This is a genomic window from Ochrobactrum sp. Marseille-Q0166 (genome assembly GCF_014397025.1).
Taxonomy (GTDB): Bacteria; Pseudomonadota; Alphaproteobacteria; order Rhizobiales; family Rhizobiaceae; genus Brucella.
In genome coordinates, this window is the sequence record NZ_JACJUO010000002.1 from 972,670 (window position 1) to 1,029,421 (window position 56,752).

The window sequence follows — 56,752 nt, forward strand, 5'->3', positions numbered from 1 at the left end:
AATTATGGCTTGGGGTTCGGCTCTGGCAGTTCGGGATCGATGCGAATGCTGATCGTTGGTAACTGGTTCAGTAACGCAGGTGTTCCCGGAATATGCATCATAAGGGAGTATAAATAATGCTTGCAGCACTTATTCACGATGAGTTTGTTAGCAATATCATTGTCGTAGATGAAACCACTGATCTTACTGAGTTTGCAGGATACATTCGGTGCGCGGACGATGTTGCAATCGGCTGGTCATATGCGAATGGTGAGTTTGTCGCTCCACCGTCAAACACTGATCCACTTGTGCCGGTCGTTATCATCATTCCGGCTTTGACACTATGGCGACGGATGAACAATGACGAGGCCGAACAGGTGAATGACGAAATGCAAAAACGACCGTTTCGCATGAGAAAGATTTTTGAAACAGCCCCTAACTTTCGATCAGATGATGAGCTTTGGCCGCTGCTTGAACAGATAGCAAACGAGCTTTTCGGCGCAGATTGAGCGGCTGAGTTGCTGGCATCATAAGCCATCCATAATTGATCTAGAGCGCGTCCATTGAACGCGGAATCGTGTTGAGGATTCCCTTGGTCGCCGAATTCTGATTCCATCGCTCCGACTGGTGATTTGGTTGGAGGCAATATGACCCGGCTTTCAGTGATGATCTGCGTAGCCGCGTTCTGGCTGCGTCACGGGATGGCATGTCGGCACGTTCAGCGGCAGCCCGATTTGGGATTGGGATTTCAACAGCCATCGCCTGGATTGCGAGTGCGCGAGCAGGTCTGTTGACCCCGGCGAAGCAGGGCCGACGCGGCGGCTCACGCCTGGATCCTCACGAGGACTTCATCTTCGGCATGATCGAAGAGGCGAAGGATATCACGCTCAACGAAATGGTCCGGCGATTGCATGAGGAGAGAGCCGTATTGATCGGCCGCAGTGCGCTTGACGTCTGGCTGCGAAAGCGCGGCTGGACTTTCAAAAAAAGACCGCACATGCACTGGAGCAGGACCGTCCTGACCTGCTGAAGCGTCGCCAGGACTGGTTCGACGGCCAGCTCGATCTCGATCCAGCGCACCTCGTATTCATTGATGAAACCGGCCTGAGCACGAAGATGTCCCGGCTTCGCGGACGAGCCCCTTGCGGAGATCGATGCCATTCACCGGTCCCACACGGCCATTGGAAGACAACGACATTTACCGGTGCACTCAGACTATCTGGCATGACCGCGCCCATGGTCCTCGACGGTGCGATGAACGGCGTCGCATTCCAGGCCTATGTCGAACAGGTTCTCATTCCAACCTTGGTGACCGGCGACATCGTCATCATGGACAACCTGCCGTCACATAAGGCGAAGGGCGTGCGTCTCGCAATCGAAGGTGCGGGCTGCAGCTTGCTCTACCTTCCTCCATGCAGTCCAGACTTCAACCCCATCGAGAAGGCCTTCGCCAAGCTCAAGGCCGTCTTGCGCGCCAAAGCCGAGCGAACCGTCGAGGGCTTATGGAATACTGTCGGCCAGATCGTCACGCTGTTTGAACCACAAGAATGTGCCAACTACTTCAAATCCTGCGGAGATGACCGCGAGTAAAGTGGACGCGTTCTAGTCGACCGTGCCGCCTTATGAGGCGCTCTCTAGCTTCGCGTCATCATAAGAACATGGTGATAAACCCTGCCAGCGCAAACAAGAACGCAAACACAGTTAAACTCACATTGAAATAGATGACCATAATAGCACCAGGGGACAAAGCACGATTGCTATGGCGATAAATGCTGTTCCGATTACGGCGGATTGATGGTCATATTAGCTGCCTCATATGTAGTAGCAAAAAAGCAACTAGCGCTTATCCCCGTCACGTTGGCGCAGGGTAATGTGGTGGGGTGACAGTATTAATAATCTGAGGCCCTGCATTACGGGGCCTTTTCATTTGCCGAAAGGAAACACCGTGAATATGAACCTTGGCGATACCCGCCTCTTGATTGAGGTTGGTCGAGAACGCGGACTATTGCGCAATCAAATGGCGTATGTGCTTGCCACCGCTTACCATGAAACGGCTAAGACAATGAAGCCGATCAACGAAATGGGTGGTGATAAGTATCTTAGATCAAAGAAATACTGGCCGTATATCGGTCGCGGCTATGTGCAAATCACCTGGAAGGTGAACTACGAAAAGGCTGGCAAGGTTCTTGGTGTCGACTTTGTGTCGAAGCCTGAACTTCTGCTCAAGCCAGAATATGCCGCGCCCATCATCATCGCTGGCATGGCCGAAGGCTGGTTTGCTGGTGACAATAAAGGGCGCCACAGACTTGATCGTTACATCACCCTGCAGAAGTCCGACTTCAAAGGCGCTCGACGGATCGTCAATGGAACTGACAAGGCCGATCTGATTGCAGGCTATGCACGTGAGTATGACAAGGCATTGCTGAATGAAGGTTATGGCGTTGATACGATCATCGAAGCCAAGCCGAACGATGTGTTGCCGGAACCGGTTGTTGAAAAGCCAATCTCAAAATCTTCGCGGTTCTGGTCATGGATTGGCAGCGGTGGGGCAGGGGCTGCAATCCCGTTTGTCGATTGGCGTGTCCAGATGGTGCTCGTCGTGTTCGTTCTCGCACTCACAGCATATGCAATCTTCACGATGCCACAGGCCAAGGCCAAGCTTGAAAAGCTGGTGGATGCGATATGAGCGCAATCTGGGCCGTAATCCCCAATTGGTTGAAGATCGCCGCCGCCGCTGTTCTGGCGGCTTTTTTGTGTCTGGCGGTTGGATACGTGGCCGGAACCATCAAAGAGCGTCACCGGTCAGCATTGGCCACTGCAGAAGCAACCGCAAAGGCAATCCAAAAGAGGGCGGATATAGATGAGGAAGTTATTAGTATGGATGCTCACAGGCTTTGCCTTGAGCTTGGCGGGTTGCGCGAGCAATGCGACGAACTGCGCAGGCTGGAAGCCAGTAAGCCTTAAGCCTGACACTGCCGTCTATCTGGCCGCCAATGATTTGAAAGCCGGGCAGGGTATTGCAGGGCATAATGCGTTCGGGAAGTCGCGGGGTTGCTGGTAAATGTCAGATCCAGGGCAGGAGCGGGCATTAGGCCGTGTCGAGGGTAAGCTTGATCATATCATCAGGGATCAGGAGCAAGCCAGATCAGACCGGAAGCAGCAATATGAGCGCCAAGAGAAAACCGAACGTCTGCTTGAGGAAATGAGCAGGCAGATGAAAGGCATGAGCCTTCGTCTTGAGAAGGTCGAGGAACCAGTTGCCGACTTCAATCGCTGGAGGGAGCGTGGTGTTGGAGCGATTATGCTTGTGTCATTCGCAGCCGCATCACTCGGCGGGTTATTTGCCACATTCGGGAAGAAGATTTGGGTGTTGATGACGGGGTAAAACGGGGCAGAAGAAGGGGAATTGAGAGGGTGCAAGGTGAACACATTGCCACACCCGACTTAGGTGTGGCGGAACACGTTGAGAACCAATTGCCACACCTTGAAAAATATCAAAGTGTTTTCAATTGCTTATTGTTATTTTTGGAAAAGATTGGAGGCCTCACCCGGAATCGAACCGGGGTGCAAGGATTTGCAGTCCTCTGCGTAACCACTCCGCCATGAGGCCTTCTAAAGAGCTGTGCCAAATCAGCCGCTAAGCTCTTGATGAGTTCCAATATTGATCGAAACTCGCTTCGTCAAGCCGTTCCGGACGATTGTACGATTTTTGTCCAAAGGTTTCCGTGATGTGTTCATGCTAAATTCATTCGTCTATTTCACGGTCTGAAGGCGTCTGTGGTTGCGCGAGATTGCCCTTTGAAAAAGTGTAGCCTGTTTCTACCGCATTACGTCCGAACTTGTTTCGCAGCCGATCGATCGCATTTTCTGCGACTGCCCGTTTTGTTGCCTGAGTATCAACGAGGTCAGGCGGATCGGCGCGGTCGTCTGTTGACAGTTCGCCGACACCGATACCCAGCAGCCTGAATCTTGTTCCATCCAATTCCTTTTCCAGGAGCTGAAGGCCGGTACGAAAAATGCGATCTGCCAACTGTGTTGGGTCTGCAAGCTGGCGATTGCGTGTGCGCAACTTGAAATCATGTGTTTTGAGTTTGAGCATCACTGTGCGGCCGGCGATGTCTCCGGCCTTCAGCCGCTGCGAGACTTTTTCTGACAAGGCACGTAACACGGGAACGAGATCGGTTGCTTGCGAGAGATCTTTGTTAAAGGTCGTTTCTGCCGAAACACTTTTCATGTCATGTTCCGGCTCGACTTTACGGCTGTCTTGCCCGCGAGAAAGTCTGAAAAGACGCTGCCCCATGGTACCATAGGCCTTCATCAACGAACCTTCATCCATTGTCTGCAATTGTCCGATTGTACGAATACCATCGCTTTGGAGCTTTGCATTAAAAGCTTTTCCTACGCCCCAGATCATACTGACCGGTTTATCACGCAGGAAATCCTGAGCTTCAGCTTCGCCGATAACTGAAAACCCCCGAGGCTTTTGAAGATCAGAAGCAACCTTCGCTAAATACTTGCAATAGGAAAGCCCGACCGAGATTGAGATGCCGATTTCTTCTTCGACGCGTTTTGCAAAACGAGCGAGAACAAGTGCCGCTGGTGCGCGATGCAACCGTTCTGTGCCGTCGAGATCAAGGAATGCCTCATCAATCGAAATGGGTTCGACGAGTGGCGTCAGGTCATACATCAATTGACGGACTTCCCGTCCGACACGCGCGTATTTTTCCATATTAGGCTTTATAACCACCGCCTCGGGGCAAGCTTCCAACGCTTTGAACATAGGCATGGCTGAACGAACACCATGAATGCGGGCGATGTAGCAGGCGGTGGAAACGACGCCGCGCGTACCGCCGCCAATAATAACCGGTTTATCGCGAATATCCGGGTTGTCCCGCTTTTCAACAGAAGCGTAAAAAGCATCGCAATCCACATGTGCCAGGGAGAGCTTGTACAACTCGGGATGGCGCAAAAGCCTTGGGCTGCCACAGCTGCCGCAACGTTTCGCTGTCGCAGTCTTTTGCGGTGACAGGCAATCGCGACAGAACCCTTGCTCTGAACTGTTTGCGGCGTGTTGTTCGGTCATGGTTGCGTGCTGTCCGATGAACATAAAAGGAACATCGCTTTATAACACTAAAGTCTACCGAAGCCATCGTTACTCGATCACACTGTCAGTTGTGCACTTGACATTGGTGAAGATATCACCAAGTTTAGCAATATGAACAACCGTTTCGCTTCCATACTCCATCGGGTTCACCCGATCACGGGATAGCACCCCTCGAGTCCTGCTTAGCGCAGAGGATTCCGGGGGACGGTTCGCCGCTTGCCAGCAAGCGGATTTGCTAAAAGCGCTTTCTTAAAAAAACAATCAGTTATTCCGAACGAGAATCGTTACGGAGAACAATCATCACTAGACAGCAGTGAGCTAACGTCATGAGCGTAAAAAACCGCAAGAAGCCCAAAATCGTCGTGAGCAATATTGACAATGAACGCCTGACAATTCTGGCCGGGAACGTCTCTGAAAAGCTGGAGGAAGTTGCCGAGGAGCTGTTACAGGAACTGGATCGTGCGAAAGTCGTTCCGCAGAAAAAACTGCCGCTCGACGTTGTTTGCATGGGAGCGACTGTCGAATATCGTTCTAATGATGGCCAAGAGCGAAAAGTCACACTTGTTTATCCGGGTGAGGCAGATATTGCACAGGGCAAGATTTCTATTTTGACGCCGATCGGTGCAGCCCTGTTAGGTTTGGCTCCGGGGCAGTCCATGTCATGGGTTGCTCGTGATGGAAAAGCGCATGAGCTGAGTGTTCTGAGTGTTTCTCAGGTTGCGCCCGAAAGTGCATGACTTCAATCATATGACTAAAAAAGCCCCGGAAACGGGGCTTTTTTGTTCTAGTAATCAGATTTAAGACGTTCACTTGGCTCTGACTTTGCTATTTTTGGGCCCACACTTTTCGACAAAATCACTGAAGACGTAAACATGATATTTGAACACAAGTAGCTCGCCTTTGCCGCGTTTTACAAAGTCCTTCTGATTCAACATGCGATCAACACGCTTGATTTCTCTCCATTTTTGTCGGCAGGTCGATGCTGGTGTCACGCGTTGCGTAAAAAATGTACCATCGCTTAAGGGTATCTTCGGTGTGTTATATTGCGCATCTTTTTCAGCATCTGTGGTGACGCATCCACCTATAACGGTGAGGACTATACCGAGGAAAAAGATACGAATACCAAATTGTAATTTAGAAATTGGTCAGCTCCATCTCAAGAGATTCCATTCGCTTGGATTAAACATGCATTTCATACTCAAGTTTAAATCGCAAGCTCAGGAGTGGCGATAGACTTGGGAAATGGAACTGTTTTAAAGCTGGACCGTTAATCCGATGGGAGTGACGGTTGTGTCAACCGAACACGACGGTATGGAAAACACAGGGATTTTTTCGGTTTCTTCCTGTGGCCAACGGAATGGCAGACGAGTTCTTGTCCCGTCCGGCTGTTGCTCCACTATCTTCAGATCAGTCTAAAATTGATTGGTGATGCCACCCGGTAAAAGAACTGCAGCTTTTTCGATTGTGGCCGGGTCTCGTCCGGTTTCCTGGCAAAACCGCAACAGGGTCGGTTCATGGCCTAAATAGAATTGCAGCACCCCTGCCAGAAAACCGGGCTCTTGTGCGGCGGAGCGGATTGAAGAGGCTTCAATGCCCGTTAGAGCGAGAAACCGTGACATAAGATCATTGTCGTGCGCCAACCATACAAGTGCTTCTACGGCAAGTGTTTCGGCCTCTGCCTCGTTCATGACGGTCTTCATGCATTCGCTCCACTTTCAGCTCAATACGTTTATCAAAGATATGAATATACGATTCAGGATTTGGGAGAATATTTGCTATTCGTCAATCAAATACGCTTAAACTATATGAAATCCAGATGGGCGTAGCGGGCAAAACAAACCTGTCGTGTGGCGGACAAGAATAAGGCCAGGAAACATTCGATGACCAAAAGTGTGATGATCGTCGAGGACAACGAACTGAATATGAAGTTGTTTCGCGATCTAATCGAAGCCAGTGGATATGAAAGCATCAGGACCAGAAGTGGTCTGGAAGCGCTTGATCTTGCCCGTGAACATCGCCCTGACCTCATTCTGATGGATATTCAGTTGCCTGAAGTTTCGGGTCTGGAAGTTACCAAATGGCTCAAGGATGATGAGGAACTCAAGCATATTCCCGTTATCGCTGTAACCGCATTTGCCATGAAGGGTGACGAGGAGCGTATTCGACAGGGCGGCTGCGAGGCTTATATATCGAAGCCGATTTCTGTTCCGCGATTTATCGAGACGATAAAATCTTATCTCGGCGACGCATGATCAATTTCCGTAATCGGAAGTTTGCGTTATAAGATTTTTTGGGGGGCAAGGGATCATGACAGCGCGAATTCTCGTCGTGGACGATGTGGAATCAAACGTAAGGCTGCTTGAAGCTTTGCTTCTGCGTGAATATTACGAGGTAATTTCTGCTTATAACGGCACTGAGGCAATCGAAATCTGTCTGGGTGGACAGATCGATGTTGTTATACTTGACGTTCTGCTGCCCGGTATTGATGGTTTCGAAGTGTGCCGTCGCCTGAAAGAAGATCCCAGAACAACCAATATCCCCATCGTGATACTGACTGCGCTCAATAGTGCCCAAGATAAAATTGCCGGGCTTGAAGCTGGTGCTGACGACTTCATGACAAAGCCGGTGAATGATATTCAACTGCTTTCGCGCGTCAAAAGCCTTGCTCGGCTTAAAATGGTCTCTGACGAACTGTTTCAGCGCACCGGTACTGTTGCTGATACTGAAGTTGAGGCACTGCTCGTTACCAAATTGTCGGGACGCTTTGGAGGAGGAGACGATGCGGCGCGCATTCTTATCGTAGATGAGAATGAAATTGCTGCTGCTCGCCTTCGAACGATTCTGGGAGAAGATTATTTCGTTGATGTGGCCAATGATGCCAATGATGCGCTCATCAAGGCGATTGAAAACGACTATGACAGCATCGTCGTTTCAGCAGATTTTACCTATTATGATCCGTTGCGGCTCTGTTCACAGATAAGAACGATTGAGCGAACACGACTCGTTCCGATCATATTGATCGTCAACGAAGATGAAGGTTCGCTGGTCGTCCGTGCGCTTGAGCTGGGGGTGAATGATTATGTCATGCGCCCATTGGAGAAGCTGGAATTATATGCGCGGTTGCGCACGCAGATTAAGCGCAAGTGTTACAATGATCTTTTGCGGCAGAGTTTGCACCGTACAATAACCATGGCTGTCACAGACAGCCTCACGGGGCTGCATAATCGCCGTTACCTTGATACGCACATGCCAGTGCTTCTTTCGCGCGCTACGGGTCGCGAGAGGCCTTTATCAGTCATCATGATCGACTTCGACCATTTTAAACGGGTCAATGATCAATATGGTCATGACGGTGGCGATGACGTGCTGCGAGAGTTTGCAGCGCGGTTGCGCAAGAAGATTCGTGGAATGGATGTGATGTGCCGCTATGGCGGTGAGGAGTTTGCAATCGTGCTGCCAGATACAGATCTCGCGGCCTCTACCCACGTCGCAGAACGCATTCTTGAGGCGGTGTCAGAGAAGCCGTTTTTACTGGCCGGCGGTAAGCATCAGATCGACATGACAATCAGCATTGGTATTGCGTCCTTGCGGTTGATGGGCGCTGATACGGTCGAGGCACTCTTTGCGCGTACGGATGCGGCTCTTTATGAAGCAAAGACAAAAGGGCGGAACCGGATCGCTTTGTCGGCTGCTTGAAGTTTCCGTACCAAATCAAAAAGCCGTCTCAGTTGAGACGGCTTTTTGATTCCTGTCAGTCCAACTGGCTGCAGAAACGAATTACTTGATCTTCGTTTCCTTGAACTCGACGTGCTTGCGCGCAATCGGGTCGTATTTTGTCTTTGTCATCTTTTCCGTCATCGTGCGGCTGTTCTTCTTCGTTACGTAGAAGAAGCCGGTGTCAGCGGTCGACAAAAGCTTGATCTTGATGGTCGTAGCCTTGGCCATATTGAAATACCTGCTCTTTCATGATTAAACCGCTGCGAGTCTCACCAATTGGCAAGAAGCGGAAATTCGGCGCGAACCTACTGATTGAGGGCGAAAAGTCAACCCCGCTTCTTTCTTTGGATCAATCTTATCGCAGCAAAGAGTGCAAAAGCGGCAAAAAAGATACCCAATGTCAGCGGGAAACCCTTTGGACCCGCGATATCCATACCGACGCCGACGGCTTGCGGACCCGCCAACATCCCAATGGCATAGCAGAAGATGAATGCTGCATTGGCGGATGCGAGCTCGCGGCCAGTTAATTCAGAGCCAAGATGCGCAAGGCCAACGGTATAAAGACCGGCGACGACCCCGCCCCAAAGAAACAAAACAGCTGCCAGCAGATACCAATTATACATGAGGTAGGGCAGGGCGATCATGCCAACGAGGCCTGTAAGGGCACAGAACAAAAGTAACTTACGGCGGTCCGAAATTTTGTCACTGATAATTCCGAGGGGAATCTGCATCAAGACATTGCCAAGACCAATCATCGTTAACAGCAATGCCGCATCCCCTTCGCTAAAGCCCACGCGTGCGCCGAAAACGGGAAAGAGCGCGAAACCACCAGTTTCAACCGCACCGAACACAAATACAGCCATTGTGGCCGTCGGGACAGCGAAGATGAACGGCAGGAAGGGGACGTGCTCACCTTCTTCAAAATCAGGGCTATCGCGCCATGCAACAATAACCGGAACGATAGCGACGAGTATAATTGCAAAACCAACATAGAAAGGGAGACCGCCAGCACTGCCAATTTTTGAAAACAGCCACGGTCCAAGTGCAAAGCCGAGGGAGAGTGATGTTGCATAAATGCCGAGCACAAGGCCGCGTTTTTCTGGCGGCGCGGATGCATTGATCCAGTATTCCGAGAGAACGAAGAGCACGGTCAATGCAAAATGCAGGACGATTCTGAGTGCAAACCATGCCCAAAGTGGCTGAAGGAAATGACAGCCAAGAAATGCAATACTACCGACCAACAGCATGAGTACGATGGCCTTGGCCACGCCGAGCCGAGCGGCGATCGGCGCTGCTAGCGGTGCTGCAACAATTGATGCCAAACCTGCGACAGCGGTGTTCGCTCCGATAAGGCTGGCGGAATAGCCCCGGCTTTCAAGCAATACGCTCAAAAGCGGAATGCCAAGCCCGATCGCTGCGCCCATAGCACTGATCGTGGCGATGGCTGCGGCAAGCGATCGCCAATGCAAATCGCTTTCGTTTGGCCCGCTGCCGGTACGACGCGTTGCGAGATCGGCAGGATGGATTTCTTTGTTCATAAGCTCAGATCACTTCACGCACAAAGCGGCCGTGCCGCTTGCTGTATTGAACCACTGGAAGGGTGGCAGGCAGTTCATCTCGGGTCTCTGTCAGCAGCGTTTGCGCTTCTTTCAGAATAGCCTGAGTAATACGGGCAATATCCAGTTTATCAACCTCATCGATAGCGACCCAATTCAAATCCTGTAGTTCTCCACCGGGAACAATTTTTTGGTTTGCCAGTTCTGGCAGGCTGTCACGGAATGCAATGAAGAAACGCGCATCAAACCGGCGAATATTTCCGGGCGGTGTTATTGCCCGTGCAAAATAGCGTAGTTCACCCAATGCAGGCAGTGCACCACCCTCAAAAAACGATAGCCAGTCTCTGTTTGCAGGAGCATTGTCATGGTTTAATGACATCGTGCCACGCTCGGCTCTGCGAGCAAAACGAAGCCCGGTTTCTTCAAACGTTTCGCGGATAGCACAAAGTCCCAGCGCTCGAGCGCGCCGTTGTGAGGCACGCGATCCCATTCCTGTGACGAGCTTAATCGTGTCTTCAGGGCTTAATTCTGATGCTGCTGTTATCCTGCCATCGTCTGGATCAGCTTTGCCGCCGGGGAAAACGAATTTCCCGGGCATGAAAGCGAGTGAGGGATGACGCCGCCCCATTAGAATACGCGGAACGCTTTCGGTGCGATCAACCAGAAGCAATGAAGCCGCATCGCATGGACGAAGCAACGGTTTACTTTTATCATTTTTGCGGTTCGGTGGGGATACCACGGGAAAAGACCCTGTCAGGTGACGTCGCCGTAATCACCTTCGCCTTTTCCACCAAAACCATGCATGAACAGGGCCCATTGCAAGCCAATGGTCGCTCCTTTAATCGGTTGCAGCAGCGCCAGCGACATCAATACGATCATTGGTCCCCATATGGCCATATGCGCCCAGAGCGACAGGTTGGTTGTTGCTTCAACGCCCATAAACGCACCGACCACGATATGGCCGACGATGAGAATTGTCAGGTAGGCGGGAAGATCATCCGCCCGCTGTTCCGTATAATCCTCTCCACAGACGGAGCACTTATCAACAGGTTTCACAAAAGCACGGAACAGTTTTCCCTCTCCGCAATGCGGGCAGCGGGATTTGAATCCGCGCCACATGGCCTGTCCAAGATGGCGGGTTGGCCGTGCAGCTTTCTGACTATCGCCGCCGAAAACGTGGATCTTACTATCTGTGGAATTGGCCTCTAGCGTGCTCATCTGCGACCTTTTCTCTTGGAGCGCGAAATGCCAGCCGGCTTTCCTTTGCGCCCACGCATCCCTTTGCTTGCCTTATGATGTGAACGCGTCGACATCGGCAAGGAATGCGGTTCCGAAACCATCTCAAACCGAAGCGCACCCGCAACAGGGAGCGCCTCCACCAGTCTAACCGTTACATTGTCGCCCAGACGGAAGCCTTTTCCGCTTCTTTCTCCGGCGAGTGCATGGTTTGCTTCATCATAAAGATAGTATTCATCACCCAAAGTTGAAATGGGTACAAGCCCATCTGCGCCATATGTCGCAAGAGATACGAAAAGCCCAGCTTTTGTGACGCCGGTTACGCGCCCTTCATATTCATCCCCAAGATGCGCTGCAAGGAAATGGGCAATCAGACGGTCAACGGTCTCGCGCTCTGCGAGCATCGCACGGCGTTCGGTCGAAGAAATGAGCGCCGCAGTTTCTTCCAGGTGTGCTTCTTCATCGGTAGTCAGACCGTCCTTGCCAAGACCCAAAGCCTTGATCAGAGCGCGATGTACGATGAGATCGGCATAACGGCGGATCGGCGAGGTGAAATGCGCATATTTGCGTAAGTTCAGGCCGAAATGTCCGATATTATCCGGGCTGTAGATCGCCTGGCTTTGTGTACGAAGGACAACCTGATTGACCAGTTCCTGATGATCGGTACCTTCGACTGTTTCCAGAATGCGGTTAAACTGCCCGGGTCGGAGATCCGCGCCTTTGGCAAGACTTATATCGAGCGTACGAAGAAACTCACGCAGAGCTTCCTGCTTGGCCATTGATGGCGCATCATGAATACGGAAGATGAGCGGCTGGCGGCGTGCCTCAAGCACTTCAGCGGCAGCCACATTGGCTTGAATCATGAACTCTTCGATGAGCTTATGTGCGTCCAGTCGCTCGGGCACAATAACCTTGTCGACCTTACCATCCGGTCCGAGCAGGATCTTCTTTTCCGGCAGATCCAGCTCAAGCGGTTCACGCGCATCGCGTCCGCGTTTGAGGGCGCCATAAGCGGCCCATAGCGGCTTGAGGATGGTGTCAAGAATAGGAGCAGTCTTTTCGTCCGTTGCGCCGTCAATCGCGGCCTGTGCCTGGGCATAGGCAAGCTTTGCAGCCGAACGCATCAGGATGCGATGGAACTTGTGCGATTTCTTGTGTCCATTGGCATCGAAAATCATGCGTACGGCAAGTGCGGGGCGGTCTTCCAGCTCACGCAGCGAACATAGATCATTGGAAATGCGCTCTGGCAGCATGGGTACGACCCGGTCCGGGAAGTAAACCGAATTGCCGCGCTTGAGCGCTTCGCGATCAAGCGCCGAGTTGGGACGCACATAGGCGCCCACATCGGCGATTGCAACGACAACGACATGACCACCGGGATTGTTCGGATCAGTGTCCGGCTCCGCATAGACGGCGTCATCGTGATCCTTGGCGTCTGAAGGATCGATGGTGAGCAGGGGCAAAGCGCGCCAGTCTTCACGACCGTCAAGCGTTGCAGGCTTTGCGGCTTCTGCTTCGCGGATCACATCATCCGGGAAGATATGCGGGATTTCATGCTCGTGGATGGCGATCATCGACAGAGCTTTTTCGCTGTCTATGGAACCAACCACCTGCCGCACCTTGCCGCTTGGCAAGCCATAGCGGCGAGACGACGTCAGTTCCACTTCAACGAGGTCGCCGCTTTGCGCGTCGGCAAGTGAATTTTGATCGAGCTGCACTTCCGGTTGCTTGCGATTGACAGGTTCAAGCCGCCATTCGCCATTGCTGAGCTTGCGCAACACGCCGAGTACCGCGTTGCTGCTATGATCAACAACCTTGATCACGCGCGCGGAATATTCCGGCCCGTCATTGTCCTTGTTGCGGAAAATTTTGGCCAATACCCGATCGCCAACACCGACTGCCGGACCATCGGACGACTTGTTGAGACGGGTTCGGCGGATGGTGACGACCGGCGGTCTTCCATAGTTGTCTTCGTCCCATTCCGCCGGACGGGCGAGTAGCCCACCATCATTGTCGCGGCCGGTAATATTCAATACGGATATGGGTGGAAGAGTGCCGGGACGGGAAAGACGACGGGCACGCTTTTCAAGCAGGCCCTCGTCACTGAGTTCACGCAGCAGATCCTTGAGATAGACGCGTGCATCGCCCTTGATATTGAATGCCTTGGCCAAATCGCGTTTTCCCGCACGGTCGGGGTTTTCCTCAATGAATTTGAGAACCTCGTCACGGGTTGGCAGGAAGGAGGTTGAATCTCCTGCCTGCACGACTTCTGATTTTGCTTTAGCAGCACGCCGTTCGGTCCGTGCGGACCGTCCGGTATCGGATTTGGGGAAACGGCGTGCCAATTCTTACTCCTCTGCCGCCTTCGCCTTTGCTTTGGAAGGGGCTTTCTTCTTCGTTGCCGGCTTTTTTGCAGCAGCTTTTTTCGGTGCGGCTTTCTTTTCGCCATCTGCGGCCTTGGCGGCAGATTTGCGGGCAGGAGCCTTTTTTGTCTTGGTGCTGCCAGCCTTGGTGGCAACGAGTTCAAGCGCTTCTTCCAGCGTCACACTGGCCGGGTCCTTGCCCTTTGGCAGCGTCGCATTCACCTTGCCCCAGTTAACGTAAGGGCCGAAGCGACCGTCACGCACGGTGACTGCACCGCCGTCAGGATGATCGCCAAGTGTCGCAAGGGCCGCAGGTGTCGAGCGGCCACGCCCACCCTTCGATTGCTTATCCGCAAGCACAGAAACGGCGCGATTAAGACCCACCGAGAACACTTCATCAGCATTTTCCAGATTGGCAAACGTGCCATCATGGCTGACGTAAGGACCATAGCGACCAATCCCAGCAGAGATCATCTTGCCGGTTTCAGGATGCTGTCCGACGTCGCGCGGTAGCGACAGCAGCGCCATCGCCTTTTCGTGGTCAACCGCATCGAGCGTCCAGCCTTTTGGCAGGCTGGCGCGCTTGGCTTCCTTGCCTTCGCCACGCTGAATATAGGGACCGAAACGACCCGTGCGTGCGGTGATTTCTTCACCGGTGAATGGATCTTTGCCTAACGGCTTTGGTTCATCCGAAGCTGCGGTCTCACCATTGCCTTCTCCACCGAGCTGACGGGTGAATTTGCATTCCGGATAGTTTGAACAACCAACAAAAGCGCCATATTTTCCAAGCTTCAGCGAAAGCTGGCCGGTGCCACAGGTCGGGCAAGAGCGCGGGTCGCTGCCATCGCCGCGATCAGGGAAAGCAAGCGATGAAAGCTCTTCATTCAGCGCATCCAGAACATTGGTAACGCGCAGTTCCTTGATGTCATCAACTGAACCGGAGAAATCGCGCCAGAAATCGCGCAGCACGTCTTTCCAGGAGAGCTTACCGTCAGAAATCAGGTCTAGCTTTTCTTCTAGGTCCGCTGTGAAATCATATTCGACATAGCGTTTGAAGAAGCTTTCAAGGAACGAAATAACCAGACGGCCTTTCGGTTCCGGCATGAGCTTGCGCTTGTCGATGGTGATATATTCGCGATCACGAAGGGTTGCGAGTGTTGCCGCGTAGGTCGATGGACGACCAATGCCGAGCTCTTCCATCTTCTTGATGAGTGACGCTTCCGAATAACGTGGTGGCGGTTCAGTCGAATGCTGCGTGGCATCGATCTTTTCGCGCGCTATCGCTTCGCCGGAACGGATTTCAGGCAGCTTTGCGCTGTCTTCGTCCTCGTCCTCTTCTTCGCGGTGATCCATATAGGCCGCCAGGAAGCCGTCGAACTTGGTGACCGATCCATTGGCGCGCAGCATGGCCGAACGCGAACCATTGGTTGCTTCGATGTCAGCGGTTGTGCGTTCAATATCAGCCGCCTGCATTTGGCTGGCAATCGCGCGTTTCCAGATCAGTTCATAAAGACGAGCCTGATCTTCATCGAGATAACGGCGCACTTCCTTTGGATGACGCGTGAAATCCGTTGGACGGATCGCTTCGTGTGCTTCCTGTGCGTTCTTGGCTTTGCTCGAATAGTAGCGAGGCTTTTCCGGTACATATTGCGGGCCGAAGCTTTTGCCAATTGCATCACGGGCGGCAGTGATCGCTTCCGGGGCCATCTGTACACCGTCAGTACGCATATAGGTGATCAGACCGGCGGTTTCGCCGCCAATGTCCACGCCTTCATACAGACGCTGCGCAACCTGCATGGTACGCGATGCCGAAAAGCCGAGTTGTCCAGATGCCGCCTGCTGGAGCGTCGATGTGGTAAATGGAGGGCCGGGATTGCGCTTGGTCGGCTTGGCTTCTACAGAAACCGCCTTGAAGCTTGCACCTTCCAGCATAGTACGGATGGCTGTTGCCTGCTCTTCATTCTTGATGTCGAGCTTGCCGAGTCTCTTGCCGTCAACCGCTGTCAGACGAGCCGTGAAAGCATCGTTGCGCGGTGTTTTAAGCAGTGCTGCGATATTCCAGTATTCTTCACGGATGAAGCGTTCGATTTCGGATTCGCGGTCACATACGAGACGCAGAGCTACCGACTGAACCCGACCTGCCGAACGAGCACCAGGCAGCTTGCGCCACAAGACTGGTGAAAGCGTAAAACCAACGAGATAATCGAGCGCACGACGAGCGAGATAGGCATCGACCAATGGTTCATCAATATCGCGTGGATTTGCAATAGCGTCGAGAACGGCTTTCTTGGTGATGGCGTTAAAGGCAACGCGCTTGACGGTCTTGCCCTTCAATGCCTTCTTCTGGTTTAGCACTTCGAGTACGTGCCACGAAATGGCCTCCCCTTCGCGATCAGGGTCAGTTGCCAGAAACAGGCTGTCGCTGTCCTTCAGCGCTTTGACGATATCCGCCAAACGCTTGGAAGAGTTGCTGTCAACCTCCCAGGACATGGCAAAATCTTCGTCAGGGCGAACTGAGCCGTCCTTGGCTGGCAGATCTCGCACGTGACCAAACGAGGCCAGAACTTTATAGTTCGAGCCCAGATATTTGTTGATGGTTTTTGCCTTTGCAGGCGATTCGACAACGACAACGTTCATTAAAGCAGCCTAGATTCGCGATCTCTTTAAGCAAAATGCCAACTCATCGCGTTCAAATAGTTGCCTTTCACATGAACAGCGGTTTGCGTTTGGTCAAGAGCAAGATGGCAAAAATCGTTAAATGCAACCATGGATAGATATTGAAAATAATGAGCGCAGTGGTAGTGTTGATGAGGGGTATATCCAACGGCATCAGCCAAAAGAGCGATTTTAGTATGGAGATATTTGAAGGAATTTGGGGGCAGCATGGTTCAACATGTGACGACGCGACGGGAGTTGTTGATGTATATTGAAAAAATGCTTGAGGAGCTGATTGTTATGGCTAAGGGAACTGATCAGCCTTTGCTTGTTTACATGATGGATATGGCATTGCGAGAGGCGAAAGAAGGTCGCCGTCACGGCAAATCCGAAAAATGATATTCAAATTTATTTCTTATTGAGGCACGAGCGCAACCTGATTGCCAGGATAGCGCAAAAGCCGACCGGCAAGATCAAGTTCCAAGAGAATAAGTTGCGCACTGCTGGCATCAAGCCCAGTGTGGCGCACAAGAGTATCGATATCGGTCGGGACTACACTAAGGGCATCAAGCAGAATGTCGCGTTGCTCATCGGTTGTTATTGCGTGGTTTGATGCTGATGGTTCATCAAATTGCTTGAGTAGGTCTGGTTGATCTTCGTTTTCGTGAATTGCTTCGCGACTTATCAACGGGTTGAGGGCTTCAATGACATCATCAGCATTCGTTACCAGCGTTGCACCTTGTTTTAGGAGGGAATTAGTGCCGCGTGCACGTGGATCAAGTGGTGAGCCGGGCACAGCAAAGACTGTGCGGCCCATCTCGCCTGCCATACGGGCACTGATAAGGGAACCCGATCGCTCCGCGGCCTCTATAACGATCAGTCCAAGTGAAAGCCCGGCTATGATACGGTTACGGCGCGGGAAATCGCGTGAGCGCGGCTCCGCGCCCATGGGCATTTCCGTAATCAGGGCACTATTGCTTTCTGGAATGGCACGATATATGGAAAGATTTTCAGGCGGATATGGCCTATCAAGGCCACCCGCAAGCACAGCCACCGTTCCGCTTTCCAAACTTGCCTTGTGCGCCGCTGCATCGATCCCGCGTGCGAGGCCAGAGACGATTGCAAAACCTGCATTTCCGAGATCGCGGGCTAGACGCTCTGTGAATTGTGCGCCGACCACAGATGCATTGCGTGAGCCGACGATTGCGACCGGCGGCTTGCGAAATACGCTTGGATTGCCCTTGATAATAACAAGTGGAGGTGGTGCCTCGCAGTTTTTGAGCTGTTGCGGATAGTCTGGTTCGCCCATGCCTACGAGACGCGCACCTATGCGCTCAATGGCTTCCAGTTCGCGTTCTGCATCCTCTCGCGGCGTAACACGCACGGGCCTGGCGCCACCACCACGTATATTAAGATCGGGCAGTCTTTCAATCGCATTTGCTGCTGAACCGCAGAACATGATGAGGTCTCGGAATGCGACAGGACCAATATTTTCGGTACGAATGAGGCGCAGCCAGTTGAGCCGCTGCTGATCTGAGAGGCGAATTCCTGCTTTTGAATTCGCACTCGGTTTCATCCCTTTTTACCTATCTTGCTTTCAGTGCCGCTAAGGAGCCGCGAGATGTTTGCATGATGCTTTATAAAAACGATAACTGTTAGCACCGCAAATAAAGCCGCAACAGCATGATCACCGCGTATATAGAGTGCGATTGGCACGATGACGCTGGCAACGAGAGCTGAGAGCGAGGAATAGCGGGTGAGGAGCGCTGTGATGATCCATGCGGCGACAAAAACCAGCGCACCCGGCCATGCTATTCCGATCAAAATACCAAGATAAGTCGCAACACCTTTGCCGCCTTTAAATCCGATCCATACCGGGAATAGATGGCCAATAAAAGCACCGAAACCTGCCGCTATGGCTGCTTCTTGGCCAAACTTTGAAGCAATCAATACAGCAGCTGTGCCTTTTAGCGCATCAAGAATGAGCGTTGCGGCAGCGAGCTTTTTGTTCCCGGTTCTAAGGACATTGGTTGCACCGATGTTGCCGGAACCGATCGAACGTACATCGCCCAGTCCAGCAAGCCGCGTCAAGATAAGCCCGAAGGGAATCGAACCAAGAATATAGCCGAATATCAGTGTGCCAAGCGTCACTAAGTTGAACAGACCTGCTTCGGCCATGAAATTCCCCGTATGTTCTTTATTAAATCAATTGAGAAGAAAAGCCGTCTAAAAGCAAGACGGCTTTTCCAAAATTCGCAACAGCACCCAAAAAATACTAATGCATTATTCTGGGCGAATATTTTAGAGACTGCTAAGACGAATAAACTGTCTTACCGCCGACTATAGTGCGGTTGACGCGACCTTGAAAGCGGGCACCTTCAAAGCAGCTGTTCTTCGAACGTGAATGCAGATCTTCTTCACGAACCACCCAAGGCTCGTCTAAGTCGACAATCGCAAGATCAGCCTTCGCGCCGGGCTTTAAAGTACCTGCATCCAATCCGAAGATGCGCGCTGGTGCAGTTGACAGCACTTCCACCAGACGAAGCAGCGGGATGCTGTCATTGTGGTGAAGACGAAGGGCCGCAGCCAGCAGCGTTTCCAGACCGATTGCACCCGCTTCTGCATCAGCAAAAGGCAGGCGTTTGGTGTCAACGTCCTGCGGATCATGAGCCGAAACGACAATGTCGATAGTACCGTTCTTGACGGCCTCGACCATTGCCAGACGATCTTCTTCGCTACGAAGGGGTGGCGAGAGACGGAAGAAGGTACGGAATTCGCCTATGTCATTTTCGTTAAGCGAGAGGTGATTGATCGAAACACCTGCCGTTACTTTGCTGCCAAGATCTTTCGAGCGTTTGAGCGCATCGGCTGACATAGCGCAGGAAAGCTGGGCAGCGTGATATTTGCTGCGGGTGAGCGCGGCCAGGCGCAGATCACGCTCCAGAGGAATAACTTCTGCTTCGCGTGGGCTACCCGAAAGACCGAGCCAGCTTGCGAAAAGGCCTTCATTCATGACGCCATTGCCACCGAGATAAGGGTCGCGCGTTTCGCAGGCAATCACGGCATCAAAGTCGCGCGCATAGGTCAGGGCACGGCGCATCAATTGTGTGTTGGTGAGTGTGTTGCGACCTTCAGTGAAGGCAACGGCACCTGCATCGCGAAGTAGGCCGATTTCCGTCATTTCCTCACCATGCAGGCCTTTTGTAATGGCTGCGGCAGGATGAACATTGACGATAGCCGTATCGCGCGCAGTGCGCTTAACAAACTCAACCAGTGCCACATCGTCGATCACCGGATCGGTATCCGGCATCATGATGATGGAGGTTACGCCGCCAGCTGCAGCGGCCTGACTGGCCGATGCGATGGTTTCGCGGTGTTCAGCACCGGGCTCGCCGATGAAAACGCGGGAATCAACCAGACCCGGCAGAATAGCCATACCGTTGAGGTCGATTATTTCAGCCCCTTCAGGCGCGCCCTGATTGCGGAAATCGGCACCGCTGGCAACGATCTTGTCGTCTTTGATCAGCAGGCTTCCGACTTCATCAAGGCCGCGCGATGGATCAATAATGCGGGCATTTTCAAAAAGGATCGCATTCATAGTGGTCATTTGGCGCATTCTCCTGCGGCTTCTGCGCGACGCGGATCAAGCAGGGCTTCCATAACCGCCATACGCACCGCCACGCCCATTTCCACCTGTTGCTGGATCATGCTTTGCGGACCGTCCGCAACATCGGATGCGATCTCGACGCCGCGATTCATCGGGCCGGGATGCATGACGAGAGCGTCTGGCTTCGCAAGCTTCAGCTTTTCCTTATCGAGACCGTAGAAGCGGAAATATTCACGCACCGACGGCACGAAGGAACCAGCCATGCGTTCACGCTGAAGGCGCAGCATCATAACGACATCGGCGTCTTTCAGGCCTTCTTCCATGGTGTTGTAAACTTCAACACTCATATCGGCGATGCCGGAAGGCAAGAGCGTCGAAGGCGCGACGACGCGAACGCGTGCGCCAAGTGCATTGAGAAGCAGAATGTTAGAGCGCGCAACGCGCGAGTGAAGCACGTCGCCGCAAATGGCAACGATCAGGTTTCCGATGTCGCCTTTGGCGCGGCGGATGGTCAGCGCGTCGAGCAGCGCCTGTGTCGGGTGCTCGTGGGCGCCGTCGCCAGCATTGACGACTGCACAGCCGACTTTCTGCGCAAGGAGCGCCGCAGCACCGGCAGACGCATGGCGTATGACCAGAATGTCCGGCTGCATGGCGTTCAGCGTCATCGCGGTGTCGATGAGCGTCTCGCCCTTCTTGACCGACGAATTGCCGACCGACATGTTCATCACGTCCGCGCCCAGCCGTTTTCCGGCGAGTTCGAACGATGATTGCGTTCGCGTCGATGCTTCGAAGAAGAGGTTGATCTGGGTGCGACCGCGCAGCACGGACTTTTTCTTCTCGGACTGTCTGGAGACAGCCACTTCCTGATCTGCAAGATCGAGAAGACAATTGATGTCCAGGGGCGATAGCCCCTTGATGCCAAGCAGGTGGCGATGAGGGAAAATCGGAGAGACCGTTTGATTTGTCATGGCAAGTCACTCGTATAGAGCCGCAGGAACCGGACCGCAACTGCCCTTATAATGGCTTTGGCCGATTCACAAAGAAAAACCTGTAATCTTTGGGAATAAAGCGGTGAGCTGTTGGAAAATGTTAGGAAATTACGATGCAAAAACGCATAGAATGTCATCTCTGCGAGCCTCACGCGGTTCGCGAGCTGATTTTGAACTGAACCAAACCAAACGGATGAGCCTGTGAAAACGCACGAAGTCACCAACCAGACCCCGTCCATGACGGGTACGAATGCATATCTGGGCGATCCGCTTCTGATTCAGATCGCAGCGCGTTTCCCCAAAGAACTGCATACAGATCTCGAAAATACCGGGCGTTTTGTGATGTCGGCGGAAGCGCAGGATCTTGCACGTCTCGCCAATACCGAACTGCCAAAGCTGCGTACCCATGATCGTCAGGGACGCCGTGTCGATCTTGTAGAATATCATCCTGCTTACCATGCGCTGATGCGCCGTTCGATTGCGCAGGGCCTTCATTGCTCGATCTGGGAAGCCAATCCAGCGGAAGCAGGACGTCGCCATCAGGCACGCGCTGCGCGTTTCTTCCTGTCCGCACAGCTTGAAGCAGGTCATCTGTGTCCGCTGACTATGACCAATGCTTCACTCGCAGCATTAATGGCTTCGCCTGATCTCTACAAGGAATGGTCACCGCAGATTCTGTCGCGCAGATATGATTCCTCGCAAAAGCCAGCCTTACAGAAACAGGGCATCACGCTTGGTATGGGCATGACCGAAAAGCAGGGTGGCACCGACGTTCGCGCCAATACCACCCGCGCAGAACGCTATGAAGACGGCACCTATACAATCAGCGGCCATAAGTGGTTCATGTCTGCGCCGATGTCGGATGCCTTTCTGGTGCTGGCGCAGGCGGAGGAGGGGCTTTCCTGCTTCCTTCTCCCACGCTTGGCCGATGAATCAGCTGCAAATGGCTTTTTCTTCCAGCGTTTGAAGGACAAGCTCGGCAACAAGTCCAACGCATCCTCGGAAGTCGAATTCGACGGAGCGATCGGTCATCTGGTCGGCAATCCCGGCGAAGGCGTTAAAACCATCATGGATATGGTCACGCTGACGCGGCTCGATTGCGCGGTTGCCTCTGCGGGGCTGATGCGCTCAGGGCTGGCCGAAGCTGTTCATCATGCGCGTCATCGCGAGGTGGGTGGGCAGAAACTTATTGAACAGCCGCTGATGAGCCGCGTTCTTGCTGATATGGCGCTGGATGTCGCAGGCGCGACTGCACTTTCCATGCGTCTGGCGCGTGCTTTTGATATGGCTGCAAGTGATCGCGCGGAAGCTGCTTTCGCGCGCTGCATGACGCCAGTTGTCAAATATTGGGTCTGCAAAATCGCCCCGGCATTGCTTTATGAAGCGATGGAATGTCTCGGTGGCAATGGCTACATTGAGGACGGCAATCTCGCACGCGCCTATCGCGAAGCGCCGGTCAATGCGATTTGGGAAGGTTCTGGTAATGTGATGGCGCTTGATGTGGCGCGCGTGCTTTCGCGTGCACCAGCGCTGTTCGATGAAGTTCTCGACTGGATCAGCGGACAGCTTGGCGTACGCGGTCAGGGTACGATTGATGTGTTGCAGGCAGCCTTACAGCTCACCGAAACCGATCAGGGCGTTGCGCGTCTTCTGACGGAGCAGCTCGCTTATGCGGCTGCAGCTGCCGAATTGCGCAATCTTGGCGCGGATGATGTGGCCGATGCTTTCATCGAAACGCGTCTTGGTGGTCAGTGGCGTTCAACTTATGGCATGTTGGATGCGCGCCATAATGCCAACCGGATAATCGATCAGCTTTATCCGGCGTCGTAATCGTTGTCGTCGGAATGCGATGCGCGCAGGATGTGCAGGCGATCAAGCGCGCCTTGCAGAATGAAGGAAGCCGCGGCCGAATCGATGCGCTCGGCCCGCTTGCCGCGTGAAACATCCATGCCGATCAGCGCACGTTCCGCTGCGACCGTCGACAAACGCTCGTCCCAGAACACGAAGGGCAGATCGGTCAGCGGTTGCATGGTGCGCACAAAAGCCCGCGTTGCCTGAACGCGTGGCCCGGCTGAGCCGTCCATGTTCATCGGGAGGCCAATAATAATGACGCCGACCTTGTCTGCTTCAAGCGCTTTGAGGAGAACCTGTGCATCGATTGTGAACTTGGTGCGTTTGATAACGGGGCGGGGATGCGAGAACGACAGGCCAAGATCGGAAACAGCAAGGCCAATCGTTTTGGTGCCAAGATCTAGCCCGGCAATTGTCTGGCCGGGTTGCAGGATTTCCAAAACGTCTTCGATCTCAACGACGGCCATAGGTCCTCATAGTATTTTGATCAGGCTTCATATTGCCTGATGGAATTGAGCCGTAATATCTGTTTTGAAACTGAAAATCGAGCCGCAAGGAGAAACACAATGAAAATCACCTGGTTGGGCCATGCTGCCTTTCGCGTTGAGACAGATAAGGCGGTCATTCTGATCGACCCGTTCATTCATGGAAACCCTGGCGCTAAAGGCATTGATTTCAAACAAGCAACCAAGGGCGTCACGCATATCGCGCTCACCCATGGTCATGGCGATCATATTGGTGACACTGTTGAGATTGCCAAAGAAACCGGTGCGACTGTGATTGCGAACCCCGAAGTTACCGGCTGGCTTGGCCGCCAGGGTTTGGAAAAATTCAGCATGGGTAATACAGGGGGAACCATTGTTCGCGAGGGGTTCAGCGTAACGTTTGTGAATGCGCTGCATTCTTCGGCCATGATGACAGAAGATGGCATCACGCAATCAATGGGTAATCCGAACGGGCTGGTATTCCATTTTGAAGATGCGCCGACACTCTACCATATGGGTGACACCGATATTTTTTCCGATATGGCGCTGATCAATGAACTGCACCAGCCAGAAATCGGCATTGTGCCTATCGGAGATCGTTTTACCATGGGTGGTGCTGTGGCAGCGCTTGCGTGCCAGCGATATTTCAATTTCAAAACCGTTCTGCCATGCCATTACGCCTCGTTCCCATTCATTGAAAAGACGGCAGACAAGTTTGTTGCGGCAATGTCTGACTATAAGGAAACGAAGGTGCTTGTCGCTGACGCCGGCACTGTCCACACTTTCTAACTGCGGATGGAAGCGCAAGAAATGTTGCGCTTCCTCACCCACACCGTTATAGCCGATAAAAGAACCTTTTCAGGGCGGTTTCATGCTGCCCTAAACATGCATTTGCGGAGAACAGGATGTCCGTCGATATTTCAACCGTCAAGCGCGTCGCGCATCTTGCGCGTATCGCCGTCACAGAAGACGAAGCCGAGCGCATGACCGGGGAACTTAATGCAATTTTGGGCTTTGTTGAACAGTTGAACGAAGTCGATATCGAAGGCGTTGAACCCATGACTTCTGTAACGCCGATGAAGATGCGTCTGCGTGAAGATGCCGTGACAGACGGCAATATCGCTAATGCCGTCGTTGCCAATGCGCCTGTGACCGAAGACAACTTCTTCGTCGTGCCAAAGGTCGTGGAGTAATCCGATGGCTATTCGGGTTTCCGTCGAGACCCCATTGCAGGACGATGTGCGCGATCTTGTTGAAGCATTGAACGCGCATATGTTGCCGCTTTCGCCGCTCGAGTTCCAGTTCAAGATGACTGTTGAACAGATGGCGGAGCCGGACACGACGGTTTTCGTCGCACGGGATGAAGACGGCAAGGCCGTCGGCTGTGGTGCGTTGAAGATGCACGATAACGGTGTGGGTGAACTCAAGCGCATGTTCACGCGCCCGGAAGTTCGGGGCAAGCGTATCGGCTCACATCTAGTCGACGCGATTGTCGAGATGGCAAAAGTCAAGGGTGCTTCACGTCTGGTGCTTGAAACAGGCACCGGTCCGGGCTTTGATGGTGCCTGGCGGCTTTATGAAAATTCGGGTTTTGCGCGTTGCGGAGTGGTTCTGGATTATCCTGACTCCGAGTACAGCGCCTTTTTTGAAAAGCGTCTCGCTGAGGCGTGACTTTACAGGATTTGATGATGAGCGAACTGACCGCACTGACCATTGCCGAAGCGCGCGACAAGTTGAAGGCCAAAGCCTTCACCGCGACGGAACTGACTGAAGCCTATATTGCGGCTATTGATTCCGCCAATGACAAGCTCAATGCCTATGTCGCTGTAACGCCTGAAAAGGCGCGCGAAATGGCAAAAGCTTCCGATGCACGCATTGCCGAAGGCAAGGCCGGTGCTCTCGAAGGCATTCCGCTTGGTGTGAAGGACCTGTTTGCGACCAAGGGCGTTCACACACAGGCCTGCTCGCATATTCTCGATGGTTTCAAGCCTGAATATGAATCCACCGTCACTGCCAATCTCTGGGCTGACGGCGCTGTGATGCTCGGCAAGCTCAACATGGACGAATTCGCCATGGGCTCGTCCAATGAAAGTTCTTATTACGGCCCTGTGAAAAACCCTTGGCGTGCGAACGGTTCAGACGTCGATCTGGTTCCGGGCGGCTCGTCAGGCGGTTCAGCGGCGGCTGTTGCTGCGCATATTTGCGCAGGTGCGACGGCAACTGATACGGGCGGTTCGATCCGTCAGCCAGCAGCTTTCACTGGTACTGTCGGCATCAAGCCGACCTATGGCCGCGTTTCGCGCTGGGGTGTCGTTGCTTATGCATCCTCGCTTGATCAGGCTGGCCCAATTGCTCGCGACGTTCGGGATGCGGCAATCCTGCTGAAATCCATGGCATCGCTTGATCTGAAAGACACAACCTCGGTTGATCTGCCTGTGCCTGATTATGAAGCAGCGATCGGCAAATCGCTGAAGGGGCTCAAAATCGGTATTCCAAACGAATATCGTATCGATGGCATGCCGGAAGAAATCGAAACGCTCTGGCAGAAGGGTGTCCAGTATCTCAAGGATGCCGGGGCAGAAATCGTCGATGTTTCGCTGCCGCACACCAAATATGCGCTTGCTGCCTATTATATTGTGGCACCTGCGGAAGCTTCTTCCAACCTCGCACGTTATGATGGCGTGCGATACGGTCTGCGCGTGCCGGGCAAGGATATTGCCGATATGTACGAACAGAGCCGCGCTGCAGGTTTTGGCAAGGAAGTGAAGCGCCGCATTCTGACTGGGACCTATGTTCTGTCGGCTGGCTATTACGACGCTTACTATCTGCGTGCGCAGAAGGTTCGCACGCTGATCAAGAAAGACTTTGAAAATGTCTTTGCAAGCGGTGTTCATGCAATCCTGACACCTGTTACGCCTTCTGCCGCATTCAGCATTGGCGACAAGGAACTCGCAAACGATCCGGTCAAGATGTATCTCAACGACATCTTCACCATCACGCTCAACATGGCTGGTCTTCCGGGTATCGCTGTTCCTGCTGGACTCAATGATCAGGGGCTGCCGCTCGGTCTGCAGCTGATCGGTCGCCCGTTTGAGGAAGAAACGCTTTTCCAGGCAGCTGGTGCAATTGAGCAGGCGGCCGGACGCTTTACCCCGAAGAAATGGTGGTAAAATCTGAAACTCTTATTCGCCGGCCAGAAATGACCGGCGAATTTGTTTTTATGGCTGAAATCGCGGTGTGCGCATGGCAAACCGCAGCCCAAGACATTGCGCTGACGAATGAAACCCGGTCGGAACTCCAGGCCAAATTCCTGCGCGACTTGCGCGAAAATGCCGATGGTGTTCTGCTGGCGGAACGGCGCGGCGAAATATATGGTTGGGGCGCTCTCGTCCCGAAATCAAACTATATTTCCGACCTCTGGGTCGATCCCGCCCACCATGGTCAGGGCGTAGGCGGCGCATTGCTTGGTGCGCTGATGGCGCAGATTCTTCTTGATGGTTTTGCGGAAGCTGAAATCGGCACTCATGCCGATAATTTTCCAGCAATTGGGCTTTACGAAAAAGCTGGGTTCAAGACCTATCACCGCAGCGAAGAATGGTCGGAGAGTTTTGGTCGTGAGGTTGAAAAGGTCAGAATGCAGGTAAAGCTTTAGGCGAGCATTGCCATTTCAGGACAAACTCCTATCCTCTCTCATAGCAATTATTATCAGGAGGAGGGGCAAATGTGGATCATGCTTACGGATGTTAGTGGCGAACGGGTTGCGGTGAATTTCAACCACGTCCTGTCATACAACGCTTACGGTACTGGAACCCGTATCGTTACGCTTAGTGCGGACCTCACATTTTTCGTTAAAGAGTCGACCAAGGAAATCGAAACCAAGCTCGGCATTGACGTGAAAAGCTGAATTATCAAAGAAAAAACGTCAGCGTGAATAATGCGCTGACGTTTATCTTTCTGGCTCGCGCAGGCAGAAAGCTTAAATATCCAGTTCTTCCACGAATGCGGCACGATCCTGAATGAAGCGGAAGCGGGCTTCCGGTTTTGTACCCATCAGATCATCAACAGTGCTGCGCGTTTCATCGACATAATCTTCATCGACATGAACACGAAGCAGCGTGCGCTTTTTCGGGTCCATGGTCGTTTCTTTCAGCTGTTCGGCGCGCATTTCGCCGAGGCCTTTGAAGCGACCGATTTCGATTTTGCCACGTCCGGTAAACATCGTGCGAAGCAGTTCGTCCTTGTGCGCGTCGTCACGGGCATAGGCTACCTTGCCACCCTGACTGAGACGATAAAGCGGCGGGACTGCCAGATACAGGTGGCCGTTGCGGATGAGATCAGGCATTTCCTGATAGAAAAATGTGATGAGCAGCGATGCGATATGGGCGCCGTCAACGTCAGCATCTGTCATGACGATGACGCGATCATAACGCAGATCGTCTTCACGATAATTCTTGCGCGTGCCGGCCCCCAGTGCCTGAACCAGATCGGCAATCTGCTGGTTGGCTGTCAGCTTCTCACGGCCAGCACTGGCAACGTTCAGAATCTTACCGCGTAGTGGCAGGATCGCCTGATTGGAACGATTGCGTGCCTGCTTTGCAGAACCGCCAGCCGAGTCACCTTCGACAATGAAAAGTTCAGCACCTGCGGCAGCATTCTGCGTGCAGTCTGCAAGTTTGCCCGGAAGGCGCAGCTTGCGCGTCGCGCTCTTGCGGACGGTTTCCTTTTCCTGACGACGACGCAGACGCTCTTCGGCGCGATCAACAACCCAATCGAGCAAGCGGGATGCTTCCTGTGGGGAAGCTGTAAGCCAGTGATCGAACGGATCGCGGATGACATTTTCCACGATACGCTGCGCTTCAACGGTCGCAAGCTTGTCCTTGGTCTGGCCGACAAACTCCGGTTCCCGAATGAAGACCGAGAGCATAGCGGCTGCCGAAATCATCACGTCATCGGTGGTGATGATCGAAGCGCGCTTGTTGTTGGTTAGCTCTGCATAGGCTTTGAGGCCACGCGTCAACGCAATGCGCAGACCGGCTTCATGCGTACCGCCATCGCCCGTTGGGATTGTGTTGCAGTAGGAGTTGACGAAGCCGTCACCGCCATACCACGACACTGCCCATTCAACGGCACCGTGCCCGCCCTGCTTTTCGGTGCGGCCCGAGAAAATCTCACGCGTTACCTGATGTTCTTTGCCAAGCGAGGCAGAAAGATAATCCTTCAGACCACCGGGGAAGTGGAAAACGGCCTTTTCAGGGGTTTCCTTCTTGGGATCAAGGAGTGCCGGATCGCAATTCCAGCGAATTTCTACGCCGCCAAACAAATAGGCCTTCGAGCGCGCCATGCGATAAAGCCGGTGCGGATCGAAATGTGCAGCCTTGCCGAAAATATCCGGGTCTGGATGAAAGCGGACTCGTGTACCACGACGGTTGTGGACTTCGCCGACATCTTCAAGGCCACCCTGCGGAATACCGCGCGAAAAGCGCTGGCGATAGAGGCGGCGATTGCGTGCGACTTCGACTTCCAGAACGTCGGAAAGTGCGTTGACCACCGAAACACCCACGCCGTGCAGACCGCCCGAGGTTTCATAAGCCTTGCCATCAAACTTGCCGCCTGCATGCAGCTTGGTCATGATGACTTCAAGCGTCGATTTTCCCGGCACCTGCGGATGCTCATCAACCGGAATACCACGACCATTATCACTGACAGTCAGGAAGCCTTCGGCATCAAGGCTGACTTCAATAAAATTGGCATGTCCTGCAACGGCCTCGTCCATTGAGTTATCGATGACTTCTGCAAAAAGGTGATGCAGGGCTTTTTCGTCAGTGCCGCCGATATACATACCGGGACGCAGGCGAACCGGCTCAAGGCCCTCGAGAACGCGGATGGAGGAGGCGTTATAATCATCACTGCCTGATGAAACAGGCGGAGTCTTGGTTGCAACAGGCGTTGGATTTGGTGCAGATGGTGTTGTTACCGCTTTCGCAACAGGCGTTGATGCAGGAACCTTCTTGGGCTGCTGCTCCATCTGCCGTTCACGGGCATTGTTAACTACTCTAGAAAAGAGATCGTTGCTGTCGTCCATCTTTGTCCGAAAAGCTTTCTGTCTGAAACCGAAAGAACCGCCCCACTGAACGGGGCAAGAAAAGTTATCTGCGAATCACATAGATAATGCCACGGGAAACCCCGCAATGCGAACAAAGTTCGCCTTACGTTCCGCTTTTGCCCGAAGTTATCAAGTGATTTTGCTCACAGTGAAGCCGATTTGCACCAGAAACATGGCGAAAGTCAAACCATGGCCTTTGATAAGCGAATTAAGATGGAAACGGGCAGACCATTCGCGTAAGCGCATTGACACAAAGAAATTGTGAGTGATGGAAATGCAGATCAGGGCAGCAGGCGGTACAGAAGCGCACGTAAAGGGCATGGCGATCATGGTGCTCTCAGTGTTGCTGCTGCCGCTTATGGATGCCATCGGCAAATGGCTTGCCATGATGGATAACATGCCTCCGGCCACCGTCACCTTCATGCGCTTTTTCATTCAATCAGTGCTGATGTTCTTCGTGCTGATCGTCATGAGTGGTTTCGCGTCCTTACGGACGACGCATCTTGTCGGCAATCTTGTGCGGGGTGCGCTGATGGGTTTTGGAGGAGCGTGTTTCTTCACCGCGGTCAAATATATGCCGCTGGCGGACGCCATGGCTGTGTTTTTTGCCGAACCGTTGATCCTGACGCTGTTGTCGGCTGTCTTCCTGAAGGAAAAAGTCGGCTGGCGCCGTTTCAGCGCTGTGGGTATTGGGCTGATCGGCACGATGATCGTTATTCAGCCAAGTTTCGAGATCTTTGGTGCGGTCTCCCTGTTGCCTCTGGCAACTGCTGTCACTTTTGCGATCTATCTGATGCTGAACCGTAAATATGGTGCAAAAGAAAGCCCCGTCGTCATGCAATTCTATGCAGGTATCGGCGGATCGCTGATTGCGGGGCTGTTTATGATTTTTGGTACCGCGGTGGGCATTGAAGATCTCAGCTTTGCATTGCCAAATAGCTTTCAGCCATGGCTGTTGCTGCTTTTGCTGGGCACGATCGGAACTGTCAGTCATCTGCTCGTGGTGCAGGCATTCAAGCTTGCACCAGCATCTATGCTGGCGCCGTTCCAGTATCTGGAGATCGTCAATGCGGTTCTGGTTGGTTTAATTATCTTCGGTGACTTTCCGACGCCGTCCAAATGGTTCGGCATCGCGATCATCGTAGGATCAGGCTTCTATGTCTTCATGCGCGAGCGGCGTATGAAGAGCGTGTGATTATTTGGTGTGGCGCGGTCCGAAGACGTTTTCAAAAGCTTTGCCCAGTGCCACATCGACATCGCCCATCGTCACCGGAAGGCCGAGATCGACCAAACTGGTAACCCCATAATCAGCGATCCCGCAGGGTACGATGCCACCGAAATGCTCGAGCTCCGGCTCAACATTGATGGCAATACCGTGGAAGCTCACCCAGCGGCGCAGACGAATGCCAATGGCGGCAATCTTGTCTTCGCACACGCCGCCATTGGCAAGCAGCGGCTTCTCCGGGCGGACAACCCAGACGCCGACACGGTCAGCGCGCCGCTCACCTTTGATATTGAATTGCGCCAGCGTTTCGACAATCCACTGCTCAAGCGCGGTGACAAATGCTCGTACATCTTCGCGGCGGCGCTTTAGATCGAGCATAACATAGGCAACCCGCTGACCTGGGCCATGATAGGTATATTCACCACCGCGTCCCGTATTGAACACGGGAAAGCGATCCGGTGTCAGCAGGTCTGCTGATTGAGCACTGGTGCCCGCTGTATAAAGCGAGGGATGTTCGACAAGCCACACAAGTTCATTGGCAGTTCCTTCACGAATAGCTGCGACCCGCGCTTCCATAAAGGCGAGCGCCTCTTCGTAATCCGTTAAACCGTCTGATATTAACCAATCAACAGGTGGTGTGCCGGCCATAGCAGGGAGGAAATGCGTTTCATTTTCTTGCGCGGCGACGTCGCGCATTGAAGATGAATAGGTTTCAGTTTGTCGGGAAAAATGAGCAGAGCTATCGTTCATGACGTCAGCATATGGCGTTTTTTGCGACTCTTCGCCAGATGTCAAAATGCCTCTATCCGAAAGTGAGGCATCAAGCGATCATCGGTCCCGCACTCGTACTGTGATCAAAGGCCGGAAATACATCAGTCGTGATTGGTGCGAGCACATTGATTTTCAGGCCTGTGGGATCAAAGTCGATGTCGCATCGAGCTTTGAGTTCTTCTGCGAGAACAAGCCGTATCAGCCGTTGCCCAAAGCCGCGTCGCGAAGGTCGTTTGACGGAGGGGCCGCCAGTCTCAAGCCAACGCATCTGGAATTTATTGACGCCCTGATCGTCGACAATATTCCAGCTGAAATCGATGCTTCCATGCTCGTTGGACAATGCGCCATATTTTACCGCGTTGGTGGCAAGCTCATAGAGACCAAGAGAAAGAGACACCGTCACCCGGTCACTTACAAACAGCGAAGGGCCGTTCATGCGGATGCGGTTACCAAAGGTTCTCCTGAAAGGTTTCAGCGTCGTATCGGCTATTTGTTTGATTGTCGCTCCGTCCCAATTATCTTGAAGTAACATATCATGGGCTTGTGCCAATGCTTGCAGGCGTTCATTAAACAAATCGCTTGCCTCATCGGGATTGCGGGCATTCCGCAAGGTTTGATTGGCAATCGATTGAACCATAGCCATTGAATTCTTGAATCGGTGCGAAATTTCGCGCGTCACGAGCGCTTTTTCAGCTTCATTGCGCTTGCGCTCTGTCACGTCCAACATAACCCCTATCAAAGTTGGCTTATCACCTGATAGGGCTTTTGCACGAGTTTCAACCCAGACGGTCTCCCCGGCACTATTGATGATCCGATATTCCATGGAATACGGTTCGCCCGTGCTAAATGCTGTTTCAGTCTGCTCAATTACCGTCATACGATCTTCGACGGCGATCATCGCCAGAATGTTGTCAAAATTGATCTGATCATCGTCACGAAAACCGAAAATCCGGCGACATTCCGCCGAAGCGGTTACGCGCCCTGACTTCAGATCCCGGGTCCAATAGCCGATATTAGCGGCATTGACGATGTAATCGAGGTGGTTCCGGTGCTGCCTGGTCTCACTCGAAAGCGTGTCGCGCTCTTGCTTTAACTCGACCAGATGTTTGAGTTCAATGGTAACATCATGCTGTGTCGAAACGAAATGCTTGATTACGCCGTCATTTCCTCTGACCGGAGAAATATGCAGCCTATTCCAAAATGCTTCCCCTGATTTCTTATAATTCAATATGTCTATGTCAATTGACGTGCCTGATGCGATCGCGGTTTTGATCGCAGCTACGTGATCGCGACTGGTGGCGGCTCCCTGTAAGAAGCGGCAATTATGGCCGATCACTTCTTCCGCGGAATAACCCGTCAATTGCAAAAAAGCCTTGTTTGCAAAGACAATTGGATTGTCGAAAAATTGCGGGTTTGTGATGACCATAGGCGTGGGTGTGTGTTCCACCGCCGCCTGAAAAGGATCGGCGTCTTTGGAAATCATGTCCACAGCAATTAATCTGGATGGTTGAAACTCAGTTGACACGACAAACTCCACCTTAAACAAGCCGTTACAACATTCGTCAGCCTAAGGCGAAACTAGCTTATATTAGCGACTATAGCGAACAAAATCGTCTTGAGACATATGTCGAATGAGGATTGTCCATTGCACTATTTGGATGAGGACGGCTGCGCTATACAAATTGTGCCAATCACTTGTCGGATAGATAGGGCGCAATATATCTTTCGTTATCATTCAGCACACGTTCATCTAGCTTGGATCATGATGTGTGCAGTTGAACTGGAGAACAAGATGATAAACGCCTTGAAAAAGATGATGGTTGGCTTGGTGGGCGCAACTTTTATGATTGGTGCGATGGTGCCGGTTTCTGCTGCTCCGGTCCTTCCAACTGCTCAGATTGTGGACGGTAATAATGTAATGCCAGTCCGTAATGACCGTTGGGACCGCCGTGGCCATGGCAATTGGAATGGCCATCGCCCGGGGCGCCCTGGCTGGAATGGTCATCGTCCTGGTCCTCGGCCGGGCTGGAATGGAAACTATCGCCCGCGCCCTGGTTATTGGAATGGTCATCGCGGCTATAACCATTATCGCCATGGCTATCGTCGCCATAATGATGGTTGGTGGTATCCGCTTGCAGCTTTTGGCGCTGGTGCAATCATTGGTGGAGCAATTGCACAGCCAGCACCTCAGCCGGTTTACCGCGCTAGCAACAGTCATGTTCAGTGGTGCTATAATCGCTATAAGTCTTATCGGGCTTCAGATAATACGTTCCAGCCTTATAACGGCCCACGTCAGCAGTGCTACTCGCCGTACCGTTAATGGAAATCTGAAATTGGAGAAAAAGAGCCGCCTCTACAGGGCGGCTCTTTTCATTCAAGGATGGGGGTTGCCGTTAGTGGATTTTACGAATTTGACGTTTGAAACAGCATATGTGTCAGTGCGGATTCAAACTTCAAATTCAACCCACTAGCCACCTCGCTCATCATATCCTTCAGCTTCAGCATCTGTCATTTTATGAAGCAGGTACTGTTTCAGGCGTGCAATTTGTTCTGCACTCCAGCCATCCACATCAGCAACTTCAATCCATGCATCGACATAATCTTGCGGCGAGTAGACGTGACCGTGTCCAATCGGTGTGGTGGTTGCAAACGCCATATCCAACGCCAACTGTAACATTGTGACGACAGGATACCAGCGTAACTGTGGTGAAACATCAGGACCGCGCGGATCGTTCATCCAGTCTGGCTGTCGATAGAAGGAGTGACTGTCGAAAAAGACGACGGCATCGCTGGCATATTGAAGATAGACGATACGCAATGGCCCCCAGCGATCGCCATTGCCCGGCGCTTCGCCATTTTGGTTCATAAAGCGAACAAAAGAACCATCCTTGAATACAGGCAACCATTCGGGGGTTCCCGGATTTCGGTCGCGTGTGATCTGCTTCCAGTCCCGACTAGGAAAGGGAGGACCACTCCATAACGCTCCATTAATGGGATCTTCGAGCATTTCGATAAAAGAAATCGACTTTTCGGAATTCATAGCGCCAAGACTCAAGCCATAGAGATAGAGGCGTGGTCGTTTATCCTTGGGTAGTGTTTTCCAGTAGCTATAAACCGTCGTGAACAAGGCACGAGACGCTTCCGCGCCATATTCAGGTTGAAACAGGAGTGAAAGAGGGCTGTTAAGATAAGAGTATTGCATAGCAATGCTGGCGACATTGCCATCATGAAGATATTCAAGGCCGTCCATAGCGGCCGGATCGACCCAGCCAGTTCCGGTTGGGGTAATAATTACGAGGATGGATCGTTCAAACCCGTTTTGTCGCTTAAGTTCATCCAATGCCCGCTCTGCACGCTGCCTATGCGTGTCGGCCACATTCAAACCAGCGTAAACCCGAATAGGATCAATTGCCTGACGTCCTGTAAATGATGAGATTTCGGCCCCTGTCGGACCAGATGACACAAATTCACGCCCTGCGCGCCCTAGTTCATCCCACCGCAATATGGATGCTGCGCTGCCGGTTTTTTCAGCCGCCAGAGGCTGTGCTCGATCTGGCTCAATCAAAGCGTCATATTCACGGAAAGAGCGGTCAAGTAAACGGAATGTGGATTGTATCAGCAAACCGTTTGCGATTGTCCAGATGAGGACGACAGTCAAAGACACACCGACGAAATTTGCAACGCGGCGCGGTATGAGGCGATATATTTTTGCTGAGATAAACAATCCCAGCCAAATTAATGCCCGCGTCAAAAGCAAAAGAATCAGAAAAGTGAGAATAGCCAGCGCGCATACGCTTGCCGGGTATGCGCTCGGAACAGGCTCCATTCCCATGACGGAGCGCACAGAGTTTTGCCATCCAGCGGAAAAATAAAGTGAGAGAATTGCGATAGTCAGACAGATGAATCCGACCACAAGATTGACTGCGCTGCGTAATCGATCAGCGGGTTCCGGCAGTTCCAAATAGTGCCAAACCCAACGCCAGAAGACGCCAAGTCCATATCCAGAACCAAAGGCCACGCCACACAATACACCCTGCATAACGTATGTTCTCGGCACAAGGCTTGGGGTTAGGGCTGCGGCAAATAACAAAGTACCCAGCGCCAGCCCTATGCCAGACAACGAGTGTCGGAACCGAGAGAGTGCATTTGTGAAAAAAGTCATGAAAAGCCAGACTGCTGGAATGGTTGCTATTTGTGAATCCGCGTGCCGACATTTCAACAGCAAGAATCGTTTTTGGAAACTCTATTTTGCTGAAAGTTGAGTTGAGTTAGACGAATCTCTGACTTTTTGAACGCGAAGATGGAGAAAAATGGATAAAGGAGAGGGATTTTTCGTCGTTTTTTCACCGATATGCCGAGCGTTTGTGAATTTTCTTTGATCAGATGATGATTTTGGAAATTATGTTGGAGAAACTTGACTTTATGGTGTTGACCAATCGAAAAGTCGACTTTATGTTCCGCCGCACTTCCTGAGATGATTTGATCCCTCTGGGAGCGCGTAGCTCAGCCGGTAGAGCAACTGACTTTTAATCAGTAGGTCCAGGGTTCGAATCCCTGCGCGCTCACCAAAATCAAGCACTTAGCACCCTTCCAAAAAAGCCATTTTACACCTCGTCAGATATTTTACACTTTGGCGCTTATTTCGTTTCCTTTCTGATCGCCTCAATGACCTCACTTCCAGCGAGGCAATTCTTCCGTACAATGTCGTCACATTCCTACTTGGAATGACACGAGATTTCTGCAATGCGCTCTATGTCCATTCCAGGAGCATATGCGTAGGTGAAAGCCGTGTCTTGAAGATTGTGAAAAGTCACGCCGGTGATTTCAAGGCGTTACATTTCTATCCGGAACGGTGTGTCAAATCCTGATGAGGTCCATATGTCACCATAGCCGTTGACAAGGACACGCTTCCGGTTCTCGTCACTTCGGCTTTATAAGCATATGCATGGGCTACCGGCTGCTACTGTATGAGTTATATTCCGATTTTTAGGGTTAATTCATTCAGGTATTATCCTACGGAATTAACCCCACAGTTTACGCGGTTTTTCAAAGACGTTCTTCACCTTGTTGTACGGTATTGGTATCAGTAGTAGTCGGCATAGTTATCATGAATAAAGAAATGTGGGCGCCGGAGACTATCCTCTATGCTCATAATACCTGAGGTGACCTAGGTCCTGTTGACAAAGTATGGCAGCCATATCTTTTCGGCTGCCAGGGCGAGGAATGCCGAGAAGGATTTTCGTGTCTTGTCGTATCGGGTCGCGACGCGCCGGAACTGCTTGCGACAGTTGAAGATCCGCTCGATGCGGTTTCGATCCTTGTAAGCCCGAAAGTCGCACGCAGGCGGGTTCTTTCGGTTAGCTTTTGGCGGAATGACCGGCCTGATACCGTGGATCAGGAGCTCGTCACGGAGGAAGTCACCGTCGTAGCCTTTGTCGGCGAGGAACAGCCTCGGCTTGCCGACCGGTATCGCCAGCAAGTCAGGAACGGCGTGGTAGTCCGAAGCTTCGCCGCCTGTCAGGACGAAGCCAAGAGGGCGGCCCTGACCATCTGCTCGGGCGTGGATTTTCGTCGTAAGGCTGCCGCGTGATCGACCAAAAGCCTCCTGATAAGTCCCCCTTTTGCGCCCGCCGCCTGCGAATGGCCGCGAACAGTGGTGCTGTCGATCATGTGCTGCCAGTCATCCGTCAGCCCCAGTTTAACGAGGGGCTCAAGCAGGGCGTCCCAAACGTCTTGTTCGGCCCAACGGCGGAAGCGCACATAGACCGAATTCCACTTTCGGTATCGCTTATGCATGTCGCGCCAGGGGCATCCGACCCGAAGGACATGCAACATACCGTTCAGATATTGCCGATTATTGTGCGACGGTCGGGACTTCCTGCCGCGTTCGGTGGGCAACAACCTCACGATGATCCGCCATTCCATATCTGTCAGGTCGCCGCGAGCCAAAACTGCCTCCTCAAAAGCAGTCTTGAATCACGCTTCTGCTGATTTGGGAATCCGCTTGGTCAACAGGGCCTAAAGCTAAGAATCTTTGTTCGGGTAAACATTTTTCTCGCTAGCGGAATTTTTTAAGCGATGTAGAAATCAACACAACAACCCGTTTGCGTCGTATGAGTTAGAATTTCATATTACAATAAAATCGTTTAGTGCTTTCCCATGTAAACTTCCAAACGCTTTTTCAGGCTGTGTGCGACCTTTGGCTTTGCGTATTCACGGTCAAAAGATACCCCGCAGTACCAACCATATAGACTATGGTTCTCAATAAGATTTTTACGCAGTCGAGGTTCCCGCCACTAGCAGATCGGATCACAAGGCGCGTCAGAAAGCCGAGTGTTTCAAGCACAATGAAGTCTGTAGCTGCAGTCGTCCTTCAAACAACTGGTCAATCAGCTTCTTTACCACAACTCACGTGCTCGCTACCCGTCATAATGTTCTATTGTTGACCGTCGGCGCCAGTTAAGTCGCTTCTACGACTATACGTGAATTTCGAAGATCATACTGGGGATGATAGATTTCAGTCAAAGACTTCCTATCGTGTTTTAGAAATCCAATTACACAATAGACTTGCTGAAATCAATCAATTCATGCTCAAGTAAGTTTTATGCGAATAATATCTAATTTCCTCCCATAATTCCGCCCTGTGCACTGACTTGAATAATAGCAGGCGTTAGTATCACGGCAAATATGACCGGAAGAAAAAAAAGTATCATAGGTACTGTGAGTTTTGGAGGTAATGCAGCCGCTTTTCTCTCTGCCAGTTGCATACGTTGTTCTCTATGTTCTTGCGCGAGGACTCTAAGTGCTTGACTAATTGGTGTGCCATAGCGTTCTGCTTGTACAACACATTGTACGAATGTCTCAATACTATCAACACCAGTTCTCTTTGCAAGGTTCAGAAATGCTTCCCTTCTGTCGTTGAGGAGATTCAATTCTTTGACCGTGTATTCTAGTTCGCTTGAAATTTCTTCACAAACATATTTAATATTACTAATTACCTTTATCAAGGAATATTCGATGGTGCTGCCGGACTCGACACAAACAAGCATAAGATCCAAAGCGTCTGACCAATATTTTTTAATGTTTGCTTTTCTCTTTATTGATTTATTTTTTAAATATAAATCAGGAGATAAGTAAACTAATAATAAAAAAGAGCTTATTGCGATAATTTTTAATGTAAAATATAATAAGTCTCTCTTATCAATTATAAATGCAAAAGTTAATATTGATAATATAGTAATAAAAAATAATATAAATTTATATTTAATAAATCTATTAATCAAATTAAGATCATATAATCCCGCAGATTTTAATTTTGTTGATATTTTTACCGCGTCTCCCGCAATAAATTTATTAATAATGTTGACATTTTTCGGGTATAATAATTCATAATTTATATTGTTTTTTTTGCGTGTTCGCCTTGGGTTTAATTCGTTTAACTTTTTATCTATATTAAGGTAGGGGTAAAGTATAAATATAGATAACATTGTTATTGAAACAAAAAGAGAAAAATACATATCTATAATAATTCAAATTTCGAAATTAATCATTTTTTTCATGATGGCGCATCCAATAAGCATCCATATTGCGCTTGCGATGATAGTTAATATCCCGCTATCAGTGGTAAAAAGTAGTTTTATATATTCTGGTGATGTGAAATATGTAGCACCAACTATAAATAACGGTAGAGATCCTATAATGTAAGCAGATGCCTTTGCTTCTGCTGACATTGACTTTATTTTTTCGATAATTTTTTTTCTACTCCGAGTAAGGTTGCTCAAATTCGAAAGAGATTCAGATATATTTCCACCTGATTGGGACTGAATCTGTATAACAGCAGAAAAAAAACGCGTCTCCGGGCAGTCCATTCGCTCAACTAGGCCGCTGATCGCTTCATGCAAAGTGAGGCCATATTGCCTTGCTTCAACGATACGTTTAAATTCGATTTTTATAGGGCCTTTACCGTCTCGTGCAAGGAGAGCGAACCCATCAGCAAGCGGTAAACCTGTTTGCACGGCACGTATAATGCTATCGATTGCATGCGGAAAATCTGAAATAAATTTTTCTTTTCTAAGTCTAATACATCTCTTTATTAACAATAATGGCGTTAAAAATATTGCTATCAGAAGCGTGCACGCAGCTATAAAATAGCTTGACGTTATCATATAGATTGCTAGTGTTTTAATTGTTACTATCAAAGTAACTTTAGAAAAAAAGTAGTTTCTATCTATGTCTAAACCAGATTTGATGTAATATTTATTAAGTTTTTTTGCATAATTATTGTTATAAATTTTATATTTTAAATTAAAGCTTTTTGATTTTGTCTTTTTTAATTTATTGACATGGCGAATTAATTTATAATTATATGTATAATTCTGATATATATAATATACCAATATTAATAATAATGATATTAATACAAATAATAAAATAACCATAATATTAATCAGAATTTAATTGGTTCAATACGTTTCGAACTTCGTCATCAAGACCTAAAGCTGCTGCTTTATGAAAAAATGCCGGGCGTGATATTCCCGTTCCCTTGTGCTTTCCGCAAATTAATCCATCTTTTGTTACGCTTTCTACGTAAAATTCTAACAAGTTCTGCGTTACTATTGTCTCCCCTTCCATTCCTACAACCTCGCTTATGTGAGTAATTTTTCGGCTGCCATCTTGAAGTCGAGATACTTGAATGACGATGTCAACGGCGCTGACAATTATATCCCTTATAGTTTTTTGGGGTAACTGATAACCTCCAATTGCAATGAGGGTCTCTATTCGACTAAGACATTCTCTTGGGCTATTTGAGTGTATCGTTCCCATTGAGCCAGCGTGGCCTGTATTCATAGCTTGCAGCAAATCCATAACTTCCGGACCGCGAACTTCCCCGACTACAATCCTATCCGGTCGCATGCGAAGACTATTCCTAACCAAGTCGCGCATACTAACCTCGCCCTTGGCCTCTGAATTCATAGGGCGGCTTTCCAAACGTACTACGTGCGGTTGTTGTAATTGAAGTTCAGCTGCATCTTCACATGTTATAATTCGCTCCGAAGGGGAGATATAGCTGGCGAGGCAATTGAGTAGCGTTGTTTTTCCAGAACCGGTTCCACCCGAAACAATTATATTGCAGCGCGCTGCACTGATCAGCTTAAGGAGATTAGCGCCATTCGGCGAAATAGTACCGTAACTTTGAAGCTTATCGAGGGTTATACTGTCCTTGCGAAACTTTCGGATAGTTAATATTGTTCCGTCTATCGCAAGCGGTGGAACGATAACATTTACACGCGAGCCATCGGCTAGGCGGGCATCGCAAATGGGAGATGAATCATCAACTCTGCGCCCGACATTGGAGACAATTTTCTGGCAGATATTATGCAGTTCATCTTCGTGGCGGAATTTGACATTTGTTCTCTGAACTTGGCCTCCCACTTCAATAAATACACTCTGTGAACCATTTACCATGATATCCGAAACGTCATCGCGTTGAAGTAATTCTTCCAAAGGCCCAAACCCTAGGATGTCATCACATATATCATTTATAATTTTTATTTGTTCAGCGCTCGATAATGCAAAACGTTCTCGCTCTATTATATCCTTTATTGAAGATCTTAATTCAATTCTTCCCTCTTCGTTATTAGAGCGTTTCCCTATCTGAATGAATCGGATGGCTTTGCAAATCAGCTCGTTTCTGATTCAAACTATCTGCCGATGGAGGTCGGCAGATATGTCAAAGGCCCTTTCTGTTGATCTTCGTACCCGTGTTGTTGCTGCCGTGTCGGCTGGTGCATCGCATCGAGAGGCTGCAGAGCGGTTTGGCGTTGGTGTGGCGAGCGTCAGCCGTTGGCGCACCTTGCAAATTCAAAAAGGGAATGTTCGTCCCGGTCCCCTCGGAGGTGACCGCAATTCCCGCAAGACGGAAGCTTACGCTGATCTGATTATGGCTTGGCTCGGCGAGCATCGCGACGGCACCTTGTTCGAGTTGCGTGATGCTCTGTCTGCGCAAGGTGTCGTCATCAGCAAGTCGGCGTTACACCGTTTCCTTGTCCGGCACGACCAAACACGCAAAAAAAGACTGGCCATGCGGTAGAGCAAAGCCGTCCGGATCTTTTGGAAATGCGTCAGTCCTGGTTTGACAAACAGCTCGATCTCGATCCTGCACGGCTGGTTTTTATCGACGAGACATGGACCGCAACCAATATGGCCCGCACGCACGGACGCTGTCTCAAGGGCGAGCGGCTGCGAATGGGCTTCCCACACGGTCATCGCAAGACAACGACACTTGTTGCCGGATTGCGAAACACAGGAATGGTCGCACCCCTTGTCATTGACGGACCGATCAATGGTGAATGGTTCGAGGCTTATGTCGGTCAGGTTCTCGTTCCGACATTGAAGCCAGGCGATATCGTCATTCTCGACAATCTTTCCAGTCACAAACGACCGGCAGCACGTGAGATAATCGAAGCCGTGGGTGCGAGGCTGATGTTCCTGCCGCCATACAGCCCAGACTTCAATCCCATAGAAAAGGCGTTCTCCAAGTTGAAAGCCCTCCTGCGAAAAGCCGCAGAGCGAACCGTCAGCGACCTTTGGGACAGGATTGGAAAAATCGTCGAACTCATTGATCCGCAGGAAGCGCAAAACTACTTCGCATCTTGCGGATACGATCCACTATGATAGGGAAACGCTCTAATAGAGGTAAGATCAGATAAATCAATTACTTCATATATTATCTCGATGATTTTATCTTTAATATGGTAGATACTATTATTTACATCTACAGGAATAATTGTATTAGTATAATTTAATTCAGTAGGCTCACTGATTTTGGTAACGGATATTTTTTTTCCAAACACAAGTCATGCTTTCTTGAAAATATCAAATATGCTTGATCGAAATTTAATATTCTGTTTCGAATCTGTGTCAAAAATTTTATCTAAAATAAGACGCAAATCGATAGACGATTTAGTATTGGCTTGTTTTGATAGTATTACAGTTTCTCTATCTTCAGCACGAGAGAATTCAATTGGATAGTGTGAAAGTTTAAAACAATTACTTATACCTGTTATTTTTATAAACTCGGATTCAGATAGTTCATAATTTTTATTCCTATTAACATTATTAATAATAATATTAATATTAGGAATTTTAACGCTTATGTTTCGTATAAAATCTATTATAAATGCCGTATTTCGTAAATTTATTATGTTTGGTTCTGTAACGATTACGATTTCATTCGCTGAAATTATAACATCATTATATTTATCCGATAGATCATTTCCTAAATCAATAATAACATGATTACTTATTTTCTTACAGTTTTCAAATATACTATTAATTATATCTTTATTTATATTTTGAGTTTTATCTATGGGGCTTCTATAGGAAAAAACGGATAGCCTATCGGATATATCGAAAACTATCCTTTTCATGAGAACGCTATCAATACTATTTATGCCGCAAATTACATCTTGGAACTGATTCTTATTGGGAAGATTAAAGTATAAACTAGAAGAACCAAAATTAAAATCTAGATCTAGTAGAACTGTATTATTTTTAAGAGATTTAGATGTGTAATAAGAAGCATTATTTGCTAATACAGATGTACCTACGCCACCTTTTGATCCAATAAAAACGGTTGTCCGACATTGGTCATAGGAATAATTACTATATATCTTATTAAGAGATTTTAAAATTTTATCTTTAGAAAATGGTGCAGGGATATATTCAGAAACACCGAGTTCAATTAAACCCCTATATAGAGTGATATCGTTTACTTGCCCAGCAATAATTGCTTTGGTATCAGCCGGGCACATTGAGGCAATTTCTTCGACTATGCGTCCGATATTCTTTGGTTCTTCATCGAATTCCACCAAAATAAGATCATAGCTTTCGATATTCAGCTGCTTTAATGCCGCTTGGCTTCCACCCCAAAAGCGGTGTACTTTTGCTCGCCTGGCCCCTTCATCCGTGCATAGCTCCGTCAAATTTACATCTAATTCGTCAGATAATAAAAAAGCCCCGATAGAAATAGACGGAAGAATAAATTGATCGTCTTTTAAATTAGTAGAATCATTATTTATATTCATTTATCTAACTTATCTTTTTAGTTCTGAGCCCAACTCCATTTTTCCAATGCGATGTTTCTCAAGTGTCATATTAACGCGTTCGCCATCGGGTGGAGAAATTTTTCGAGGTTTAAACTGATCGTCAACGTTGTCCATTTGTGCGGCCAGATTATTGGTCACTGAGCAACCAAAATTTGCGTAAGGTTGCATTTCTTCCATGTTCAAAATGTCTTGGGGCCAATTACCGCAATTCTTACGTTGTATGCCCGTCAGACCATGGACTGATACAGTTATTTTATTTAATTTATTTCCTGTATTTTGTATTTGAACGAAATTAATTTCGTTCTTTTTAATACCGCTATGATGGAGGTATGTTTTTAACATTTCCGCAAGGCGTGAAAAATCCGCTTCAGATGTACTTGGATCTGGGACATATACACTGATTTTGGATCTACGACGATTGTTAAACTCTAAAATAGTTTGGTCTATTATTCTTTTTTGCTCATTGCTGAGTGTGGAATTGCTTGAGTTTACTGGTATATAGAAATTACTTGGTGATTCCTGATGAATAAAGGAAAAATGACTGTCATCACTTTCAATTGATTTAATTGTTTCTTGTGAGCAAGATGCTAAATTTATCAAAAACAATAGGTAAAATAAATTTTTCATTATATTTATGATGCTTATCTATTTATTTATTTATGTATCCGACTGTACCGTGGTACGGTTTGTTCGCCGTATCACCACGGCTGTTTCCGTATATCTTATTTATTCTTCCGAGAAACGTCGCAGAATTATCATTTTCAAATTGCAAGTTATCTGTTGGGCGCGATAGATATTCTTCTTTTGTTGGCTGCGATAAAAATGGAGTAACTATTATAACAAGCTCTTTGTCCGAACGATGTCTGGTGTCTTTGCGAAACATCGCACCCAATACAGGAAGTTTTGATATTTCTGGTACCGCATTGCGACCGTGAGATGCTTGGTTCATAGTAAGGCCTGCAATCATCATTGCGGCGCCGGACGGCAGCTCGATAGTTGAAGAGGCGTTGCGTCTATTCAGCTGAATCATCTGCGTGCCACTAATTGAAGATGTTTGGCTCGGATTAGGTTCTGAGATCTCTGTGATAACTTTTAGACTTATCCTACCTGGGGAAAGTACAACGGGTAGAAACTCCAAACCAATACCATATTTTATAAGAGATAGACTTGATGAACTGCGTCCGCTTTCACTTAGGCTGTTAATCACGTTGTATTCACCGCCTACATTGAACCGGGCCGTTTCGCCCGAGATCGCCGTCAATGTTGGTTCGGCAACAATTTTCATTGCTCCCGCTTGTTCCATTGCGTTCAGATAAGCTTGGAGAGTAGTACCTACTTTAACATATGGCGAAGCACTCGAAATCATACCGGGTAGTGTATTAAAGCTGAAACCCGCCTTACTACTTAGGAGGTCTATTCCAAGTTCTTTCTTAATCTCGCGACTAACCTCAGCAATGGTAACCTTCAAAGTTACCTGTTGTCCGCCTATTAATTTAATGAGGTTGACAATTTTACTGTTACGGGTTGCCGCGTCTCCTGTACGAATAGCTGAACCTACATTGTCGTCATCGGATAAGCTGCTTTGATTGACACTCGCTTCGCCTCCGGAAATAAATGCGCTCGCCAGAGATATGGCTTGCTCAATATCGCTAGCTTTATCGACTTCTCCGGAAAGGACGATGTTATCGTTCATAAGTGCGACTTTTATTCTACTCGAGGGTAAGTATTGCCGCAATGTTTGGCGGAGCTGCGCAAGATCGCGCTCTACGGAAACGTAAATATCGGATATCGTTTTGCCATCGCTATCGATTGCAATAATATTCGTTTGTCCCACATTTTTCCCAAAAAGGTAGATGTTGCGTGCGGAGCGGACCACAGCATTAGCAACGTTTGGATTGGCGATGATTATGTCGCTGACATCGCGGTCGAGGTGTATGATTGATGACTGATTGAGACCTAGCTCGAACTTTGAATGAGAGTTGCTTACTGATACTTCATCAGCCGCTGCATAGCTGGAATACAGTGTAGGGTTCACAAAACTGGCTGAACTTAGAAATATCAGCGTCGACCGTATTAAAAAATTTCGCGTTTTCATATAAAATATATCGTTCATCTACGAATGCCTACTTCCACAATTTTCGAACTGGTAATTAATCGAACGCCACCTGTAGGGCCGGGCGAGTAGACAAGATAATTAGCATCGGATGATGGACTGCCGGTCTTAGTGTCCTTGTCTATGGAAGAGCGCAATGAGAGGGCGATCGTCTGCGCCACCTGTTGGGCCGCTACCATAATTTCGGCTTGCTTTTCTGTGAGCTCTAGCGTTGCTGTTTTACCAATTATGGCAGGTTCTTCTTCAGGATTACTGCTTGCAGTCTGATCAACCGCCAATACGCGTATGTCATGGAGGATAGTTTCGGTGACTACACGCGGGAGCCCGTTATAATTCGCAATGTTCTTATTGTTAGGTTCGGCGCGCAGGCGCCCAATAATAACGTCCACCCGATCGTTAGGAAGAATAAAGCCGCCTGCGGAGGTGTCGACCTCCACTTTAACGGCCATCGCTCGCTTGTCAGGCTGAATTTGCAAAGACAACGCACGTTGTTCGGCGCCGATATGATCCTCGTGTCTTAGTTCAGCACCCTTTGAGAGTTGGCGTTTTGCGGAAAGTCTTGAAATATCAGCAATTGCCGCAGGCTCATCGTTTCTCAAGATTGCGTTTGAACCAACGCTCGTAACGGGTCTGGTTTCCCAAGTAATTGCGCCGTCGAGTTTTTCACCCGCATTGATGCTTTTGACGGTAACGAGAACGTCCACATCTTTTTGGGTCTCTGCTTTCTGCTCGGTAGCTACAATAGCATCATCTTTTTGCGCGTAGGCAAGAAAGCCGGTTACACCGGCCGCAATGCCAGCAAAAGCTAGGAGAGTTCCGCGCTGTAATCTCACCGCGTCACCTCAATATTCTCAATATGCAATGTCATAAAAGGCTCTTTAATTCAATTTTTATTAAACATTCATTAGGTGTTCTAAAATGCGAATCGATATCAAAATCCATGTGTCTTTTACATAAAAATCGAAATTAGTCATTAACAAATAAATATAAATGTGTATTAAAGCGGCATAAGGCAGAATCAAAGTTGCCTTATACCTAATTAATATGGGTATTATTAGTAATAGTTTTTATAAGGACTAAAAATGCGTTTATTTAACGAATTTCTTAAAAATGAATCCGGCGCTACTGCAATTGAATACGGGTTGATTGCAGCATTGATCTCTGTTGCCATTATTGTTGCTGCGACTACACTTGGAGATAATCTAAGCGCAACTTTTAAACGAATTTCGGATGTCTTGGGCAAAGCAGTTCAAGGTTCTAATAAACCATAATGTGATATAAGAAAGTCGTGGAAGTCGTTAAATATTAACGGCTTCCATTTCGGTTTAAATTAGATGTTATATATTATATCTCTATTGATGGTATTTGCGATCATTTGGGATGCTCGCACAATGCATATACCTAATTGGATACCCATATCGATTTTATTTTTGTACTTTGTATGGGTGTTTTTATCACGGCAGCAAACCTTTGATATAATCTGTAGTGTCTTAGTTGGGCTGGCCCTTTTCCTCGTAGCATTTTTGCTTTTTGCGAAGGGAATAATTGGCGGCGGTGACGGCAAGTTGATCGCTGCTGTTGCGTTATGGCTGGGGTGGGGCGCGCATTTGTTGGAGTATCTGGTCATAGCTAGTGTGTTGGGCGGAATACTCTCGCTTGCTGCATTAGCGAGCCGCAATCTGGCGCAATATCTACCATTACCAGCGTGGGTTCCAGACTGGGTGGTCAGAAAAGAAGCTGGTGTTCCTTATGGTGTGGCGCTGGGTATTGCGGGGCTTATTGTTCTGCCTGACGTGATAGTTATGGTTTAATCCTATGTAATTAGGAGCTGTATTTTTATTAATAAGTAAAGAAACATAAATGAAAAGTGTCACACAATTTAATTTTTATTTAAATAGATTTTTTATATCCTCAACATTATTGCTCCTTTGTGCCTGCACAACGCACACGCCGACCGATGCCGGACTGAGTAGTGGTAGTGCTGCTATTCCGGATGCAGCAAGTGATTTGGGCGCTGCATACAAAAAGCATCCAAGCGATAAAAAAACAGCGTTAGCTTATACGCAGGTGCTTGATAAACGTGGCAACTATGAGCAATCGCTGGCTGTTGTCAGAAAGCTGGTGATAGCTTACCCTAACGACAGAGAAGTGCTGGCTGCATATGGTAAAACACTGGCAGAAAATGGCCAGTATCAAATGGCTTTGCAGGCTATTACGCGAGCCCAAACGCCAGAGCAGCCTGATTGGCGACTGTTGTCCACCGAGGCGTCTGTCTGGGACAGATTGGGGCAGTACGAAAAAGCACGTTCCCTTTATCGGAAGGCCCATGATATTAACCCCTCCGATGGCTCCATTCAATCGAATCTCGGCATTTCCTACCTGTTGTCCGGCGATCTGAAGGCGGCTGAAGAAAATCTAAGAAAAGCAGCCGAAAATAGAGATGCGACGCCAATTACTCGTCAAAATCTGGCGCTCGCTGTCGGGCTGCAAGGGCGCTATGAAGAAGCCAAAAGCATATACTTAAAAGACTTACCTGAAAGTCAGACTGCTGATAATATTAACTATATAAAATCATTGTCGAAAAAAGTATAAAATGAATTATCGAACTTCAAGCCGAAAAAAATATTTAAATTATTTTAGTGATGAGAGTGGAGGAATAGCGATAATCTCGGCGTTGGTTCTTACCACGCTGTGCATTGCAGCGGGAGCGGCGGTAGAAGTAGCGCGCATCGCTCACTACAAATCTCAGTTGCAGCATGCAGCGGACGCTGCTGTTCTGGCTTCCATTTCACAGTCTTCTAAAGCGTATCGCCGGTTTAGTGGGGGAGGTGTGGACGAAGTATCTTTTGCTGAGTTGGGTAGAAAAGACGTCGCGTCTTTCTTTATTCAGAATGTTCAAGCTGACCACGCGTTAAGTGTGATAGATGAAAATATCAACGCTGAAGTTGGTAGCGAAAATTCTGTTTTGTTTTCCAAAATCACCTATACTGCAAAAATACATGCCACGTTTGCGCGTATTATTGGTTACGAGAATTTCTCAGTGCAGGGCCATGCGGAAGCAAGGCGTGAGCTGAATAAAGTTGAAAGCGAAAATCCAGCGCTTGATATCCATTTTTTTCTCGATAATTCACCTTCCATGGGCATTGGTGCCAGAGAAGAAGATATCGCATGGCTTCAGAAACTACCGATAAAAGATGAACAGGGCTGTGCCTTCGCATGCCACATTGGAGCCGAGAAAATGAATAATTGGTATCCACGGGATATACCAATATTTAGGCAGCAAGGCTTAGAGCGTTTCCCTATCATAGTGGATCGTATCCGCAAGATGCGAAGTAGTTTTGCGCTTCCTGCGGATCAATGAGTTCGACGATTTTTCCAATCCTGTCCCAAAGGTCGCTGACGGTTCGCTCTGCGGCTTTTCGCAGGAGGGCTTTCAACTTGGAGAACGCCTTTTCTATGGGATTGAAGTCTGGGCTGTATGGCGGCAGGAACATCAGCCTCGCACCCACGGCTTCGATTATCTCACGTGCTGCCGGTCGTTTGTGACTGGAAAGATTGTCGAGAATGACGATATCGCCTGGCTTCAATGTCGGAACGAGAACCTGACCGACATAAGCCTCGAACCATTCACCATTGATCGGTCCGTCAATGACAAGGGGTGCGACCATTCCTGTGTTTCGCAATCCGGCAACAAGTGTCGTTGTCTTGCGATGACCGTGTGGGAAGCCCATTCGCAGCCGCTCGCCCTTGAGACAGCGTCCGTGCGTGCGGGCCATATTGGTTGCGGTCCATGTCTCGTCGATAAAAACCAGCCGTGCAGGATCGAGATCGAGCTGTTTGTCAAACCAGGACTGACGCATTTCCAAAAGATCCGGACGGCTTTGCTCTACCGCATGGCCAGTCTTTTTTTGCGTGTTTGGTCGTGCCGGACAAGGAAACGGTGTAACGCCGACTTGCTGATGACGACACCTTGCGCAGACAGAGCATCACGCAACTCGAACAAGGTGCCGTCGCGATGCTCGCCGAGCCAAGCCATAATCAGATCAGCGTAAGCTTCCGTCTTGCGGGAATTGCGGTCACCTCCGAGGGGACCGGGACGAACATTCCCTTTTTGAATTTGCAAGGTGCGCCAACGGCTGACGCTCGCCACACCAACGCCAAACCGCTCTGCAGCCTCTCGATGCGATGCACCAGCCGACACGGCAGCAACAACACGGGTACGAAGATCAACAGAAAGGGCCTTTGACATATCTGCCGACCTCCATCGGCAGATAGTTTGAATCAGAAACGAGCTGATTTGCAAAGCCATCCGATTCATTCAGATAGGGAAACGCTCTAAAGCTTCGAATTGATGAGCTTCGAGAAGCCGTTGCAAATTTTGTCAAAAATGTTGAAATAAATCAAAGTACTTCAGGTATTGTTTCTCCAAAAGACAAAATAAGATTTTCTGCTTATTCATTCGCAGAAGCGCAGTATCTAGCAAAAAATGAACCAATAAGAAATATATTTAGACTATCGGATGAATATAATGAATTGATCAGTATCATGTCAGATTACACTAGATTTGATGTGCAGAAAGTAGGTTATGAGTTACAAATTAAGCCGGGTTCAGAAATCTGCACTAAAGCAAGCTACGAGGATGGTTGTATTGAGGTAGGAACTGCTAATAAATATATGGCCGGTTTTTATGTTGGTTCTCGAAACTCTAGTCATTTAGCGCGGGCAATGTCATATGTTAATGGTGATATAAAGAATAAATTAAATAATAACAAAAAAAGGAAGGATATTCTTTTTATTATCACAGACGGAATGGCAAATTTTAATAAAGATAATATAGGTCGGTGTTACGAAAAAAACACTGGGAACTACAGAAGTTCTGTAGATCAACATTCCGACGGACCACTAGGGGATTGTGTTGGTCCAATCGACATCGAAATGTGTGAGAGAATTAAAAGCGGTGGGGTTGGAATAGCTATCGTCTATACGCGATACCGAGATCGGCTAAAAGAGGGAGATAAAGAATTTGAAAATATTGTTCTCCCTCAATTGGGTCTCGTTGAAGATCATTTGAAAAAGTGTGCGAGCCCGGGTCTTTTTGAGGTTTCTGATTTCAGCGGTAATATGTACGAAAAGATCAGGAGTGTTTTCGAGAAAGCTTCGATGAATCTTAAGCTTGTTCATTGATTTATGCACAATGTTCAGTAGATTTTATAAGTTTATAAAAGATGAGCGTGGGGCTTCAGCTTTGGAATTTGCGCTCGTCTCCGTTCCGTTCATCTTAGTAATTTTTATGATATTAAATATTTCGTTGCTAATTATTGGTAAGCAATTATTGAGCAGCTTTGTTAATGACGAGGTGAGGGATTTAAAAATAAATACAAGAAAAGCGGATTTTAAAAATAATTATGAAATAGACAAGAAGCTATGTAGTAAACTTTCTTATTTTTTAATTACTGATTGTAATTCAATACGCGTAGATTTACATGGTTATGATAATATAGATGATAAAAAAATAGGAAGAATTAATAATATTAAATTTTCGATTGAGAGAATAAAACAAGGGCAGATAGTAACACTGGTTGTTTCCTACCGCTGGAATAGTGTTTTTGGTTTGTTTGATGAGCATTTTGCGCCTGTGCGTTCTTTCCGGGAGTCGTACGAGATAAGGACTTGGGTGAATGAATAGTTTAGTGTCATATGATCGTTCAAAATCAGGTTCTGTCACGGTCGAATTCGCGATTATTTTTCCAGTATTGGTAATCCTGCTTTTTGGGTTAATTGAATTGGCGAACCTAATTGATTTTCATAGGAAATTAGACCTGGTTGCTTCAACAACTGGAGATCTTGCAAGCGAACTAATATATGAACCGAATTCAAATTATTCTGACAGAGGTTCGGACAAAGTAAGTACGAGCAGAAAAAAAATCTGTGCTCTGCTTAAGGTGGGTTCCAAGAATTATTATCCCTTAAATGATCGTAACGTTTCGCTTAATTTGAGTTATTATACCGGTAATAAGCCGGAGTGGACGGGTTCTCTTCGTGGTGAGCCTAGCCCAAACAGCGAAGATCAAGTCCTGCCTGACTGGTTTATGCAACGATACAGTTCAGAGCTGAATGAAGCTAAAAGTACTACTAAGCGTATGGGAATCTTCAGAGTACATGTCGAATCCAAGTATGATCCGATATTTTTGGAAAGCGCGTTGACCAGTATAAATGTGTTGCCTAGGAAAAAAGATTACTGGGTATTTTTGAGAAATGAAGACGGTTTGACCTGTCTCGATTGTAGTGACAATTTTCAGTGCCTGAACTGATTAAAAATGTACAATTTCTATTTGCGGGTTGAAAGTATCCAAAGAAGGTAAATTCCTCCTAAAAGACCGGTAGTCAGTCCAATTGGCATTTTGATGTTTAAAGGAAAGTGTTGCGCAAATAAATCCGCTCCGACAAGCAAAACTGCTCCCAGCAGCGCACTTGCAATCAATGGCACACCCGGTGCGTGTGTCAGCCGACGCACAAGCTGCGGGGCCGCTAATGCAATAAAAGCAATCGGCCCTGTGGCAGCAGTGGCGACCGAAGTGAGCGTCACTGCAACAAGCACCATCGCGAGCCGTGTGGTTTCGACCGATACGCCCAGTTGACGCGCCGCATCATCGCCCATTTCAATCAAACTGATGCGTTGCGCATAGGTGACCACGATCGGTACGGTGATAAAGAAGCCGACGACGGCCGGAATTGCATGTGCCCATGTTCGGGTGTTCAATGATCCCGCCAGCCAAAGTTGGGCGGAAGCAGCTTGATCAAGGTCGCCTGCGACCAGCAAAACTGTGTTGACACCGGAAAGAACCGCTCCGACACCAAGTCCTATCAGAATAAGCCGATAGCCTCCGGTTGTTCGTCCTTTGAGGGCCAGCACGAAAACAATTATTGCTGTTCCAAGACCAGAAAGTACCGCCGCCAGCGCTGTTTCAAATGGTCCAGCGTTAAAGAGAATAATTTGAACAATCGCTCCGGTTGCGGCTCCCGTTGTAAATCCGATTATGTCGGGCGAACCAAGTGCATTGCGGGATATGGACTGGAAAATGGATCCAGCCATGCCAAGGGATGCACCGACGAAAATGGCAGTCACCAGACGAGGCAGCCGAACACGCATTATAATGCGCTCGGCAGTTGGATTGGCTGCATCACCCAGCAGACTTTTGAAGATTTCTTGAGGCGAAAAAGCCATCGTACCGGTGCCGATATGCAATATTGCGAATAAGAATAATGCACATATCAAACAAGCACAGACGATGAGCGTTCGCGCTCTCCATTGAATGGAAATGCTGCCTAATCTGATGACGGATTTGTGGAGATTGCTCATAGCTTTGATAATCGAAACCGGCGCACGATAATGATGAAGAAAGGCCCACCAATCAGCATTGCGATGATCCCGGCCGCAACTTCTGCAGGGGCAGCAACGATACGACCGAGAATATCGGCTCCAAGCAACAATATAGCGGCGAACAGTGCAGAATAGGGTAGTATCCAGCGATAATTCGGACCAGCAATCGTTCTGGCAAGATGCGGTGCTACCAATCCAACGAAGCCAATTGGTCCAGCGCCTGCTGTTGCTGATCCTGCGAGCAGCATGACTGCGAGACAGGACAAGAACCAGGTCGCATAGACATTGACGCCGAGAGCTGCGCCCAGTTCCTTACCGAGAGCGATGGAATTCAGTTTTCCTGCAAGTGAAAAGGCGATCAGCAACCCAAAGAAAATCGAGACAGCCAGCACCCGAATTACATCGTAACCCCGGCCTTCGACTGATCCTGCCGACCAGTTTCGAAACTGATCGAGCACGTCCGTTGGCGCATTGATGATGACAATGCCGGTTATCGAAGCGAGCACAACTGAAAGTCCTGCGCCAGCCAGCACCAGGCGTACGGGATTGGTTCCTGTTCCATGACCCTGTCCGAGCATAAAAACGGCAACGCCTGCCAGCCCTGCACCGGCAAAAGCAAACCAGACATATTGCGCCATGCTCGTCAGATTGAATGCTACAATTCCGAGGATGACAGCGACCGCCGCGCCTGAATTAATCCCAAGCAATCCCGGTTCAGCGAGCGGATTGCGGGTAACTGCCTGCATAATTGCGCCGGCAACACCCAATGCCAGCCCTGCAAGAATTGCAACCATCGTTCGCGGGATGCGCAGTTCCTGAACGATCAGGTGTTGATCATTATGAAGATCGGGATTCCATAAGGCTTCTATGCTAACCGCGAGCGGGATGGTGCGGGAACCGAGCGTGAAACTTAAACCGATTGCGATAAACAGCGCCAACAGCCCCACGCCCAGCCCCAATATCCTACGCTTGCGCAGATTTGTTGCTGATGCCCTGTAGGAGGTGGCGGGAGCGGTGTGTGCGTCAGTCATTGACTAAAATTGGCTGCCACAATATCGATCAGCTGAATGCCGGAATAGTAGTCGATCCGGAAAGAGGTCGCGCCGAGCGGATAAACCCGTTTGCTCTTCACAGCCTCAAGATTTGCTAAAACAGGGTCTTTCAGGAAAGCACTAACATCGGGATCAAGGCCACGCAGCAGGAAGACACTTTTGCCCGTTATAGCAGCAGAGAGATTTTCATGGGAGATAAAATCGAAATCTGAGCTTCGGGTAACTTGTCCCGCCAGTGATGCTGGAAGTCCTTCGACTTTGAAGCCCAAAGCCTGAAGAAGCTGGCCCTGCGCACTATCCACCTTGCCGATTGAATAGCTGTTGCCGATATTATAGCCAACAATGGTGATCGGCTCTTGAGAGGGCTTCATTTCAGAGGCCACTTTGGAAGCATAGTCGTTAAAACGCTTGCCCGCAGCATCAGCCTCCTGTTCCAGGCCAGTCGCCTTTCCAATCTCTGCTGCAATCTCCTGCCAGCTCTGGTTGGAATAGTTTACAACCATTGTTGGAATGCCCTGCGCTTTAAGTTCAGGATAATGTTGTAGAACGCTGTCTGCACCCGTTGCAGATGCAATAACAAGGTCTGGCTCAAGTGCAATGATTGCTTCAATGTCAAAATCAAGATTCGAGTAAAGAACTTCAACGCCACGTTCATCGGCGACTTTTGCCCATTGAGAGAAGAAGCCCTTATCATCGGTCAGAATGCTCGGCGTCGTCGCTGCCGAGGCAATCAGCGGTGCATTGATTGCAAGCAGAATACCAGTCAGGCTGGGCGCTGTTGAAACGATGCGCAACGGCTTTGACTTTAATGTCAATTCGCCCGAATAGTGTTTTACAGTTCGTGGCCAGGTGTCATCCTGAGACTGAGCGCTTTTCAGCGGCAGCATCAGAGCTGCAAGCATAACGAAAACTGAGACGATGATTTTTGTGGGTTTCACGGCCGATCCTTATCTGAGATCGTTATTCTGCGGTTCCGGCTAAGTGAGGGCACTTTGCTAAAATATGAATATTTCGCTCCATATTGCAGAACGCATTCTACAATGCAATACGGAGCCTTCACGGCCTGCATTCGATTTTGTGGTTATCTGCCATTAGGACCCAGTACATGACTCACCGCCTTCGCGCTGAAACCGTCACATTGAAATATGATGAGCGAACTGTTGCGCGAGATTTGTCTGTGTCAATTCCAGATGCATCCTTTACGGTGATTGTCGGTCCGAATGCTTGCGGGAAATCCACGCTTTTGCGCGCCTTGTCGCGGTTGCTTAAGCCTTCAACCGGTAGGGTCGTGCTGGATGGGGGGGATATTGCAAATCTGCCAGCAAAGGAAACGGCGCGCCGGCTTGGGCTGTTGCCGCAAAGCTCTATTGCTCCCGAAGGCATCACGGTTGCTGATCTGGTTGCGCGTGGACGGTATCCACATCAGTCATTTTTGCGGCAATGGTCAGCAGCAGACGAGGCAGCAGTCGCGCAGGCCATGGCTTCGACGAGGATTACAGAACTCGCCAACCGCCCTGTAGATGAGTTGTCAGGTGGCCAGCGCCAGCGAGTCTGGATTGCTCTGGTGCTTGCACAAGACACGCCTATCCTTTTGCTGGATGAGCCAACCACATATCTCGACATTGCCCATCAAATCGAGCTGCTTGATCTTCTGGCTCAATTGAACAAACAAGGGCGTACGGTGGTTGCCGTCTTGCATGAACTTAATCATGCCTGTCGTTATGCTTCGCACCTTATCGCGATGCGTGATGGCGCTCTGATTGCCCAGGGGAAGCCTGCCGATATTGTGACCGAAAAACTGGTGGGAGAAGTTTTCGGTTTGGCATCAGTCATTATCGCTGATCCTGTTTCCGGCACACCACTGATTGTGCCGAAAAGCAGCAGTTCAATCGACGAAGTTTCTTAGATTTCCGGCATTTCGAGCGTGGTATCCACAATCAGTCCGCCGGTCGATTCGTTGACCTTGCACGCTTCGTAAAACAGTGCCCGGCGTTCTTCATCGGTGCGCAGTTGTCCAAGATCAGCCACTGTCGTCATAACGCAAACGATTTCGCCTTGCGCATCAAGCACAGGTGAAGCCTGACCGGTGACGTTTGAGAGAAGGTGACTGGTCATTTCAGACCAGCGGTCGGTGCGAACTTTTTCCAGCACCGCTTTGGAAGGTGGCGTCCCGCGAAAGCTTGCAGGCTGTACTTTGCGCACCGCATCAATGCTGCTTTTAGGCAAGAACGACTGAAACACCAGACCACAGGCTGTATTGTCCACGGGCAGCGTATCGCCGAGCGCCAGAGGGTTGATCGAAAAATAAGCGCTGCGATACCAGCGCACCAGTGTTGGACCTCGATCTGTCCAGATCGCGACCCCGCCACTCATGGCGTGGCGCTGCGATAGCGCTTTCATATGATGGGCCGCAATTTCGACAGCATCGACCCGCTTCAATGCGCCAATTCCGATACTT

The 56,752-nt window shown here is 49.5% G+C and carries 57 protein-coding genes, 2 tRNA genes and 2 pseudogenes (2 of these 61 running past the window's edge); 29 read left to right on the top strand and 32 right to left on the bottom strand.

Going from position 1 to position 56,752, the window contains the following annotated elements; genetic code table 11:
• The 6 genes from H5024_RS15795 to H5024_RS15820 form a co-directional block, all read left to right on the top strand.
• Positions 1-117 carry the 3' portion of a glycine-rich domain-containing protein gene (locus tag H5024_RS15795; RefSeq protein ID WP_187548083.1) on the top strand. It extends 588 nt beyond the left edge of the window, so 117 of the gene's 705 nt are visible here — the last part of the coding sequence; its start codon lies off the left edge, out of view; its stop codon occupies positions 115-117.
• Positions 117-488, top strand: a complete 372-nt coding sequence (locus H5024_RS15800) for a hypothetical protein (RefSeq protein ID WP_187548084.1) — start codon at positions 117-119, stop codon at positions 486-488. The genes H5024_RS15795 and H5024_RS15800 overlap by 1 nt, the downstream gene beginning before the upstream one ends.
• A 197-nt stretch (positions 489-685) precedes the next feature.
• Positions 686-1,569 (top strand): IS630 family transposase gene (locus H5024_RS15805; protein ID WP_247875305.1). Its coding sequence is split into 2 segments (ribosomal slippage): positions 686-950 and positions 950-1,569, totalling 885 coding nucleotides; the frame shifts between segments, so codons are not numbered across the junction.
• Between the two features lie 361 nt (positions 1,570-1,930).
• On the top strand, positions 1,931-2,665 hold the full coding sequence (locus H5024_RS15810) for a glycoside hydrolase family 19 protein (RefSeq protein WP_187548654.1): 735 nt from the start codon (positions 1,931-1,933) through the stop codon (positions 2,663-2,665).
• Positions 2,662-2,943 carry a hypothetical protein gene (locus H5024_RS15815; RefSeq protein ID WP_187548704.1) on the top strand — a complete coding sequence of 94 codons (282 nt, stop codon included), beginning with the start codon at positions 2,662-2,664 and terminating at the stop codon, positions 2,941-2,943. Before H5024_RS15810 ends, H5024_RS15815 begins: the two co-directional genes overlap by 4 nt.
• Positions 2,944-3,040: 97 nt before the next feature.
• Complete coding sequence (locus H5024_RS15820) at positions 3,041-3,364, top strand: DUF1515 family protein (RefSeq protein ID WP_187548086.1); 324 nt, start codon at positions 3,041-3,043, stop codon at positions 3,362-3,364.
• Positions 3,365-3,515: 151 nt separating this feature from the next.
• On the opposite strand, the gene H5024_RS15825 is transcribed toward H5024_RS15820, so the two are convergent.
• Positions 3,516-3,589: transfer RNA gene (locus tag H5024_RS15825), tRNA-Cys, on the bottom strand.
• Between the two features lie 135 nt (positions 3,590-3,724).
• A complete protein-coding gene (locus H5024_RS15830; RefSeq protein ID WP_187548087.1) occupies positions 3,725-5,062 on the bottom strand; it encodes a DNA polymerase IV in 1,338 nt (445 codons plus the stop codon).
• A gap of 347 nt (positions 5,063-5,409) precedes the next feature.
• On the opposite strand from H5024_RS15830, the gene rnk reads away from it, so the two are divergent.
• The gene (rnk, locus tag H5024_RS15835) at positions 5,410-5,820 is read left to right on the top strand and encodes a nucleoside diphosphate kinase regulator (RefSeq protein WP_187548088.1); all 411 of its coding nucleotides are present in this window, start codon (positions 5,410-5,412) and stop codon (positions 5,818-5,820) included.
• A 675-nt stretch (positions 5,821-6,495) separates the two neighbouring features.
• Here rnk and H5024_RS15840 read toward each other — a convergent pair.
• Positions 6,496-6,783 (bottom strand): DUF3572 domain-containing protein, encoded by a 288-nt coding sequence (locus H5024_RS15840; RefSeq protein ID WP_187548089.1) that lies wholly within the window; start codon positions 6,781-6,783, stop codon positions 6,496-6,498.
• Between the two features lie 180 nt (positions 6,784-6,963).
• Here H5024_RS15840 and H5024_RS15845 point away from each other — a divergent pair, with 180 nt between their 5' ends.
• Both H5024_RS15845 and H5024_RS15850 read left to right on the top strand, forming a co-directional pair.
• Entirely contained in the window at positions 6,964-7,335 is a 372-nt protein-coding gene (locus H5024_RS15845) for a response regulator (RefSeq protein ID WP_187548090.1), read from the top strand.
• A 55-nt stretch (positions 7,336-7,390) separates the two neighbouring features.
• On the top strand, positions 7,391-8,779 hold the full coding sequence (locus H5024_RS15850; protein WP_187548091.1) for a PleD family two-component system response regulator: 1,389 nt from the start codon (positions 7,391-7,393) through the stop codon (positions 8,777-8,779).
• Between the two features lie 81 nt (positions 8,780-8,860).
• On the opposite strand, the gene rpmG is transcribed toward H5024_RS15850, so the two are convergent.
• The 6 genes from rpmG to topA form a co-directional block, all read right to left on the bottom strand.
• Positions 8,861-9,028, bottom strand: coding sequence for a 50S ribosomal protein L33 (gene rpmG, locus H5024_RS15855; RefSeq protein WP_002966024.1), 168 nt, complete (start codon positions 9,026-9,028; stop codon positions 8,861-8,863).
• Positions 9,029-9,126: 98 nt separating this feature from the next.
• The gene (locus H5024_RS15860) at positions 9,127-10,269 is read right to left on the bottom strand and encodes an MFS transporter (protein WP_187548655.1); all 1,143 of its coding nucleotides are present in this window, start codon (positions 10,267-10,269) and stop codon (positions 9,127-9,129) included.
• A gap of 73 nt (positions 10,270-10,342) precedes the next feature.
• Positions 10,343-10,954 carry an NUDIX hydrolase gene (locus H5024_RS15865; RefSeq protein ID WP_247875366.1) on the bottom strand — a complete coding sequence of 204 codons (612 nt, stop codon included), beginning with the start codon at positions 10,952-10,954 and terminating at the stop codon, positions 10,343-10,345.
• 155 nt (positions 10,955-11,109) lie between these two features.
• Positions 11,110-11,574 (bottom strand): DUF983 domain-containing protein, encoded by a 465-nt coding sequence (locus H5024_RS15870; protein WP_187548093.1) that lies wholly within the window; start codon positions 11,572-11,574, stop codon positions 11,110-11,112.
• On the bottom strand, positions 11,571-13,937 hold the full coding sequence (rnr, locus tag H5024_RS15875; protein ID WP_187548094.1) for a ribonuclease R: 2,367 nt from the start codon (positions 13,935-13,937) through the stop codon (positions 11,571-11,573). Before rnr ends, H5024_RS15870 begins: the two co-directional genes overlap by 4 nt.
• A 3-nt stretch (positions 13,938-13,940) precedes the next feature.
• Positions 13,941-16,592: a type I DNA topoisomerase gene (gene topA / locus H5024_RS15880; RefSeq protein ID WP_187548095.1), complete on the bottom strand. Its 2,652-nt coding sequence runs from the start codon at positions 16,590-16,592 to the stop codon at positions 13,941-13,943.
• A gap of 282 nt (positions 16,593-16,874) precedes the next feature.
• On the opposite strand from topA, the gene H5024_RS21545 reads away from it, so the two are divergent.
• A complete protein-coding gene (locus H5024_RS21545) occupies positions 16,875-17,009 on the top strand; it encodes a hypothetical protein (protein ID WP_273727105.1) in 135 nt (44 codons plus the stop codon).
• 16 nt (positions 17,010-17,025) lie between these two features.
• On the opposite strand, the gene dprA is transcribed toward H5024_RS21545, so the two are convergent.
• The 4 genes from dprA to H5024_RS15900 all read right to left on the bottom strand — a co-directional run bounded on the left by dprA (position 17,026) and on the right by H5024_RS15900 (position 21,185).
• On the bottom strand, positions 17,026-18,186 hold the full coding sequence (gene dprA, locus H5024_RS15885; protein WP_187548096.1) for a DNA-processing protein DprA: 1,161 nt from the start codon (positions 18,184-18,186) through the stop codon (positions 17,026-17,028).
• Positions 18,183-18,788 (bottom strand): glycerol-3-phosphate 1-O-acyltransferase PlsY, encoded by a 606-nt coding sequence (gene plsY / locus H5024_RS15890; RefSeq protein WP_187548097.1) that lies wholly within the window; start codon positions 18,786-18,788, stop codon positions 18,183-18,185. The genes dprA and plsY overlap by 4 nt, the downstream gene beginning before the upstream one ends.
• Before the next feature lie 133 nt (positions 18,789-18,921).
• Positions 18,922-20,208: a dihydroorotase gene (locus H5024_RS15895; protein WP_187548656.1), complete on the bottom strand. Its 1,287-nt coding sequence runs from the start codon at positions 20,206-20,208 to the stop codon at positions 18,922-18,924.
• A 5-nt stretch (positions 20,209-20,213) separates the two neighbouring features.
• Positions 20,214-21,185: an aspartate carbamoyltransferase catalytic subunit gene (locus tag H5024_RS15900; RefSeq protein ID WP_187548098.1), complete on the bottom strand. Its 972-nt coding sequence runs from the start codon at positions 21,183-21,185 to the stop codon at positions 20,214-20,216.
• A 222-nt stretch (positions 21,186-21,407) separates the two neighbouring features.
• Between H5024_RS15900 and H5024_RS15905 the strand changes: the two genes are divergently transcribed.
• A complete protein-coding gene (locus H5024_RS15905) occupies positions 21,408-23,036 on the top strand; it encodes an acyl-CoA dehydrogenase family protein (RefSeq protein WP_187548099.1) in 1,629 nt (542 codons plus the stop codon).
• Here the strand turns inward: H5024_RS15905 and ruvX are convergent.
• On the bottom strand, positions 23,021-23,524 hold the full coding sequence (gene ruvX, locus H5024_RS15910; protein ID WP_187548100.1) for a Holliday junction resolvase RuvX: 504 nt from the start codon (positions 23,522-23,524) through the stop codon (positions 23,021-23,023). The two genes, H5024_RS15905 and ruvX, sit on opposite strands and share 16 nt — an antisense overlap.
• 99 nt (positions 23,525-23,623) lie before the next feature.
• Between ruvX and H5024_RS15915 the strand changes: the two genes are divergently transcribed.
• From H5024_RS15915 to H5024_RS15940, 6 genes are all read left to right on the top strand, one after another.
• Positions 23,624-24,331, top strand: coding sequence for a metal-dependent hydrolase (locus H5024_RS15915; RefSeq protein WP_187548101.1), 708 nt, complete (start codon positions 23,624-23,626; stop codon positions 24,329-24,331).
• Positions 24,332-24,447: 116 nt separating this feature from the next.
• Positions 24,448-24,735, top strand: a complete 288-nt coding sequence (gatC, locus tag H5024_RS15920; protein WP_187548102.1) for an Asp-tRNA(Asn)/Glu-tRNA(Gln) amidotransferase subunit GatC — start codon at positions 24,448-24,450, stop codon at positions 24,733-24,735.
• 4 nt (positions 24,736-24,739) lie between these two features.
• On the top strand, positions 24,740-25,213 hold the full coding sequence (locus H5024_RS15925; RefSeq protein WP_187548103.1) for a GNAT family N-acetyltransferase: 474 nt from the start codon (positions 24,740-24,742) through the stop codon (positions 25,211-25,213).
• A gap of 17 nt (positions 25,214-25,230) precedes the next feature.
• Positions 25,231-26,712 carry an Asp-tRNA(Asn)/Glu-tRNA(Gln) amidotransferase subunit GatA gene (gene gatA, locus H5024_RS15930; RefSeq protein ID WP_187548104.1) on the top strand — a complete coding sequence of 494 codons (1,482 nt, stop codon included), beginning with the start codon at positions 25,231-25,233 and terminating at the stop codon, positions 26,710-26,712.
• A 50-nt stretch (positions 26,713-26,762) separates the two neighbouring features.
• Entirely contained in the window at positions 26,763-27,194 is a 432-nt protein-coding gene (locus H5024_RS15935; RefSeq protein ID WP_247875306.1) for a GNAT family N-acetyltransferase, read from the top strand.
• Positions 27,195-27,263: 69 nt separating this feature from the next.
• Positions 27,264-27,446 (top strand): hypothetical protein, encoded by a 183-nt coding sequence (locus H5024_RS15940; protein WP_187548106.1) that lies wholly within the window; start codon positions 27,264-27,266, stop codon positions 27,444-27,446.
• A gap of 72 nt (positions 27,447-27,518) precedes the next feature.
• On the opposite strand, the gene parE is transcribed toward H5024_RS15940, so the two are convergent.
• Positions 27,519-29,624: a DNA topoisomerase IV subunit B gene (gene parE / locus H5024_RS15945; protein ID WP_187548107.1), complete on the bottom strand. Its 2,106-nt coding sequence runs from the start codon at positions 29,622-29,624 to the stop codon at positions 27,519-27,521.
• 295 nt (positions 29,625-29,919) lie between these two features.
• Between parE and H5024_RS15950 the strand changes: the two genes are divergently transcribed.
• Positions 29,920-30,840, top strand: a complete 921-nt coding sequence (locus H5024_RS15950) for a DMT family transporter (protein ID WP_187548108.1) — start codon at positions 29,920-29,922, stop codon at positions 30,838-30,840.
• Here the strand turns inward: H5024_RS15950 and lipB are convergent, their stop codons facing one another.
• Together lipB and H5024_RS15960 are read right to left on the bottom strand one after the other, a co-directional pair.
• The gene (gene lipB / locus H5024_RS15955; protein WP_187548109.1) at positions 30,841-31,665 is read right to left on the bottom strand and encodes a lipoyl(octanoyl) transferase LipB; all 825 of its coding nucleotides are present in this window, start codon (positions 31,663-31,665) and stop codon (positions 30,841-30,843) included.
• 25 nt (positions 31,666-31,690) lie between these two features.
• The gene (locus H5024_RS15960) at positions 31,691-33,124 is read right to left on the bottom strand and encodes a PAS domain-containing protein (protein ID WP_187548657.1); all 1,434 of its coding nucleotides are present in this window, start codon (positions 33,122-33,124) and stop codon (positions 31,691-31,693) included.
• Between the two features lie 309 nt (positions 33,125-33,433).
• Here H5024_RS15960 and H5024_RS15965 point away from each other — a divergent pair, with 309 nt between their 5' ends.
• Positions 33,434-33,961, top strand: a complete 528-nt coding sequence (locus H5024_RS15965; RefSeq protein ID WP_187548110.1) for a BA14K family protein — start codon at positions 33,434-33,436, stop codon at positions 33,959-33,961.
• Between the two features lie 147 nt (positions 33,962-34,108).
• Here H5024_RS15965 and H5024_RS15970 read toward each other — a convergent pair whose 3' ends face one another.
• Positions 34,109-35,803 carry an alpha/beta-hydrolase family protein gene (locus tag H5024_RS15970; RefSeq protein WP_187548111.1) on the bottom strand — a complete coding sequence of 565 codons (1,695 nt, stop codon included), beginning with the start codon at positions 35,801-35,803 and terminating at the stop codon, positions 34,109-34,111.
• Between the two features lie 330 nt (positions 35,804-36,133).
• Between H5024_RS15970 and H5024_RS15975 the strand changes: the two genes are divergently transcribed.
• Positions 36,134-36,209, top strand: a tRNA-Lys gene (locus tag H5024_RS15975).
• Between the two features lie 599 nt (positions 36,210-36,808).
• Here H5024_RS15975 and H5024_RS15980 read toward each other — a convergent pair.
• The 5 genes and pseudogenes from H5024_RS15980 to H5024_RS15995 all read right to left on the bottom strand — a co-directional run.
• On the bottom strand, positions 36,809-37,321 hold the full coding sequence (locus H5024_RS15980) for an IS5 family transposase (RefSeq protein ID WP_247875367.1): 513 nt from the start codon (positions 37,319-37,321) through the stop codon (positions 36,809-36,811).
• Between the two features lie 95 nt (positions 37,322-37,416).
• Positions 37,417-37,566, bottom strand: a pseudogene (locus H5024_RS21310) (transposase); the annotation flags it as partial.
• A gap of 692 nt (positions 37,567-38,258) precedes the next feature.
• A complete protein-coding gene (locus H5024_RS15985) occupies positions 38,259-39,158 on the bottom strand; it encodes a type II secretion system F family protein (protein WP_187548112.1) in 900 nt (299 codons plus the stop codon).
• A 12-nt stretch (positions 39,159-39,170) separates the two neighbouring features.
• Positions 39,171-40,079, bottom strand: a complete 909-nt coding sequence (locus H5024_RS15990) for a type II secretion system F family protein (RefSeq protein ID WP_187548113.1) — start codon at positions 40,077-40,079, stop codon at positions 39,171-39,173.
• A 64-nt stretch (positions 40,080-40,143) separates the two neighbouring features.
• Positions 40,144-41,265 (bottom strand): annotated as a pseudogene (locus H5024_RS15995) (CpaF family protein); the annotation flags it as partial.
• A 103-nt stretch (positions 41,266-41,368) separates the two neighbouring features.
• Here H5024_RS15995 and H5024_RS16000 point away from each other — a divergent pair.
• Positions 41,369-42,315, top strand: a protein-coding gene (locus H5024_RS16000) for an IS630 family transposase (RefSeq protein WP_187548114.1) whose coding sequence is annotated in 2 segments (ribosomal slippage) — positions 41,369-41,708 and positions 41,708-42,315 — 948 coding nt in all. Because the reading frame shifts where the segments join, the coding sequence is not laid out codon by codon here.
• A gap of 182 nt (positions 42,316-42,497) precedes the next feature.
• Here H5024_RS16000 and H5024_RS16005 read toward each other — a convergent pair.
• From H5024_RS16005 to cpaB, 4 genes are read right to left on the bottom strand one after another with little or no spacing between them, the layout of a single operon-like run.
• A complete protein-coding gene (locus tag H5024_RS16005; RefSeq protein WP_187548115.1) occupies positions 42,498-43,727 on the bottom strand; it encodes a hypothetical protein in 1,230 nt (409 codons plus the stop codon).
• Positions 43,728-43,736: 9 nt separating this feature from the next.
• Positions 43,737-44,375, bottom strand: coding sequence for a CpaD family pilus assembly lipoprotein (locus H5024_RS16010; RefSeq protein ID WP_187548116.1), 639 nt, complete (start codon positions 44,373-44,375; stop codon positions 43,737-43,739).
• Between the two features lie 22 nt (positions 44,376-44,397).
• A complete protein-coding gene (locus H5024_RS16015; protein WP_187548117.1) occupies positions 44,398-45,861 on the bottom strand; it encodes a type II and III secretion system protein family protein in 1,464 nt (487 codons plus the stop codon).
• On the bottom strand, positions 45,858-46,694 hold the full coding sequence (gene cpaB, locus H5024_RS16020) for a Flp pilus assembly protein CpaB (RefSeq protein WP_187548118.1): 837 nt from the start codon (positions 46,692-46,694) through the stop codon (positions 45,858-45,860). Before cpaB ends, H5024_RS16015 begins: the two co-directional genes overlap by 4 nt.
• A 249-nt stretch (positions 46,695-46,943) precedes the next feature.
• On the opposite strand from cpaB, the gene H5024_RS16025 reads away from it, so the two are divergent.
• The 4 genes from H5024_RS16025 to H5024_RS16040 all read left to right on the top strand — a co-directional run bounded on the left by H5024_RS16025 (position 46,944) and on the right by H5024_RS16040 (position 49,222).
• Entirely contained in the window at positions 46,944-47,132 is a 189-nt protein-coding gene (locus H5024_RS16025; protein ID WP_187548119.1) for a Flp family type IVb pilin, read from the top strand.
• Positions 47,133-47,195: 63 nt separating this feature from the next.
• Positions 47,196-47,672, top strand: a complete 477-nt coding sequence (locus H5024_RS16030; RefSeq protein WP_187548120.1) for a prepilin peptidase — start codon at positions 47,196-47,198, stop codon at positions 47,670-47,672.
• A gap of 49 nt (positions 47,673-47,721) precedes the next feature.
• The gene (locus tag H5024_RS16035) at positions 47,722-48,453 is read left to right on the top strand and encodes a tetratricopeptide repeat protein (protein WP_187548121.1); all 732 of its coding nucleotides are present in this window, start codon (positions 47,722-47,724) and stop codon (positions 48,451-48,453) included.
• A gap of 1 nt (position 48,454) precedes the next feature.
• A complete protein-coding gene (locus H5024_RS16040; protein WP_187548122.1) occupies positions 48,455-49,222 on the top strand; it encodes a pilus assembly protein TadG-related protein in 768 nt (255 codons plus the stop codon).
• On the opposite strand, the gene H5024_RS16045 is transcribed toward H5024_RS16040, so the two are convergent.
• A protein-coding gene (locus H5024_RS16045) for an IS630 family transposase (RefSeq protein ID WP_187548114.1) occupies positions 49,164-50,110 on the bottom strand; the annotation gives its coding sequence in 2 pieces (ribosomal slippage) (positions 49,164-49,771 and positions 49,771-50,110; 948 coding nt in all). The two genes, H5024_RS16040 and H5024_RS16045, sit on opposite strands and share 59 nt — an antisense overlap.
• A 296-nt stretch (positions 50,111-50,406) precedes the next feature.
• Here H5024_RS16045 and H5024_RS16050 point away from each other — a divergent pair.
• The 3 genes from H5024_RS16050 to H5024_RS16060 are packed head-to-tail and all read left to right on the top strand — an operon-like array spanning position 50,407 to position 52,172.
• Positions 50,407-51,045 (top strand): hypothetical protein, encoded by a 639-nt coding sequence (locus H5024_RS16050; protein ID WP_187548123.1) that lies wholly within the window; start codon positions 50,407-50,409, stop codon positions 51,043-51,045.
• Positions 51,046-51,055: 10 nt separating this feature from the next.
• Entirely contained in the window at positions 51,056-51,547 is a 492-nt protein-coding gene (locus H5024_RS16055; protein WP_187548124.1) for a TadE/TadG family type IV pilus assembly protein, read from the top strand.
• On the top strand, positions 51,540-52,172 hold the full coding sequence (locus H5024_RS16060) for a TadE family protein (protein WP_187548125.1): 633 nt from the start codon (positions 51,540-51,542) through the stop codon (positions 52,170-52,172). The genes H5024_RS16055 and H5024_RS16060 overlap by 8 nt, the downstream gene beginning before the upstream one ends.
• 17 nt (positions 52,173-52,189) lie before the next feature.
• On the opposite strand, the gene H5024_RS16065 is transcribed toward H5024_RS16060, so the two are convergent.
• Genes H5024_RS16065 through fepB form a run of 3 tightly spaced genes read right to left on the bottom strand, consistent with a single transcriptional unit; the run spans position 52,190 to position 55,232 of the window.
• Entirely contained in the window at positions 52,190-53,221 is a 1,032-nt protein-coding gene (locus H5024_RS16065) for an iron chelate uptake ABC transporter family permease subunit (RefSeq protein ID WP_187548126.1), read from the bottom strand.
• Entirely contained in the window at positions 53,218-54,273 is a 1,056-nt protein-coding gene (locus H5024_RS16070) for an iron ABC transporter permease (protein WP_187548127.1), read from the bottom strand. Before H5024_RS16070 ends, H5024_RS16065 begins: the two co-directional genes overlap by 4 nt.
• Positions 54,270-55,232: a Fe2+-enterobactin ABC transporter substrate-binding protein gene (gene fepB, locus H5024_RS16075; protein WP_273726866.1), complete on the bottom strand. Its 963-nt coding sequence runs from the start codon at positions 55,230-55,232 to the stop codon at positions 54,270-54,272. Before fepB ends, H5024_RS16070 begins: the two co-directional genes overlap by 4 nt.
• 167 nt (positions 55,233-55,399) lie before the next feature.
• Here fepB and H5024_RS16080 point away from each other — a divergent pair, with 167 nt between their 5' ends.
• The gene (locus H5024_RS16080; RefSeq protein WP_187548128.1) at positions 55,400-56,200 is read left to right on the top strand and encodes an ABC transporter ATP-binding protein; all 801 of its coding nucleotides are present in this window, start codon (positions 55,400-55,402) and stop codon (positions 56,198-56,200) included.
• Here the strand turns inward: H5024_RS16080 and H5024_RS16085 are convergent.
• Positions 56,197-56,752: the 3' portion of an IclR family transcriptional regulator gene (locus H5024_RS16085; RefSeq protein ID WP_247875309.1), read on the bottom strand. Its footprint extends 305 nt past the window's final position; only the last 556 of its 861 coding nucleotides appear in the window; its start codon lies beyond the right edge, outside the window; its stop codon occupies positions 56,197-56,199. The two genes, H5024_RS16080 and H5024_RS16085, sit on opposite strands and share 4 nt — an antisense overlap.

Excerpts from the sequence above, each read along its gene's own strand:
- H5024_RS16035 (WP_187548121.1), top strand. The coding sequence starts at position 47,722 with ATGAAAAGTGTCACACAATTTAATTTTTATTTAAATAGATTTTTTATA.
- H5024_RS16070 (WP_187548127.1), bottom strand. The coding sequence starts at position 54,273 with ATGACTGACGCACACACCGCTCCCGCCACCTCCTACAGGGCATCAGCA.
- H5024_RS15810 (WP_187548654.1), top strand. The coding sequence starts at position 1,931 with ATGAACCTTGGCGATACCCGCCTCTTGATTGAGGTTGGTCGAGAACGC.
- H5024_RS15800 (WP_187548084.1), top strand. The coding sequence starts at position 117 with ATGCTTGCAGCACTTATTCACGATGAGTTTGTTAGCAATATCATTGTC.
- parE (WP_187548107.1), bottom strand. The coding sequence starts at position 29,624 with ATGGACGACAGCAACGATCTCTTTTCTAGAGTAGTTAACAATGCCCGT.
- H5024_RS16015 (WP_187548117.1), bottom strand. The coding sequence starts at position 45,861 with ATGAACGATATATTTTATATGAAAACGCGAAATTTTTTAATACGGTCG.
- H5024_RS16060 (WP_187548125.1), top strand. The coding sequence starts at position 51,540 with ATGAATAGTTTAGTGTCATATGATCGTTCAAAATCAGGTTCTGTCACG.
- H5024_RS16080 (WP_187548128.1), top strand. The coding sequence starts at position 55,400 with ATGACTCACCGCCTTCGCGCTGAAACCGTCACATTGAAATATGATGAG.
- gatC (WP_187548102.1), top strand. The coding sequence starts at position 24,448 with ATGTCCGTCGATATTTCAACCGTCAAGCGCGTCGCGCATCTTGCGCGT.
- H5024_RS16005 (WP_187548115.1), bottom strand. The coding sequence starts at position 43,727 with ATGAATATAAATAATGATTCTACTAATTTAAAAGACGATCAATTTATT.
- H5024_RS16050 (WP_187548123.1), top strand. The coding sequence starts at position 50,407 with ATGTCAGATTACACTAGATTTGATGTGCAGAAAGTAGGTTATGAGTTA.
- dprA (WP_187548096.1), bottom strand. The coding sequence starts at position 18,186 with ATGAAACCGAGTGCGAATTCAAAAGCAGGAATTCGCCTCTCAGATCAG.
- rnk (WP_187548088.1), top strand. The coding sequence starts at position 5,410 with ATGAGCGTAAAAAACCGCAAGAAGCCCAAAATCGTCGTGAGCAATATT.
- H5024_RS16040 (WP_187548122.1), top strand. The coding sequence starts at position 48,455 with ATGAATTATCGAACTTCAAGCCGAAAAAAATATTTAAATTATTTTAGT.
- H5024_RS15845 (WP_187548090.1), top strand. The coding sequence starts at position 6,964 with ATGACCAAAAGTGTGATGATCGTCGAGGACAACGAACTGAATATGAAG.
- H5024_RS16025 (WP_187548119.1), top strand. The coding sequence starts at position 46,944 with ATGCGTTTATTTAACGAATTTCTTAAAAATGAATCCGGCGCTACTGCA.
- H5024_RS15940 (WP_187548106.1), top strand. The coding sequence starts at position 27,264 with ATGTGGATCATGCTTACGGATGTTAGTGGCGAACGGGTTGCGGTGAAT.
- H5024_RS15970 (WP_187548111.1), bottom strand. The coding sequence starts at position 35,803 with ATGACTTTTTTCACAAATGCACTCTCTCGGTTCCGACACTCGTTGTCT.
- H5024_RS15960 (WP_187548657.1), bottom strand. The coding sequence starts at position 33,124 with ATGATTTCCAAAGACGCCGATCCTTTTCAGGCGGCGGTGGAACACACA.
- H5024_RS15915 (WP_187548101.1), top strand. The coding sequence starts at position 23,624 with ATGAAAATCACCTGGTTGGGCCATGCTGCCTTTCGCGTTGAGACAGAT.
- H5024_RS16010 (WP_187548116.1), bottom strand. The coding sequence starts at position 44,375 with ATGAAAAATTTATTTTACCTATTGTTTTTGATAAATTTAGCATCTTGC.
- plsY (WP_187548097.1), bottom strand. The coding sequence starts at position 18,788 with ATGGCCGAAGCAGGTCTGTTCAACTTAGTGACGCTTGGCACACTGATA.
- gatA (WP_187548104.1), top strand. The coding sequence starts at position 25,231 with ATGAGCGAACTGACCGCACTGACCATTGCCGAAGCGCGCGACAAGTTG.
- H5024_RS15820 (WP_187548086.1), top strand. The coding sequence starts at position 3,041 with ATGTCAGATCCAGGGCAGGAGCGGGCATTAGGCCGTGTCGAGGGTAAG.
- H5024_RS15865 (WP_247875366.1), bottom strand. The coding sequence starts at position 10,954 with ATGCCCGGGAAATTCGTTTTCCCCGGCGGCAAAGCTGATCCAGACGAT.
- topA (WP_187548095.1), bottom strand. The coding sequence starts at position 16,592 with ATGAACGTTGTCGTTGTCGAATCGCCTGCAAAGGCAAAAACCATCAAC.
- H5024_RS15985 (WP_187548112.1), bottom strand. The coding sequence starts at position 39,158 with ATGTATTTTTCTCTTTTTGTTTCAATAACAATGTTATCTATATTTATA.
- H5024_RS15870 (WP_187548093.1), bottom strand. The coding sequence starts at position 11,574 with ATGAGCACGCTAGAGGCCAATTCCACAGATAGTAAGATCCACGTTTTC.
- H5024_RS21545 (WP_273727105.1), top strand. The coding sequence starts at position 16,875 with ATGTATATTGAAAAAATGCTTGAGGAGCTGATTGTTATGGCTAAGGGA.
- H5024_RS15850 (WP_187548091.1), top strand. The coding sequence starts at position 7,391 with ATGACAGCGCGAATTCTCGTCGTGGACGATGTGGAATCAAACGTAAGG.
- H5024_RS16065 (WP_187548126.1), bottom strand. The coding sequence starts at position 53,221 with ATGAGCAATCTCCACAAATCCGTCATCAGATTAGGCAGCATTTCCATT.
- H5024_RS16055 (WP_187548124.1), top strand. The coding sequence starts at position 51,056 with ATGTTCAGTAGATTTTATAAGTTTATAAAAGATGAGCGTGGGGCTTCA.
- H5024_RS15840 (WP_187548089.1), bottom strand. The coding sequence starts at position 6,783 with ATGAAGACCGTCATGAACGAGGCAGAGGCCGAAACACTTGCCGTAGAA.
- H5024_RS15830 (WP_187548087.1), bottom strand. The coding sequence starts at position 5,062 with ATGACCGAACAACACGCCGCAAACAGTTCAGAGCAAGGGTTCTGTCGC.
- H5024_RS15895 (WP_187548656.1), bottom strand. The coding sequence starts at position 20,208 with ATGAATGCGATCCTTTTTGAAAATGCCCGCATTATTGATCCATCGCGC.
- H5024_RS15950 (WP_187548108.1), top strand. The coding sequence starts at position 29,920 with ATGCAGATCAGGGCAGCAGGCGGTACAGAAGCGCACGTAAAGGGCATG.
- H5024_RS15990 (WP_187548113.1), bottom strand. The coding sequence starts at position 40,079 with ATGGTTATTTTATTATTTGTATTAATATCATTATTATTAATATTGGTA.
- ruvX (WP_187548100.1), bottom strand. The coding sequence starts at position 23,524 with ATGGCCGTCGTTGAGATCGAAGACGTTTTGGAAATCCTGCAACCCGGC.
- rpmG (WP_002966024.1), bottom strand. The coding sequence starts at position 9,028 with ATGGCCAAGGCTACGACCATCAAGATCAAGCTTTTGTCGACCGCTGAC.
- H5024_RS15900 (WP_187548098.1), bottom strand. The coding sequence starts at position 21,185 with ATGACAAATCAAACGGTCTCTCCGATTTTCCCTCATCGCCACCTGCTT.
- H5024_RS15935 (WP_247875306.1), top strand. The coding sequence starts at position 26,763 with ATGGCTGAAATCGCGGTGTGCGCATGGCAAACCGCAGCCCAAGACATT.
- H5024_RS16030 (WP_187548120.1), top strand. The coding sequence starts at position 47,196 with ATGTTATATATTATATCTCTATTGATGGTATTTGCGATCATTTGGGAT.
- H5024_RS15815 (WP_187548704.1), top strand. The coding sequence starts at position 2,662 with ATGAGCGCAATCTGGGCCGTAATCCCCAATTGGTTGAAGATCGCCGCC.
- H5024_RS15965 (WP_187548110.1), top strand. The coding sequence starts at position 33,434 with ATGATAAACGCCTTGAAAAAGATGATGGTTGGCTTGGTGGGCGCAACT.
- H5024_RS15925 (WP_187548103.1), top strand. The coding sequence starts at position 24,740 with ATGGCTATTCGGGTTTCCGTCGAGACCCCATTGCAGGACGATGTGCGC.